This is a genomic window from Pseudochelatococcus lubricantis, assembly GCF_042432495.1.
Classification (GTDB): Bacteria; Pseudomonadota; Alphaproteobacteria; order Rhizobiales; family Beijerinckiaceae; genus Pseudochelatococcus; species Pseudochelatococcus lubricantis.
Map to the genome: position 1 here is coordinate 1 of NZ_JBHLXC010000003.1, position 57,217 is coordinate 57,217.

Consider the following 57,217-nt stretch of genomic DNA (forward strand, 5'->3'; position numbering starts at 1 on the left):
CCGAAACCGACCACTATCAAACCCAAGGACTCTCGTTATGAACGAGGGACGACCGGGGGGCAGGTCAGTAGCGTAATCCATTGTGTCTCTTATGGAAAGCCCTGTTTTCGTACCGTCGGTGCTTGCTGCAAATATGGAGAAGGTCTTTCGCTTGGCTTGGCAGTCGTCAGCTCAGCCGAGCAAGCTTCCACATTTGCTGTGCGATGAGCCAGCGGCCGGCTCATCGGATCGGATGCGGTGAATGTACGCTATATTCTCCGCATATTATGCGGCAAATAGCATTGCGCCTGCAGAGAATAATAGCCATATTCTCTGCAAGGAGTGCGGAGAATGACGTCCTATATCCATGAATTGCCGGATTGGCCCAAGTTCTGCTGGGACGTGAGCCGTCTGGCTGAGTCCCTGGCGGCGGTTCGCCATCGGCAAGGCCGGTTGATCGGCCGTATGGAAACGTTGGGCTTTCCGCTGCGCAGCGAAGCAACGCTGGAGAACCTCACACAGGAGATCCTGAAATCCAGCGAAATCGAGGGGGAAGTCCTCGATCGCGAACAGGTCCGTTCCTCGATCGCCCGCCGCCTTGGCATGGATATCGGTGGCCTTACCGCTGCGGATCGGCATGTCGAGGGCGTGGTCGAGATGATGCTCGACGCCACGCAGAAATTCGCCGAGCCGCTGACCGAGGAGAGGCTATACGATTGGCACGCAGCCATGTTCCCCACCGGCCGTAGCGGCATGACGCGCATCAAGGTCGGCATTTGGCGTGACGACGCTTCAGGGCCAATGCAGGTCGTTTCCGGACCGATAGGCCGCGAGCGAGTTCACTACGAGGCACCACGCGCATCGCTTCTGCCAAAAGAGACGAAAGCCTTTCTCGACTGGTTCAACGGTGGGGCTGCCATCGATCCAGTGCTCAAGGCCGCCGTGGCGCATCTCTGGTTCGTCACCATCCATCCGTTTGACGATGGCAACGGACGCATCGCGCGCACCATTACCGACATGGCGCTCGCGCGGTCGGAGCAAACGGCACAGCGGTTCTACAGCATGTCGGCGCAAATCCGGCAGGAGCGGAACGCCTACTACGACATTCTTGAACGCACACAGAAAGCCGACCTCGACATCACGCTGTGGCTGGAGTGGTTCCTCGGCTGCCTGGATCGGGCTTTCGACGGCGCGGAAACGACGCTCGCCAAAGTGTTCGGGAAGGCTCGCTTCTGGGAGCGCCACGCCGGGGCGGCGTTCAACGACCGGCAACGCGACATGCTCAATCGGTTGCTGAACGGCTTCGAGGGCAAGCTCACGACATCGAAATGGGCTGCGATCGAGAAATGCTCGCAAGACACGGCGCTGCGAGACATCGACGATCTCGTCGGCCGTGATATCCTGCGGAAGGAGCCCGCGGGCGGGCGCAGCACAAGCTATGCGCTTATCGGGCCATAAACGCTTCAGAGACCGCTGTGCGCCCCCATTTCGACCATTCAGGTCGACGTCACATTTCGCCAAAACCTGCCATTCACCTGATCGGCTTTATCGTCGCGAGAAGGCCTGTTGTCTGGCTACGCGGCCTGAAACGAACACGGTCAAGCGCCTCACCGGGTCCGGCCAGCTCTTGTTGCGATACAGTGGACGAATTGGTTGACAGCAAGATAAATTTTCAATGGGGAGCAACCGGGATGACGGCCAGAAGGCCGCTGGCTGTTCCCGACAAACCAAGGTGGAGTTGTTTTTGGCTGGACCCCGAACATTGAGCCAGACTGTGGCTGGCGCGGCCTGGCTCGACCAATTCGGCTTTGACGACCGCACGACCGCAGCCAGCCTGTTGGACGCGATGCTGCTTCTGAACGAGGAGCAAGTGGGCGCATCCATCAGGGCGGCCTTGGATCGGATCGCAGAGGGGCAGCGTCACAGGAAACGACGCGTTGCGCTCTACGCCGAACGCGAATTCGATGCGTCTCTTATTTTTGAGGTCCAGATGTTTCGTGATGCGGCCGGTCGTTTGCGGCAGCGGGCGGTCGGCTACAATGGCCCACCGGCTGTCAGACCAACTCGTGGCCGAGCTCGCGTTGGAAGCGAGGGGTTTATCGCGCATCTAATATCCCAGGCGTCGGAACGGTGGACCAAAGTCTTTATGAACCATCCCGGCCCCGAAAGACTACGGGGCAAGACCGCGCCGGCAGGCGAGATCATTGTAGTGACCGACTTCCTGGGATCGGGTACACGCGTGTCAACCATGCTGGACAAGTTCTGGGCTGTTCCCACGGTGCGGTCGTGGAAATCACGCGACATGATCCGATTCCGAGTGGTAGCAGCCGCTGCCACCCCATCGGCTCTAAGCAAGATACGTCGCCATCGGTTACGACCGGAGGTGGAAGCCGAGTGGATCGCTCCCACTGTTAAATCCACCTCCGACTATCGAACCATGTGGTCTTGGACACGGTTAATCCAGACAAATGGGCCTGAGGAGGGGCGTGGTGCCGGCCGATTCGGTTTTGGTGGCGACGGTGCCCTGATCGCATTCAACTACCGGATTCCCAACAATACTCCGGCGATCATCCATCATGGTGAGAGTGGATGGCGCCCGCTCTATGTTGGAGCCGCGCCCCCGGAATTGCGCGATGTCTTCGGCGTGCGGTCGCTCGACCAAGCGGTCGCTTCCGCCGCCCAGTCGAATGGTGTGGTTTTCGGTCGAGAACTGACCGAAGAAGAACGACTGACGGTACTCGTGCTGAGCATGCTCAAGGGGCGATGGTACAGGGGAGCCGAAATCGCGCTCGCATCCAGGACGTCTTTGCCCGCATCCACCGTCATGGACACGCTTGCGCGAGCGTTGAAATCAGAACTGATTACTCGCACGGGACGAATAACCGACAAAGGGTACAAATTCATGGAATCGGGACGTGCAGGAGAGCGAATGACTCCGCTCGTTGAAACTTCGCTAGTTCCGTATTATCCTGAAACTCTGAGGATCCCGAAGGCTCGGCTCATCTAGACATGCCGTCTCCGGACGGCCAGGACTGCGGGTACGAACCTGCCGTCTAGGGGGACGGGGCTTCCCGTCGCCGTTGAAAGAGCTCCAGAATGCAGGTCCACGTCGCGTCATCCATCGTTGCCCTTTGGGCAACCTCCTCGGAGGCTCGTTTCGATGGACGACGCGACGCCGCCAGGGCCGATCTAAAGTAGATGAAGCACCCTTGGGATCCTCAGACATTCGCCTCGGGCGCCAAAGCGGAAGGGCGATCCGACGAAACCGTGAGCGCGTCGATCGCGGCAGCGTCAGCGATAAAGAGGCGTCACCCCGACCTGCCGGTCGTGCTCACGCTTAACCATCTGGCGCATCTCTCCGACGTTTCCTCGGATTTCCTGCACGAAGTCGCTCATCGGAAGATTGATCCATATCGCGTGTTTCGCGTCAAGAAGCGCGGCGTGCCGAACAAGGTTTCGGCACCGCCACGTCGATACCGCACTATTTGCGTTCCAGAGCCACGCTTGATGCGGGCGCAGCGATGGATCGCTCAGAATGTTCTCCAGGTGATACCCTCCCATCCCGCGAGCTTCGCTTTCATCAAAAATCGTGACCTGGTCGACGCAGCCGAACGTCACGTCGGTGCTAAGTGGCTCGTTAAGATGGACGTTCGGCACTTTTTCGAATCAATCCATGAAGACGCTGCGTATTGGGTGTTTCGTGGCTTCGGCTACGGAGCTTTGCTCTCATTTCAGATGGCCCGCATCTGCACGCGATTACCCACCCATTCACGAATTGATCCAAGATATCGATTGGGGCGAGGCGCGAGTGCGCAACCATATCGCACACATCCTATGGGGCATCTTCCGCAAGGGGCGCCGACCAGTCCGATGCTCGCCAACTTCGCATCAGCGATCCTCGACAGTCGGCTAGCTCAACTCGCCACATCTGAGAACTGGACCTACACACGTTACGCCGACGATCTGGCGTTCTCGCGCATCGGGCCTTCCAGCCGCGGCGAGGCAATGCATTTAGTCAAGCAGGTGGAGACAGCACTGGAGACGTCGGGGCTGGTCCCACATCGTCAGAAGACGACGATCGTGCCTCCTGGCGGCAGAAAAATCCTGCTGGGCGTGGCCGTCGACACCGGGCGCCCACGCCTCACGAAAGCCTTCAGGAACAACATCGAAACCCACCTCTACGCGCTGAATCACGAGAGCATCGGTCCTGAACGCCACCGCGCGAAACGCGGATTCGCTTCGAAGATCGGTATGCGTAGGCATATCCTCGGTTTGATTGCTTTCGCGCATCAAGTGGACGAGGCGTATGCGTCCAAGCTGTATGCGGAAGCCAACCGAGTGGATTGGACTCGATAACCCGCGACCTCTCATTCATGCTTTAGACGCTCCCATTCGCCGATCAACGACTGGTAATTTTTACGGAAAACCGTCTCTTCGTTGCCTTGCAGCGGCGTCGTTTGTGGAGAGAAAAATGTCCGACGAAGGACGTCGATAACACGCATGTCATCTGGATCAAGTTCTGTCAGGGCTTGCTGCATCACCCATAAGCCCAACCTTCCGCCCTCTTCGGGGAGCGCCGGTTCTTCGCTGAAGTAAGGGTACACGACGCGGGTATATTCTCCCCTAACGCGCGCGTTGAGCGCATCCCTTATTCGAATTGTGCCACCTAGGTCCTCAATTCGCAGGTTACCGTGTACGCTTTGAGGGACGATCTCGACTGGTTCGTTTGACCAACGCAATTTCGCACTGAGTAATTCGAGGATGCCGTCTTTCAGCAGCGGGTATAGCCGTTTGAAATTCCTGTTTGACTTTATACGGTCATCCGTCAATTGCGTTAGATCGCCATCGCCGGATATGTGCCTTTTGACATCCGACCAGAAAGGCAAGTAGAAATCGCCGCCTCTGCTTCTAGTGCCGCCTGCTTCTTTTCTGCGGTCGAGCCGAATATCCTCCTTCAAAATTGCCCGCCGTAACGACTGTGGCGCATAGAACAATTGCAGCGCCTTTCTGAGAGGAATATCCAGAACGGACATACATGCCCCGCTTGCCAGAGTTTGAAGCACAAGCATCACTTCAAATTTTCTGTCTGCACAAGTGGCAAGCCTATTTCTTCGCTCGAAACAGGACCGGCCGCACAGAAATTTCTGAAACCTTTTTCAAGGTTTGTGCTTTTCCAGCCCGCTTTGAACTTTTCACCACCGCGCCCTAAATTGGTCGTTCCGCAACGGCGCAATTGATCCCAAAGGCAGCCATTCGTCTACAGGCTGTACGCGTGGCTTCTTAGTGCTCGACGTGAATGGATGTCGCAAGAGCATGTCGTTGGAGGGGTGGGGCGTAATCGTCGGTCCGAAACGGGGTACAAAAGGGCGAATGCTTATGCTTGAGCGGGTGCGCAGCAATCGATGATTGTCCAGCCGCGACCCGCCAGCGTGTCGAGCTCTCCCTCGCCGAATGCATCCTTGCGCATCGCGAGACACAGGAGGTGAGTTGGGCGGGTCATCGCGACATAATGGAGCTTGAGCCGCCCGAGGATGCGGGGGCCTTCTGAGACTTGCCTGCCCCTGCGGTTTATCGAAGAACCTCCGGATTTCGTCCCCAGCAACCACGGCTTGAGTTCGCTCAGGTGGTGGTCGTGGAAGAAGCTGTCGAGTACCAGTGTCGCCGTGTGCGTTTCTCCCTTAACCGAATGGATCGAGCCCAAACGAATGCGCACCTGCGGTGCATCGGGGGGATAGGCGAACAGATTATCGGTGCGCGCGACGTTGGCAGCTTCGCCTCCGGCGATGGCCTGCAGCTGAGGTGCTGCCAAGAACGTGACGACATCATTGTCCAACGCGGCGACACCGCTTAGTTGCCGCACCACTGCGTCGATGTGGGCCAGTGCCTCCGCTGCCCAGATCGCAGAAGTGATATCGCCTTGGTGTGTCAGGACGATCTCCTGCAGCGCAAGATAACTGGCCCGCGCATCGCTGTCGCCGAGCACCTCCACGACCCGACGATGCGGGGACTTTCGCGCGATTTGGTTGTGCGGGCCACCGGCAAGCTCGCTCGCGGCGAGCAGCGCCGCGGCCGTCGCATTGACCAGCTTGTCGGTATTGCCGTTGCCCGCCGTCTCAAACCGTGCTCGCGCGAGATATTGCGCGAAGCTGCTCGGGGCAGATTCTTTCCTTGCGCACGTCGGGTCGTAGCTGGGCACGTAATGGCCCATCGCTCGCGGGACGCGATCATTCTCGCCGGGCTCATGCACCCCGGCAACCGCGGTAAACACGCCGCTCTTGAGCACGGCTCCGTCGAAGCTATCAAGAAGATGTTGGCCGTAGCGCGGCAGTACCGCCTGTACCGTCCCATCGTCAAACAGGAAAATCGCTGGCGCCTTGGGATCGGTGCCAAGGTGATTGGGTGGCCCGGCGCCGACCAACGGCTGTGGCGCGACTCCTAGGCCCTTCACATGATCCGCGATATCCTGACCGAAGCGATAGCTGCGTGGCATCGGGTGCACCACTTCGCCGGGAAAAAGATCAGTCTTGGCGCCGCTGTGGTTGGAACTCGCATAGATAGCCTGATTAGAGTCGCCGAACCGCTGCCGACGCGACGGCGCGTCGCCATCGCAGAAGATGCGGTGCAGCAGCGCCGATTGCGCTTCGCTGTTGTCCTGCGCCTCGTCGATGAGAACGAGGGGAAAGCGCCGACGAAGCGTGAGGATCGTCTCCGGATGCTGGTCGAGCAATTGGTTCGCCCAGATGAACATCTCGTCAAAACAGAAATAACCCTGTTCACTAGAAGCGCGACGAGCGGTTACGATTGCCTGGTAGGTCGGCGTGTGCGGTCTAAAGTTACCGGTCTTGCCGCCGGCGTAATCTGGCTGACCGTAAATGAGGCAGGATTCCGTCAGATTTGCCTGTTGCAACGCCCAGCGTGTATTGCCCGGCAGCAGAGCCCAGCGCTTTGCAAGCGCGATCTGCGTATCGACGCAGCGCACCTCGACGCCCTTCGACCGGAGCCAGGGCAGCGCCAGATACTCATTCACGAACGAGTGGATCGTGCCGACAAAGTGGGGGTAGCGCGTGAGCGCGATGCCCGCCGCTGTATTGCTGAGCCTCGCGCTGATCTCGTTGCGCGCGGCATTGGTGTGCGACAGCACGCAGATGCCTTGCTGCCGGTGCGGCCAGCGCATTGCGAGCACCGCCAGCTTCGCGACAAGCAAGGTTGTCTTGCCACTGCCGGGGCATGCCTCGAAATCGACCGTGTCGAGCCGGAGCATTGCCTGAAACCGGCTGTTATCGCCATCAACCGGCGCGAACCCATCCGGCCCCAGCCCCATCAGTGTTGTCGCCCAAGCGACATCCTCTTCGCGGATTAGATCGTCGAACATCGCTCAGGCCGCCGGGTTGGGAGCCGCTGCAGGCGGGTTCGGTTGGGCTGCCCCATCTTCTGCGGGTGGCAGCGGGAATGGCCCGGTGACATGCGCGATCGCGTCGACGACATAGGGGGGAAGCCTCGCACGCAGCCCCTCAGCATCGAGTATACCGGCGGCGATTTCCTTCTCGAGCAGCCCCGCGAGATATTGCGCACCGATTGCTTTTGAGGCGCCGTCGGCCTCGAACAGCGCATAGACATGCGAGGCGAGCGTGGGCTGATCGTGAGCGGCATTGACGAGCGCCTGATAGGCGGCGTCGGCGGCGTCGAGAGTTGCGGCGTGGGGCATAGTACCGGCGTTGAGCCTGTCATCGGCGAGCGCCAGTGAGGCCGCACGGTAGACATGCTTCCCAAGCCCATGAAAGGCGAGGTCGTATTCGAGCGTCCACTCGTCGGCCACGAAAGTCTCGACCTTCTGGCCCGACGCCTTGGCCTTGCGCTCGGCCCGCCGCTGCTCCAGCTCATCGGCTGGGAAATCTGCTTTAATCCGCCATTGTCTCTTGGATGGCGGGCGGACCGGGATCGGCTGGCCGTCCTCAAGCTTTCCGACAATCCACGGCGCGTTGTCAGGCATCACGTCCATGTCGGTGATACAAGCGACAGGGACGTTGATGGCGCCGTCTTGCGCCTCATCCTCGCGCATGAATACTCGCGCGTAGCGTCCGAGCCCGACACCCCCGACATTGACCACAGACACACCGTGATGGTGGAAGTCGCGGCCGAGGAGTCTGGCAATCACCGGCAGCAGGATATTCTCGGCATCGCCTTCAACGATCAGCACCGCCCGGGCGAAGAACAGGTTTGCTTTGGTCACATCGAGGAAGCGTTCAAGAAAACGATAGTCCGATGCGCTAAGCTTGGTCTTGCCTTCACGCAGCGGGAATGCCCGCCCGCCCTCGATCAGCACAAGATTGCCGAGTCGTAGGTCCGAGGCGAGGTTGGGGCTGTGCGTCGTGACGATGATCTGAATGCGCTGTCCGTCGGCGCGCTTCTTTTCAGCCTGTTCCTGCAAGAACGACATCAAACGCAGTTGGCGCTGCGGGTGGAGATGCGCCTCGGGGCTCTTCGATAAGCAGGAGCGGGAAACCGTCGCTTTCAGCGGCGAGCAGCAGCAGTTCGCACGCCATAAACAGCAGGTTGTTGGAGCCAAGCCCGCGGGTATGCGCGCTCTCAGTATCGGAAGATGCGGTCAGTGCGAGTTCGAGCTTCTCAAGCAGCTGGCGCAATCTGAGGTTGTCCTCCTGCGCGCCGGCCACGCCAATTCGCGCATGCAGCAGGTCGTTGGCGAATGAGAGCGGCCTTAGATAGTCCTCATTGAGCCGCTTACGTGCCTGCTTAATGCCTTCGCTCTCGCCAAACAAATGGCTGGCATAGTCACCCAAACCTAGCACGCTCAACGTCTTCGGATCGTCTGGCGGATCGGCAAGCTTGTTGAACGGGTTGCCGGTGTCGCGGATTTCCTTGGTGTGCTGGAGGATCTGAGACAGCCGTGATCCTCGCCCGGCACTCATCGCCCGCTCCGCGTCGCGTAGTGGCCGCAGATAAGTCGCGGTCAGGAGCGATCGAGCGCCCAAATCGAGGAGTGGGCCGTCGCCTTTGGTGCCCGTGCGCCACTCAGGAGGCAGTACGCGGCGCGAGCTGCCTTCCTTGGCATTCCGCTTCGCGACCCAAGTCAAGATCAGCGCGGTGTCGGTTGCACCGGCGGCCGTCTCATAGGTCAGGAATTCGGCGAAGGCACCACGATCGGCGGTGGTCAGGCCACGGAAGATCAGCCGGATGATAATCTGGTCGGCGCGCTCACCACCGGGCGTCGCTTGATGAAAATCCATCGGATCGACGCGCAGCATATCCTGGTCACGCGTACCGAGCACCAGTCGGAGCGCATCAATCACCGCGGTCTTGCCGGCATCATTCTCGCCGACCAGTGCAGTAAGTCCCGACGTCAGTGGGAGCACGAAGGCCTGATCACTTGCGCCAAATAGGCGAAAATTCTCGATGCGAATTTCTGCAATATACACGATATCCCCCCACTACCCCCAACCTATCAGAGAGAGCCAAATCGACAAACGGGCATATGCAGTTTGCGCCAAAGCTCTGGCGACTCGAGCGGTATCTACATGACGGAGCGACGGTCAGCTATTTGGTTGAAGTCACCTGAAAGCTGTCATGCCGCTTCCGGCCCCATGTCAGTCGGTCGTCCCAAGCGCAAAAATGAACGCTCTCCGCCATTCTAGGTGACCGACTCGTAAGTTCGCAACCAGATGCGAATTGATGCGAGTTGGACGGAAGCGAGGAAATTGTCGTCGCGTTTGTCGTAGCGCGTGGCGATGGCTCGGAAGTGTTTGAGTTTGCTGAAGAAGCGCTCGACGGCGTTGCGCTGGCGGTAGATCCATCGGCTGAACGGGAAGATTTTGACGCGGTTCGGCATGGCGCGGATGTTGGCCCATGCGCCCCGTTCGGCCATTGAGGCGCGCAGGGCGTCGCTGTCATAGGCGCGGTCGGCGAGCAGGATGCATCCCGCCTCGGCGAGCTTGAACATGTCGGCCGCCGAGCGTCCGTCGTGAGCCTGGCCCTCGGTCAGCTTGAGGCGGATCGGCCGGCCTTCGGCATCGACGAGGGCGTGGATCTTGGTGGTCAGGCCGCCGCGCGAGCGACCCATGCAACGGGATCGTTCGGCTTTTTTTGACCGTTGGCGGCGTGCTGGTGAACGCGGATCGAGGACGAGTCGATCATCTGCACATCGCCGTCGTAAGCGGCTGATATCGCTTCGAGAATGCGTGCCCAGTGGCCGGCCCGACGCCACCGGTTGAAGCGGTTCACGCAGGTCGTATGCGGGCCGTAGCGTGCCGGGATGTCGGCCCACGGTGCGCCAGTGCGCAGCCGCCAGAAGATGCCGTTCAGAACCCGGCGGTCATCGACGCGAGGCACCCCGCGCACCTTCGTCGGAAGCAGCGGTTCGATCACAGACCACTCAAAATCCGTCAAGTCAAAGCGAGCCATCGCAAACCTCCCCGCAGGAGGACAGTGAATCAGAAGCCCGAGCCAAACGGAAGCCTATTTATGGGTATGTGACCTAGGGTCTCTCGGGCATGAACGGGCACGGTATCAAACTGCCCTGCCCGTGCATCGTCAAGCAGGCGGAACATTCCGTCTCTGCCCCGGATGCTAGCACTGGAGACCGCCTATCTCCACAATTTCCCATCCCTCCCGCTCAGCCAGGATGCGGCAGAGACGGAGCTGATCACCGATAGATTCGGGGTTCTGGAGATCGGAGGAGCAACGGACGTAGAGGGCGGCAGATAGAAGATGGAAGTTACGGCATTTGAGAGCCGGAGCTACTGGCAGCAAAATGCCCGACTACGGACCCCCCTCGTGCGCCTCTCTCCACCGGGATTAAGCCCACGTCAGCACCTCATGCAACCCTTTGGGAGACTCTTCTACGCCCCGCTACGTTTCGTAGGTGGTTGCGGGGTTCGACACACTCGATTTGCACCTGTGAAACTAAGTGCTTGATTTTACTGACGCGACATATTTCTCCAAAACAAACCCCCAGCAAAATATTGATTTTGCTGGGGGTTTCTGAATGTCTTGGTTGCGGGGGCGAGCTTTCATCTTTACTTGCGCTCCAAGCAAGTAAAGATGGTTGCGGGTTTAAATCGCGCAATTTCAGATTATTTAACAATGGCTTCCAGGGATATTGTCATCCCGCAAGGCGAACTTTTTGCAACATGGGCATAGCTACCTCGCCTTCAAACCAGAAGGTGAGCAACCAGTGAAGTCCAATCACTGATCGGCAGTCTGTTCTCGTTCCCAAGGCGCTGGCCGATTTATCAGTTCGACCATTTCCGGAACCGATGTAACCGGCTCGGATAAGCCCAAGCAAAAATCCGAAAACCCCTCCGGCGTCATGACAATCAAACGCCCATTTATCACGTCGTCTGCGAATCGTAGAATGGAGGTATGCGCAAACTCCGTCAGCGACTGACCGCATTGGTCGGCTGCACGCCTAACCACTGCAGCATCGGCTTCCAAAAGCCGTATCGTTATAATGTCTTTTGTCTCGTCCAAACGATGTACCCGATTGCGACCATTACGTTCCCCTTTTCTACAGCATAATAACTTCGTCTGACTACCGCTTTAGGTACACGAGAGTGCAGACGTTCGAACATATTAGTTCGCCCTTCAGCTCCGCGTACTGAGTTTCGAACCTGTGCCGCCGTCCTCACTTGCCACTGTGGTTGAACAACTGCCACGCCGGCGAGAACCTGCAAGTGCTGCGAGCCGTTCCGGGAATGACGTTGATCGTTCCGACCATTCGCTTGAACTGCAGGACATCATACTCCGTGTCGCTCGCCTGCAATCTGGCAATCAAAGTTTGCAGCTCGTTCCACTTCCGCCCTGCTTCCTGTTTTGCAGGCGTCAACATCCTTGCGCTGACCTGCAATCTCGCTCGCAGGCTTTCGGCTTGACCCTCGAGCTGCAGGAAGCGCGTCTTCAAGGCTGGCGTATATAGCCCGTCCTCGATGGCGGACATCAGTCCCTGAAGTCGTCGGTCAATCTTCTCAAGCTGGAACCGATCCTTTTGCATCTGGCGGCTCTGTTCATCGGCGTTCACCTGCTCGTCGTTGGTCAACGCGTCCGCGTGATGGGTGATCAACATGGCAGCCTCGGCAAGAATATCTCTGACCGCTGCCTCCATTACTCTTCGCTGGACCGTCTTGCCATTGCCACAGTTTTTTCGCCGGTAATGCTCCGCACAGCCGTAACGATCCCTCCCGACGTTATAGAACTCGCCACTACATTGCGCACAGGTCAGGAGACGATAGAGGTTCGAGGGAGCCCTCTTGAGGCCAAGAGCCCGGGCCTCCCCGGATTTCCGAACACCGTCACGAACACCCCCATGACGCCGTTCCGCCTCCCGTTGCCGGTCCTTTACTGCCTGCCACAAGCCTTCGTCGATAATCCGCAGATGGGGAACATCCTTTATGACCCATTCCATCTCTGGGTTAAGGCGTACCTGACGCTTTCCGGTAATTGGATCCTTGATGAAACGCTGGCGGTTCCAGACCAGCTTGCCACGATAAAGGGCGTTGTTGAGAATACCGGTCCCTCTCGCCCGATGCCCACGAATGGTAGTGGCGCCCCAGGAATGTCCGCCCGGCCCCTGAACAGTTTCCCGGTTCAGCGCTGCGGCAATGGCATTCGGCGTCTCTCCCCTAGCAAAGGCTGTAAAGATTCGGCGAATGATAACCGCCTGCCGCTCGTTAATGCAGCGGCCTCCGGCACCGCCTTCACCATCATTGGATACGTCATAGCCATAGGCGAGGCCTCCACCCGAACGGCCTTTCTCGATCCGTCCGCGTTGGCCGCGTTTCGTCTTCTCTGCAAGATCCTTCAGGAACAGCGCATTCATCGTGCCCTTGAGGCCGATATGCATCTCGTCGGTCAATCCTTCGGTCACCGTATGCAGGGCAATTCCCCGAAATTGTAGCGCCTTGTAAATATGAGCCATGTCCTCCTGGTCGCGGGAAATTCGGTCGAGCGCCTCGGCGCACAAGGTGTCGAACCGTCCCGCCCGTGCATCATCCAACAACCGGACGATTCCCTCCCTGCCGCGGATGCTGGCGCCAGAGATGGCTTCATCGCGATAGTACCCGACGACCTTCCACCCCTGACGCTCTGCGAATTGGCGGCAAAGGTTGAATTGATCGTCAATCGACTGCGAGCTCTGGAGATCGGAGGAGTATCGGGCATAGAGGGCAACGTTCGGCATCGGCATTCCTGGCATTTCAAAAGGGGAGCGCCCTTTGCCAGCAACCAAGGCCAGAGAGAAGTTGCATGTCACATTATCCAGAGGATAAGCGGGAGGAATAGGCATTCCCACACCACGCGAAAGGCGCCGATGCATCACCTTCCCCTGCCGGGCATTGCCAATCAACCATCAGTGGTGTGTGACAGAAATATCGAGGCTCTTGATGGGATTCGAACCGCTGTATTGTTGACTAGATTAGCTAAACGTCTGATGGATTTGCATTTCCGTTAGCTCCGCGCAGTAGAAATACCTTTGTTCGTTTTTATTTGAAGAACACGCAATTTGAAACAGAGGGTGCCCTCTGGTCAATTGGCTGCTCAAGCAGATCGCAGAGAAGCGAGCAGTACATTGGGCGGCCTACGGAGCCGCCAGAATCCCTCAAGTTCCGGCCGCGCCTTGTAAACCCAGTTGCCTTTTTTGTGTTTTTATGCATTTTATGCAACATGAGAGGTAGACCAAAGAGATTGCCAATGGCCTCCCTATGCGAGGCAATTGAACAGCGCCGAAACGAACTCAACATTTCTGCTGCCGAGGTTGCAAGGATGATGGGAGTTCATCCTTCATCACTCAGCCGCGCGATGAACGCCGGTGCGTTCTCGCCCGTAATGATGAGAGCAGCGCACTCCTTTATCGGCGAGCCCACGTCTATCCGCGAACCGGACGACCATGAAGAAGCCTTGCGTTTATTGCATAATTTTTTGAAATTTGCGCCACAGATTAAAGCAGCACTTGAAATTGCCTTGGATGGGGTGCAGGTGAAGGATGACAGGAGAGAACCATGACCGCTGCAAAGCATGTGATCGAAATGATACACAGCCACGCTGCTGGAGACAGCGAGCGGTTTCTGGCGATAGCTGAGAACATCGCAGACGACGCAGGCAAATCCGGAAAGGTGAAGGTCGCTGGAGAGATCCGGGGTATAGTTGAGAACATTCGACGCGACAAACTTGAGAAGCGGCGTTTAGAGCCGGTTCCCATGATATCCCCGAGAGGCGAACTCGCTGGCTTGGTTCGCGCTATCTATCCAGAGACTAAGCTTTCAGACCTTGTTCTCAATGCCGATCTCAGTCGACGCATCCACGGCCTTGTCCGAGAACACAAGGCTCGCCATTTACTTGAGGCGAAGGGCCTCTCTCCCCGTCGTAAGTTCCTTTTTTCAGGGCCGCCCGGCACTGGCAAAGGCATGACTGCCGCCGCGATCGCGGGGGATCTTGGCCTGCCGTTGTTCACGATCCTTCTCGACGGTGTCATCACGAAATTCATGGGCGAAACGGCGGCAAAAATGCGCTTGGTGTTCGACGCCATGCGTACCACCCGGGGCGTATACTTTTTCGACGAAGTCGACGCCCTCGCCTCTCGCCGGGATGCGGACAATGATATCGGTGAAGCGAGGCGTATGCTCAATTCATTTCTCCAGTTTTTGGAAGATGACAAATCCGGAAGCGTCATCATCGCCGCTACCAATCACCGGACTCTGTTGGACCCGGCTATTTTCAGGCGTTTCCACGCCGCTTTCTCTTATTCGAAGCCCACTCCCGGCGAAGGCCGCCAAGTTATCGCCAATCATCTAGGTCGATTCGACTTGTCTGCTGTAGAGTGGAAAAAGCTCGAAAGTGAAATGGCCGGACTGAGCCAAGCGGACCTAGTATCTGTGGCAGACGACGCTGCTCGCGACGCGGTTTTAGATCATGGCGGAGACATGAACTCAGAGATCTTGAAACGAGCGTTGCGCGACCGGAAAGCTCTGCACAACGACGCACTTTGAGTTGACATGAAGAGCGCTGTCGCATCTCTTTGTTGTGTAGAGAATCGATGGTTGTCATGGCCTTATACCCCCACTTACATCTCCGAAATCTTGGCGTCGCTTCTGAAGAATTCCGAGCCTACGGAGGCGGGAGTTCGAAAGAGCCCGAGCGAGTCCTTAACAGGCAGGCTCACGGACAGAAACTCCGCGAAGATCTACAGCAAGCGATTTCGCGCCTGCCAGATCTGACGAGAGAGCAAGCTCGTCTGAAGATAGACGCGAAGCAGCGTGGCATGGTTATTGCCATGGAGAGCCGGGCGGATGTGCCGCTCTTTGTAAGCTCTGGTGCTCGTTCTACGACCCAAGGATTGAAGCTTCTTAATTTCCAATCGTCAGCCGGTTCGTTTCCTGAAAACGAGCCTGTTCGATCAGACACTGCGAGCTTTTTCATCTCTCGAAGTAGCGCAAAGTCCCTACTTGGAGCAATTGAGAAGTATCAGAATTGGTCGAGCGATGACGATAATTTTGAAAACTTGTTCAACGATGACGAAGAAGGTGTAGGGAAGAGACCACGTAATTTCAAGCTGTTTGAGAGTGCCGCATCGATTCGGCCCGCCACACTCCGTGACTTTTGGACCGACAGCGCAGCGCGATTCCCTCGCAAGAGAGGCGAAACGGAGTGGGAGGTTTGGACTCGACTCGAATACGAGGATGCCTTCCACAAGGCCGCTGAGCATTTCGAGATCGAGATTGAGGGTGATGCCACCCGCTTCGTTGAAACGGCCGTCCGCAATGTTCGTGCGACGCCAGAGGATATGCAGGAACTCGTAAGGGTAAGCGGTGCTGTTGTCGAATTACGGGGGGCATCATCATTTCTGTCCGATTATGTAGAAGTCAATCATAATCAGGATCGATCAATAGCAGGTGCACTGGCTGCCAAGGTCGTTCCGGCGGCAACTGGAGCGCCACGGGTCGTTATCCTGGACACCGGCGTGAACCCTGGCAACGTTCTATTATCAAGCTCATTGCCCCGCGCTCGGTGCTACAGCGTCAGCGACGACTGGTCCGTCACCGACCATGCTGGCCATGGCACGAAAATGGCGGGCGTTGCGCTTTTTGGCGACCTCGGCAAGATCGATCCCAACGGCAGATCTCCAATAAACTTAGAGACATCGCTGGAGTCTGTTGTAGTAGCGGCACCCCTCGGTGGCATTGATCTTCCTGCACATGAGGCGATCCAGAAAGCTGTTGCTCTGGTTGAGGTTAGTAAAGCTCATCGCGTTTTCTGTCTCGCTCAAACTGCGCCTGATGAGCCATCGGACGGCCGTCCATCTTCAACATCCGCTGCGCTAGACCTGCTCGCTTACAAGGATGGTAGGCGAGGACGCCTCTTCTGCGTGGCTGTCGGCAACGTCGACCATTCCGAAGATGAACCATATCAAATCGCCGATTATCTCGAAAGAAATAGACAGTACGGCGTGCAATCGCCTGCCCAAGCACTCAATGCGCTTTCAGTGGGTGCCATGACCATGAAGGGAGCTGGACGCGCTCCTCTGGTCGCACCCGTTGGAGACCTTTCGCCAACGTCGAGAACCTCGCAAGAATGGGAATCTCGGGTAGTCAAGAAACCGGACATTGTTATGGAAGGTGGAAATTTCGAGATGGACGCCGGTGGGGTCTTTTCACGCGTCTCGCCCCGGAACCTTGTTTTGACCACGTCCCGGTCAGCACCTTCCAATCCGCTGGCTATGACAGGTCAGACAAGTGCCGCAACGGCTGCCGCGGCTGGCTTGGCGGCGAAGGTTATGGCGAGATATCCGAAATTTAGACCCGAAACCGTGCGCGGTCTGATCGTGCACAGCTCAGAATGGACACCTGCCATGCTGCAGCAGCGCACCCTTTTGGAGCAATCTGGCTCTACAAGTGATTCGTGGAGCGCACTACTCGAGCGCTATGGATGGGGTGTGCCAAACGAACAGCGACTGTTTGCGAGCACTGAGAACGCAACCACAATGATCATCGAGGATGAGCTTCAGCCTTACGAACTCGGAGACGGTAACAACGTTAAGCTGAAGGAGATGAAATACTTTATCCCGCCTTGGCCAACTGCGGATCTCCGCAGACTTAACCAGACCGAAGTCGAGATGAAGTGCACTTTATCCTACTTCGTCGAACCCGATCCTCATGCAATCGCTCGCAATCGATACGACCGTTATCAGTCGCACCGTCTCAAATTCGATGTTCGTCGGTTTGGCGAGACTGACGCGCGGGCCCAGCTGCGTTTCAATCAGCTCGGTGAGGACGACGAGACCGCAAGCGGCGCCGACGACGGCTGGATCACAGGAAGGCGTCTGACCACAGCGGGGAACTTGATTCAGGACATATGGAGAGGCCCCGCTTACCGTCTGGCTGACAGGCAGGGAATTTCCGTCGCACCGATAAAAGGGTGGTGGAGCGATATACGACACAGTGGTCGATATCAGAGAAGCGTCCGGTTTTCACTGATCGTCTCAATCAAGGTCCCCGAGGGAAACACCAACATCTATCGAGCCATTAAGGCAGCGGCGCCGGTTACCTCACTCGTTGCGAGTCCTGTCGCTACCATCACGACGTAGGGGCGTTCGCACTTTCGGCCCTCGCCATAACATCTCCGTAGAGCACATAGCAAAACGGCGTCGGAGAAAGTGTTCTCGCTGACACCCTTGCTTGCCGAAGCGATTCAGCGAGGGTCTCACCGCTCTTCAGAAAGCACCCGAGCGTTTTTTGGATCATTAGGCTCGAGTCTTTGTCGTCGATTGGCCACAGCGGCGCGAGCACGCCTCCAAACTTATTCCCGATGAGCGCCATAGCCCAGCCGTCCGCCAGGCCCAACTCATTCGTGCTAGTTCCGACTTCACACGCATTCAAGATAAAGAGCGGGTGGTCTCGCTTTCCGAGCTTGATTGCTCCCTGCCGTACCTCGTCAACCGTAATCGATTTGAGAGCCTCCATCTCAATGCTGGCCGGGCTGTCGGGAGCGGCGGAAGAACCATGTCCAGCGAAGTGTACGATCTGTACGTGCCTATCTGCGGGCGGGTTCTCAAGAAAATCTAGAAAACCATCATAGGAGGCCTCGTGTGCGACCGCGCCAACCTCAGTCTGAAGCCAAAGCCCCTCTGCTTGCGCCGCTGGTAAAGGGCGACTGACGTAGGTCGGTACGAAACTCGCAATCATTCCAGCTTTGAATGAATTGGTAATCAGACCCGACGTGCCTGGCCACCGAGCGATAGGATGCCGCATGAACAGGTGGTCGAAATCTTGGTCACTCGAAGGATTTGAGGGCCACATCATCTCCCAAGGTACATTGACCTCGTCAGAGAAAACTTGGATAGGAAAATTTGCACCGTGACTCGATACCAGTGACAGGTAATGTTCTTTGAACTGGTGCGGCGTGGCTTCCCAAATCTGTTGTCCAATACCTCTGATTGCTCTGGCGTGGCCCCCGGTCGATGGATTTCGCGAGCGACTTAGCAAATCCAGCGCATAATCGTGCGCCGACGTTCCCAGATCGATGAACCCTGTCTCTTTCCGTCGTTGCATGCCACCGACAGCCGCGGAATAACTTAACCAGCGATACCGCCCCTCAGGCCCGAAATCATCTTTATCGATTGATATTATTAAGTCTGAGGCGTCCAATCCGGCCTTAAACGCGGCCGGTGACGAAGACGTTCCATCGCCCGGCTGGGTGGATACTGCTCCCAGCGCAGCCGTCGAACTTTCACTGGAATTGCCGCCAGGCTCCTTTTCGGGAGCGCTTTCCACAAGCGGAACAACATGCTTCGCAAAACCACATTTCCGACCCTCATAGAAGAAATGGGCGTTGATCTGAATGCCTTTTGCGTTTGCAGCGCTCGCAACGACGCGCCCATAAAAATAAGCGGGCCTACATTTCTGATCCCGCCTGATAACGATCTTTTCGCGCCCGTCGTTTTCTTCAAATTCCAGGTGCTCCGCATCAAGCGAAACCTCGACTTCGATCACTCTCCAATCGGCGGGGACGTCCTCGATGCTCGATGCCTCACCATCCGTGAGCCTATCGACCTCCTCGTTTAGTCGAACGACGACAACGACAGCTTGCCCGACCTTCAAATCACCTGCGACTTCGATGCTTGGAAAACGCTCAACGGTAACGGTATCTGCTGCCGAAGCATTTATTCCAAACGACTCAAAAGCTGCGTCCGTGGGGTCCGATTGATGGGCAGATCGAAAAGGGGCAGCGACGACGATTGTCGATTCCAGCGAGACGACGAATGGATGCTCTCGGAAAAGTTGATCGAGCATCGCCTTTCCTTTTTCCGAGCCGACTTGCGCTTCGAGCGTTCCGTGGCCCTGCTCAAATCGGAAGGTCAGAGAGATCAGCGTATTAGGGAAGCGGCTTTGAAAAACCTCGACAAGATATAGCCAGCTGCTGTCTGGTACAGACACCGTTGGTTGCCCATATCTCGTTTCTCGCTTTGAATCAGCCATCGTTTTATCTTCTGCCTCCCCTCGCACGATACTGACCAGCTGCAGTCATCAGCCATTTAGGTCGCCCTGGAGGCATTCAACTCCGAAAGTGGCCGTGAAGCGGCCAAAAGAATCCGTTACAATTTTGGCTAGAGTTAGTGCTGAAAACAACATTTCTTTTAGCCAATCATGCGGGCAGTATATGGACGACCGCGTGCTTAGCGCGCGGTCTAAAGGTCGATAATGAGCGTGCCATCGTCTTTCTCGTCCACCGGGAAGTGAGCTGTATAATTCCATTTGCCCGTCAGTAGCGAGCTTTTCCACATGGAGGAAGTTGGCCGTTCGTAGTTGAAATACAGATGTTTTGGCCGCTCAGGATCGTTGACCAGGATGCGCGCTACCGTTTCCAAGTTGGGGTGGCCATGTTCGCGCGATCCATCTGTCGAGAACGCAAACCTCTGGCAGTCAATCATGCTGAAAAATTTTGGTGAGGTGTTTGCTTTAGAGCCATGATGGGCGACCTTCAAAAGGTCGAGCTTCAAACGCCCGCCTTCCTTTGCAGCCAGCGGGGCGATCTGTCTTTCCAGCACGTCCGAGTGTGAATCGCCCGCAAACAGGATCCGCTTGCCGTCAAACTCGGCGATGAACGCAATCGAAGTCCGATTAGCAGGTGCTGTGTCCGGAGAGAATTGAGCTTTGGCTAACGCCTTCACATCCGGCAAGCCCGCAAAGGGTTCGAAAAGTGGTCCCACCGGATCTTCATCCTCGTCCGGATCAAACACCCTTATCTTTGCCTTCGCTAATTCGTCCTCCCACGCTTCGATGAAACCCGCTAGTGACTGATCATCAGGCGAAATCAAAAGAACCTTCAGTCCGCCGCCGAGTTCAATCCAGTCATTCGCCTCTAGGCTATCGGTGGAGATGATCTTGCTGGCGAATTCAGCATTCCGGGGCCATTGGAAATTTGCGATGCCGCGCGAAAGCTTCTCCCCTTGTCTTGCACCGAAATCCTCCAGCTTTCCAAGCCGAGTGTTGGCACGTTCCAGTTGCTGAAAGGCATTGAACCAGACCCGTTTGGGCTTGAACGCCGGAGTGGCGTCTTTCAGCATTGGTATGGCACCAGCAATGTGATCGGCATCGACGTGGGAGATTGCAAAAAGCTCCACCTCGCCAATGGAGGCGAGCGTAGGCCGTACCTTCTTCCAGGTGCCCGCACGTCCGAGGTCCATGACCAGATGTTTTAGGCTGCCCCCCTCTCCCCATGTTAAGAGAAGACAGTCACCGTCCAAGGCGGGATACATTGTAAGCCGAAATACCATGTCGTACTTCCTAACGAATTCGAAGGACGGTGAACGGTTGAGTGGGATCTACGGAGGAAACTGCCTTCGAGATCATTCGAATCGATTCCTCGTCTTCTAGTTGATAGAACGCATTCGATATAAGCCTAAAGGTTGCAGAAAAGAACGGAAGTCCCCTCCCCACTGAAATTTTCAGCCAGCGCGCAGCCTCTACAAACTCACCGCGCTGCAGCGAACGGTAACCAAGCACCGCTGCCCCGTCAGGTATGCCCGGGAACCAGTTCGCGAGGTTCACTAGCCAGTCGTCCCAACGTCGCGGGGACGTGTGCTCCGTTGTAGAAACAAGGATGATTGCCCCCAGAGTTGCCACAAGTGGTCCTTTTACCTTTCCTTGTAAAGCCAACGCCGGGATTTCCTCCCATTCATCGTAAAGTTGGGAAACCGCATACTCATTCAGGATTTGGGCTGCGACTATTGCAGCATCGTCGATCCGTCCCAAGGAAACGTACCGAAGTAGTCCCGCCCATTTAGGGTCGCGAACCTCAAGCCTCGTACGCGCTGTCCCCTTTTCTCGCACCGCCTCTTGACGCAACAGGATAGACGCTGAACGATCATCGCGGCTCAACCCTTCCCATGCCCACGGTACCGAAATCAGCTCAGCTGACGCATCATCGAGCGACAGCAGCCATCGCCGATATCTGTTGGTCTCGTCATTTCCTTCGCGGAGAGATTGGTAAACGGCCGACAGATCTGAATGATCCGGTAGCACAATTTGGGAGGTACCTTCAGATACGCTGCGAACGACGTCGTTTCTTGCGCCTTGGACCGGGAGCAGACCGCCCGGGTCGCCGATAGCCCTAAACGTAGGCTTGACGATAGGGATGAAGTAGGATGATGATCTTTTATTAGGACGCGTCGGCCCTCGACCGCGACCATTTGATCGAAAATCCCCTGTGTAGCGGCTACTTCTGAACGTAGATTCGGGCACAAAATCCGGGTCGGCCGAACTGCCTGTCTCTCCTAGGACGATCTCAAGCTTCGTCGAGCCAACAACCTGTTGATCGCGCTGCTCCACACCTCCGGGGTATCGTATTGAGATCCCATACCATCCGTCGGCCGGGATATCGAAGCGATGGGGTGAAGGACGGCCTCTCAAGGTGATATCCACAACGGCTGTCTTGGCAAAGCGTAGGTTGGCCTGGCCAGTTGCTGAGTCGAGCGCCGTGATTGTAACGATTGCTCCCGACGGGGCGACGCCGTCCAACTGAGTGTTCTCGACGGTAAGTATCAGCTCTGCCATCATTGAACTCCTAGCCTGACGAATACCATCGGCCTCGTCAGATAACGCCTCATCACTGAGAGGCGGGGAGGTTCAGCCGCTAGCTTGCCCGAAAACTCCCACTCGCCAAACTCCAACTCCATCGTACAGCAACGATAGGTATGATTGTTGGGCACATTGAAGGTTTGACCTGGCTTTGTTCCGGCAACGTCAGTCGCCGTCAATCGGGCCCCCGACCAGTTTGCGCGGTCGTCGATTGTTACAATCGAGCGGGTCTTGGTGGGAGCTTCGATCTCATTGAAGTCAAACCCCATCGCGTCCAAGGAGGTAGGTACCGCCTTATTGCGCTTTTCAGCAGGGAGGCGATAGGTCACCAATTCGTCAATTGCATTCAGGATAAGCAGGCTGGTACTGACCCAAGGCCCAGTTTTGTCATCGAACGCGGCAAACCGGACCGCGTCCAGGAAGCAGGTCGTGAAAACGCTAACCTGGCCCGGAACACCGAATGCTTGTTCGCCGTCAATTGTCGGAAAGATCATGCATTGGCGACGGCGAATCCCGCTGTGGTTGCCGTTCGGCACTATCGATAGAACCCGTGAGCCGACGCGTGTCTCATTTGAGTAAATGTCGTCGGCCTTCGACCGGCAGCAGTCGATGAGAAACAGTTGCTTTGCGGCAACGGCATTCTTCAGCGTGCCCGTCAATTCATCAAGCTCGATGGCCGCGTCGTATGAAGCGGCGGGGTCACCGAAATCATTAAGAAGGAGCGCCGCTTTCTGTCCTAGGGAAATGCCGTGTCCGCAGAAATAGAATACTATCATATTCTCTGGGTGGCACTCGATGATCGACCGCCACGAGAGCATCGCAGCTTTAACGTTCGCGAGCGTCGCCTCCGGCACGTCGACGAGGCTACCGCCCTGCCCGGGCACCGGGGCTTTCACCGCCTCTGAAAGGAGAATCGTTATAGTACCCAGAGGGCATGCTGAGTTGCGGAATTCGCTCTGAAACCAATCGGCAACTGCGCGTGCCGAGATTGTTGGCGAGGTCAGCTGAGCGAGGCCGCCCGCAATATCGCTCTCATTCGGCCCTGCTCCGAACTCATAACGCCCGACCCCTATAATGAAGACATGGGTGCGTGCCCTGTCTCGAAAGCCATCATTGAAGATCAAGCTTGTTTCGGTCATCGTATCCGCGTTCTTCAAACGTCGATTCTGAGGTGATTGCCTAGCAAATCACTCCATTTAGGGCCGTGCAACCAGAAGGACGCAAATTTCGTTCTTGGTCGTCATTTTGTTGAGACGCGGACGGGAATCTGACGCGAAAAGCTCGGCCGTCTTGTCACGACGATGAGTATCTCGAGATCTAGCTGGACATGAATGGAGCCACCAGCATTTTCGCTGGAAAAAACCTCGGCAGTAGGTACAACTAAGCATAGAAACTTGATTGAGGGAGAGGGTCTTATGGCTGAAAAGAAGGTGCTGTTTATTGCGTTTGCAATCGAAGATGAGCGTCAGCGCGACTTTCTCAAGGGGCAGAGTCTGCACCCCCGAGCACCTTTTGAATTCATAGATATGTCAGTCAAAGAACCATACGACAAGGATTGGAAGGATCGCGTGCGCGCTCGGATCAAAAGGTCCCACGGCGTGATTGTTCTCGTGAGCAAAAATTCGGCCCAGTCGAGCGGTCAGAAATGGGAGATCCAGTGCGCCAAGGAAGAGCAGAAGCCAATTCGGGGTATCTGGGCATATTCGACTGATCGCTCGACCATTGCTGGGATAAATACAGTCGCATGGAGCGACGACAATATCAGCGCCTTCATCGATAGTCTGTGAGATCATGGAACGAAGGAAAGCATTGATCGTCGGCATCGACCATTACGATGCCTTTACCCCTTTGCGAGGTTGTGTAAACGATGCGCGATCAGTGGCTACGGTCTTAGAACGGCACGATAACAAAGAAATCAACTTCCAAATGCCGAAGCTGCTTTTGGGTGAAGACCAATATGCCCAGGTGTCCCGTCGAGAGCTTCGGTCGTCAATCGAAGCATTGTTCGATGACGATCCCGATATTGCCCTCCTCTATTTCGCTGGCCACGGGTTCATTGACGGTGCTGGTGGCTATCTCTGTTCCAGCGAATGCCAAGACGGAAGTGATGGCGTCCCTCTCGTGGACGTCGTGAATTTTGCCCGGAAATCAAAGGCAAAGAACAAGATCATCATCTTGGACAGTTGCCACGGCGGAATCCTTGGAAATTATCAGACGGATACAGGCACTGCCGAAATTGATGAGGGAATGACACTTCTGACGGCCTCGTCGGAACAGCAGTATTCGTATGAGGGTGGAAATGGTGCGCCCGGTGTTTTCACGAATCTGCTGGTCGACGCATTGGAGGGCTCCGCAGCCAATCTCGTCGGAGACATCACCCCTGGCAGCGTCTATGCGCATATTGATCAATCCCTAGGGGCATGGGGCGGACAGAGGCCAGTCTTTAAAACAAATGTGAAATCGTTCGTTTCGTTACGGAAGGCCAGACCACCTCTCTCGACCGATGACCTTCGCCTGATTTCATCGATCTTTCCCGACGCCAAGAAGCAATTTCCGCTCGATCCAACCTTTGAACCTGAGCGATCCGACGAACAGAAGAATAACCAGTCCATTCCTCCGCCGGATCCCAAGAATACAAAGATCTTCAAAATCTTGCAGGCCTACGCTCGGGTGAATCTGGTGCGTCCGGTGGACGCTGAGCACATGTGGCATGCCGCGTGGTATAGTAAAGCTTGTGAGCTAACGATTCTCGGGCATCACTATCATCGTCTGGTTTCCAAGGGCCTCATTTAAAGCGAGCGGAGCACAATTTTGCCGATCTCAACACGCGCGGAACTCTTGGAAGCATTGGCATCGATTGAGCACGACAGGTGGTCTCATTGGCAAAAGTACCTACACTCAAAAGCGGAGAGGCAACCTGATGGCTCCCTTTTGATCGCTGCGGAAGATGTCGAACGTTGGGAGCAGCAGATGAACTCTCCCTACGAAATCCTGACGGAGGAAGAGAAGCGCAGTGATCGGAAACAGGTCATGAAGTACCTTCCGATCGTTGAACGCTGGTTCTCGGAGAATGGAGACAAGGCGTGAGCGCTGACACCGAAACCTTCAGGGATCCGCTTCTTTCTGTTTTTCAGTCCACCGTGACCGAGGTCGCGAGCCGGATTGATGGGTCGACCACGTTCAGAAGCAGACGGCCGCAGCTTTCGGCCGGGTCTCATCTACCACAGATTGCAGCCCAGATTGCGCGCAGGGAGATTGGGCTACTCGAATCTCCCCCGTCGCCGGGTGTTCGGAGACTATCAAAGACGCAGACAGCATCTCTTTGCGCTGAATTGGCATGGAGGTACGTGAAAGCGGCGGCTGTGGGCGATGGGTCGGCTCTCGCCTTGGTCGAAGCCGAGTACATAGGGAGCACCTGCGACGCCGCTTGGCTATCAACGCTCAAGGAATATCACCGCTATTTCGGTGTATCCGGCGACAAAGCAGCCATTCCATACATCCGAGCGGCGGATGTCGGTCCCCAAGTGATCACAATCCCATCCAACGCTACACTTGGATTAGTGGCCGACTGGGGCACCGGTGCTGGACCCGCGCAAGAAGTCCTGATCGATATCGCCAAACACGATCCGACGATCTTGCTGCATCTTGGCGATATCTATTACTCCGGTACGTCCGAGGAATGCCACGCCAACTTTCTCGAACCCATTGAAAGACTCTACCGTAAGGGCCAGCAGAAACCTGTCTACGTGATCCCCGGCAATCATGACATGTACTGTGGCGGGTTGGGCTTCTACGAGCTGATAAGACAACTAAATCCTGAGCCAATCGCCCAGCGAGGAAGTTTTTTTTGCCTAAGGTCCGAGGACGAGGCGTGGCAGATCCTCGGAATAGATACGGGTCTCCACGATAACAGTCCTTATGCGGTCTCGGACGCCTTGACGTGGATCGAGGAAGACGAACTTGCGTGGCACTGCAATCGAATTCGAGAGTTCAACGGGAAAACAATACTACTATCTCACCATCAGCCATTTTCCGCCTTTGCCCACATTGGACCTACATCATCGCAAGGAAAGAGGACCGCTGCTAATCCACATCTCATAAAGGCCTTTCAGACAATGGCGGCGCATGGAAAGATTTCGGCCTGGTTCTGGGGCCATGAGCATACCTTGAGCATTTATCAGCCGTTCATGGGAATTCAGCGTGGCCGGTGTATTGGGCATGGCGCGATCCCTGTTTCGAAGAATGACGATGTCTACAAGATCGTAGATGGCCTTGACCACGCACCGGCTTTGATCGAGGGCACAAAAATGGGATCGGGAATCGGGGTGTGGAATCACGGATACACCCTTCTCTCGCTTGAAGGGGCGACCTGTCGAGCCGAGTATTTCGAAATAGGATTGCAAGGTCGAAAGAAAATTTTCACAGATGTACTTGCCTAGTACTGACCCATACTGTAAGTTTTTTTACAGTAAAAAATGTCGGGACGCTTCGTTCGCAAATCTCGCTTCGAGCCTTTGCGAAGCTTTCGGACCATTCAATCGAATAACTTGGGCGGATCGCCTCGACGCTTGTAGACAGATCGGACCGAACTACCCCACTGATCAAATAAGCTACGACACTCGCTGCTATCAATGAAGGATCTGCCATCCGTGAGTTGAAACTCCGGAAGATACAGGCCTGTTACACCTTTCTCTAGCACTCCCTCAGCTACAACACCTTCTTCCTTGAGAATGAGAACCGGCAGTCCCAACTGAAACGCCATCGCAGGCTCGATCTGGCAATATGGACTTGTAAACCAGACATCCCCCTGCCGCTTCTCTACCAGACCGGATATGTCAGCCAAAGGAAATTTCACGACGTCAGTCGCCCATGTACGGCGAAACGCAACTGACACAAGGCCGCAGCAATGTGTCAGCAGCCGCCTGATACCCACTAGCGGCGCATCAAAGTCGTAGCTGCTCTCGCGCCCCATCGTGATTGGATCAAATCCTCGGGCGGTAAGTGCGTTGGTGAATTCCGAAAGAAATTGCTGCTGAGCTTGAAGGTGGGGACTGGGACGACTTACGAAAACTGGAATTTTCACGCTCGATCTCTCCTCCACGCGACCGCAGATGCCCCATGCATTTTTTGCTCGTTGTCGACTTTGCTAACGAGTGGAAGTTACTGAATCTCAGTCAAATATCAACTCTTCTCATCGTCAAGAAGGCCAATCGGTTGGTTCCAAATCGGAGTGAGGCGTCACGCTACAAGTTCACCACTGCCGCACATAGAAGCACCAACGTTTATCTACTCAACCGACACACTCCGGTGGAATACTACACCACACCCCATGCCCGAAACCTCCCCCTCCCCGTCATCTCCCGAAGGCCGAGCTCCAAAACGATCCGCCGCGCCGCCTGCGGCGTGACGTCGAGCGTCTTCGCGACCATCCCGGCCGACACCAACGGCTTTGCCATCACCAACTCGACCAACTCCGGCAATTTTGACGACGTTCGCCGTCCTTCCAGCTTCCTCTCCATCAACGTGCGCGCCAGCACCAGCCGGTTATGTTCTTTTATGCCGATCTCGGCGACCGCTAAAAGACCGTGGGCGATGGCGAGCAGCCGCGTTTCGCGATCGCGATGCCGGCGCCGATCGACGGGAATGGTTTTGAGGCCGAGATTGATGGCGGCCAGATGGGCACCGCTGGTGACGCCGGCCTGCCGCAAGATGGACGCGCAAAGCAGCCGGCCAAGCCAAGGTGCGTGCTGTAGCACGGCCAGCTCGTTCCAGGCATCAAGCGCGACGATGGCCTGCAGCACTGCTGGCAGATACTCGGCTAGGCGTAGCACGCCGCGCCATTCGTCGAGCCGCGCATCTTCGTCCCAATCGAGATCGTAGATCATCGGATCCTTTTCGGGACGGCTGGCCGCCGCACGGCCGCCGGCGCGGCCGGGTCGTGTGGCGTGCTCGATCGCGGCCGACGACCGCGCCAGCGTCGCATCGATGGCCGCGAGGTCGACGCCGGGCAGATTTTCAACGTCATCCACTTCCTCCCCCCTCTCCTTCCGCATCGATCGGGGCCGCGCGCCGAATGACGCCGGCTGTCTCCGCCTCACCCGCGCTGGCCGGCGTGATTTCCGATGTCTGTCGGAGCGCCCGGACACCGTCGGCCGACAGTGCCCAATCCGGCGACTGCCCGGAAATGCGCCGGCGGGTTCGCAACACGTCGCGGGCGATGGTGAGTTCGTGGGTTGGGGTGCGGATGTCTTTGGTGGCGTCGTGGAGGACGAGGTCCTCGAGATGGACGAGTTCACCGTCGATCCACAGCGAGGCGCAGGCATCGGTGAACTGGGTGCGTTCGAGGAAGCCGACGCCGACCGGCGAGCGGGTGATGCGCTCATCGAGACGTGTGAGCGTGACGCCGGCGTCGAAAGCCGGTCGCATCAGAGCGCTCATGTTGATTTTCGCAAGATCGTAAGCCATACAGCTCTATTTCGTTGCTATTATACGCGACAATGCTCGTTGTATGACATTCCTCTTCGCGAAGGCGTGCGTGGCGTCATCGGAAAGATATGGATTCCGCGCTGGTGCTTTCGGCCTGTGAGGGATGCGGCATTGTACTGCAGCCACATCATACATCCCTCGGGCGCACCGCAAGATGCGCGCTAACGTGCGTCCCGCTTTGCACCTGCTGAATCTGGAATTTGTGTTTTGTGGCGGGGACTTAGCGTTTGATCGCAGTGCAGTGGCGTATTGGATCGTGGTTTTCGGCTATTGTGGGATAGTGTAGCGTAGGCTTTGGTTGCGGGGGCAGGATCTAATCTTCACTTGCGCCCCGAGCAAGTAAAGATGGTTGCGGGGACCGGCGTCGATCATAACTTGCGATCGACGCCGGTAAAGATGGTTGCGGGAGGGCGCACCCATCATAACTTGCTGTTTCGGGCCGCCGCATAGCAACCTTGCCAAGGTTGGAGTCAAGGGTTCGAATCCCTTCGCTCTCTTCAGATTTCTAAAGGAAATCAAAGGATTGAGTAAGGGCCATCTTCGGGTGGCCCTTCCCTTTTTGGGCTTGGCCAACACCTGGTCAACACGAATGACGCCTGAGCAGGCAGGACGGGATGATCGCCTGAACACCAGCCGGACGATGCCTCGGCGAGCCGAACTGATTCGAGTCCGTCTCCAATGCGCATTGCCCAACTGGCTCGGGCAGACAAGTGGACCCGCGTATCGTTTCAGGCCGGGCGAGTTCCTTCACCGCGACCAGCAACAGCCCGATGGACAGGAGGGCCGGAATGACGGGTACACTGCCGCCATGCCAGCGTTTTGTTTCGGCGCTGGGCTGGAGATGCCCATAAGGATCAGGGCGAGAACGGCGTTTTTGCCGGCGCGATTCCAAGTCTCGAAGACGTCCGACTCTTGGCTCAGGTAAGATGAGGTACATCACAGGCGCCCAATCCCCGAACGATATCGAGCGCGCTCAAGTTCGATCCTTAAGGCTGCCTTAAGCCTCGTATAGAAATGCGACCTGGAACCTCGGGTGATAACCATGCGCGTGCTGATAGTCGAAGATGATGCCGTCCTCAGAGACGGATTGACGGTGGGCCTTTCGATTGGCGGCTTCACCGCCGATGCGGTCAAAACCTGCGAAGAAGCCGGCGCAGCTCTCACGAACCATGAGTTCGATGCGCTGGTGCTTGACCTGATGCTTCCCGACGGTTCCGGCCTCGACGTGCTGAAATCCCTGCGGGAACGGCAGGACGCCACGCCCGTCCTCCTCCTGACTGCGCGTGATCAGGTCGCCGACCGGATTCACGGACTGGATGCGGGGGCCGACGACTATCTCGGCAAGCCGTTCGACCTCGACGAGGTCGCGGCGCGGCTGCGCGCGCTCGTCCGCCGTGCCGCTGGCCGGCCGCAGGCGCTTATCGAATGGCGCGGCCTGCGGCTCGATCCTGCAAACCAGAATGTCGAACACCAAGGCGAACCCATCCGCCTGTCGCGGCGCGAATACTCGATTTTGCATGCCCTCATGATCCATCCCGGCCGGATCCTGTCGCGGAGCCAGATCGAGGAGAAGCTTTACGGCTGGCAGGAGGAGGTCGAGAGCAATGCTGTCGAGGTCCACATCCATCATCTTCGCGGCAAGCTGGGACCGGGCATGATCCAGACCGTCCGTGGGATCGGCTATCGCCTCGGAGACGAACCGTGATGCCGTCGATCTCCAAACGGCTGTTCCTGATCCTCGCCCTGACCACCGGTCTCGTCTGGCTGTCGGCGGTCGTCTGGATTTTCCTTTCCACGCGCGCGGAGGTGGAACGGGTTCTCGACGCGCGGCTGATGGAAGCCGGCCGGATGGTTTCCTCATTGATCGTCAGCCAGGAGATCGCCATCGATCCGACGCAAACGATCACGTCCGATCTGCCGGTGCGCGGCCACAGCGCCTATGACCGCCAGCTTTCGTGCCAGATCTGGTCGCTGCAGGGGACATTGATCGGGCGATCGGATGCGGCGCCCGATCAAGCAATGTCGGAGCACACCGACGGGATCTCCGAAACCGTGATAAATGGTGAGCGGTGGCGGGTTTATGCAATCACCAATACCGAGCGCGGTGTTCGCGTTCTGGTCGGCGACAATCTGAGTATCCGTAACGGGTTGGTGAACGACGTCATCCGCGGTCTTCTCCTGCCGGTCCTGCTGATGTTGCCGGTTCTTGCTGTCCTGATCTGGCTCAGCGTCAGGCGCGGCCTTGAGCCGCTAAGGAAGATCGCAGGCGACCTGGAAGCACGACCCGCCTCCGACCTCAGCCCGATCGAGGACGTGCAGACCGCGAAGGAGATTGCGCCGGTCTTGCAGTCGCTCAACGGATTGTTTGCACGCGTGGCCGGGCTTCGGGAACGCGAGCGCAACTTCACCGCCTTTGCCGCCCACGAACTGCGCACGCCGTTGGCCGGCCTCAAGACGCAGGCGCAGGTCGCGCTTGCAAGCGGCGATGGCACGATCCGCGAGCAGGCATTGCGTCAGATCATGGTTGGCGTAGACCGCACCGGCCGGCTCGTTCGGCAATTGCTGGATATGTCGGCGGTTGAGGCGCTCGACCAGGGCGAGCGTAGTGGGAAGGTATGGCCCGGGAGTATACTGAGAGCGCTCGCGGACGAATTAGCAGATCCGACCAGGGGCGTTGCGGTCGAGGTTTCCCCTGATCTTGACCGCATCGAGCTGGACATCGAGCCGGATCTGTTCGCTCTTGCTGCCCGGAATCTGATGGAGAACGCTGTGAACCATTCGCCGCCCGGAGGCGTCGTCAGGTGTCGTGTGGCCGGCCCCGCCGAAGAGGGCCAGATGATCATCGAGGATGATGGTCCCGGTATCCCCGAGGAGGAGTTGGCCCGCGTCACCGAACGCTTCTTTCGCGGCCGCAACAAAGTACCGGTCGGCAGCGGTCTCGGTCTCGCGATCGTCGAACTGGCGCTCGGGCGGAGTGGTTGGCACCTACGACTTCAGAATCGCGATTGCGGAGGGCTGCAAGCGGTGATGGCGAACGCCGCGTGACCCGTTGCACATACATGGTGCGGGGCGCAGCCAACTCATCTTCAAGAAGATGGAGTGCCAGCAGGATGCGCCAACGCAGGGAGTGATCTTCTCGCCGCGCGACGAAGCTATCCCACCAAAAGATGCCCCATAGCCGGATCTGCTATCACAACCAGCGGGCTCCCGTCGCGAACGTTGTCGGCGAGGTGGATGACATCCTGATTGATCATCCGGATGCATCCTGATGAAACGGCCTGGCCGATGGTCCAGAATTCCGGGTTTCCGTGGATGCGATAGATCGTGTCCCGGTTTCCTTCATGAATGTAGAGGGCGCGTGCTCCAAGTGGATTTTTCAGCCCCGGGTCCATGCCGCCATTGGCGATTGAGTAGGGCTCTAACTCGGGTTGGCGCGCAACCATTTCATCGGGAGGTGTCCAGCGCGGCCATTCCCGCTTGTATGCGATATGACGCCCTCGACCAGCCCACGAAAAACCGTCCCTGCCGACACCCACACCGTATCGGGTTGCGCGGCCGTGAGGCTGAACGTGGTAGAGGTAACGGTTTGGCGTATCGACGATGACGATTCCGGCTCGTTCATCGGTTGGATAGTCGACTTCCGTCCGCCACCATTTCGGATCGACCTTGGAAACGTCGACTTCCGGGATCGGGAAGCGCTCGTTCGGCAGTGCGTAGTACATCGGGGGCGTCGGCGGCGGAGGAGGCATCGAGACCGGCTGCGCGACTTGCGGTGTTTGCCTCGTGGAAACGCATCCGGCGAGAGTCATTGCGCTGGCGCCAATGAGGAAAGCGCGTCGCGCGATTGCGGGTGTCGGTAGCTTGCTCACGTTTCGTACGCTCTCTGCTTTGCGATCAATCAGGCCGCACAGCACGATGCCCATCTTAAGAGCAGCTTAAGGTAAGCGCGGCCGAAGATAGCGAAGCGGCGGGGACTTCAGGCGCCGGCCTGCGGCTCAAGTGATCCGGCCGAACAGGTTTTCGATTGGGTGGGGGCACTTTGTTGGAAACGCGGGCTTGCGTCGCAGGCGAGGAGCACTTTTCCGCCCTTAAGCGGGCCTTAAGGAACGCCCGCTTTGCCGCCGGTCCTGTGAAGGAGACGAGGATGCGGACGCGACTTTTAAGAAACAACGCCGTAGCGTCCGCGGAAGGTGTTGGATGCGGCATCGATGCTGATGCTCGACGCAAGAATGACCAATGGACCCGCCGCGAGCTTCTGCTCGGGGGCCTGGTGGTGCCGGTAGGATTGTTGGCGACTCCCAGCGGGATGGCCGCCGCCAATCCGGCTGCAATGGTCACGGACGTCGCTTCCTACCGGGAGAGACTGGAGCAGATCGCACGAACACATAGCTTCGCGCTCATCGACATCCGTGCGGATTGGTGCGCGGTGTGCCACCGCATTGAGCGGGAAATCCTCGCCCACCCTGCTGTGCTGCAACACCTTGAGGCTGTCCCTCTCGTCAAGGTGGACGTCACGGCGATGGACGAGGGAAACCGCCAGCTCCTCTCCCACCTTCGAGCGAGCGGCCCGCCGACATTCTTCGTCGTGGATGCAGCCACCGGACAGGAATACAACGGCACCCGTTCGGTCGGACCGTTCAGCAGGCGCGATCTCATGCGGCGGTTGCGGCCGTTCACCCGATAGTCCGGAGTCAGGATAAACTGCCGTCGCATCTTCGGCTCAATGCGGTCCTTAAGACTGTCTTAAGCTCGGGAGAGTGCGCTCGCTTCAATATCCATGATCTGGAGCTTTGAGACCATGCACGATCGGCGCCTCTGCACACGTAGACCTCATCCTTTCGCTATGGGTAGGCCGCCGTTCCGCGGTGCATTGAGTCGGCGGACCTTGCTCTCGGGCCTGGCGGCGCTCGCTGCCGCCGGCTTTGCCATGCCCGTGCGTGCCGACGACATGTCAGCCGAGATGATCCTGAACGACCCGGAGGCGCCGGTCGGCGGCAACCCGAACGGCGACCTGACGATCGTCTCGTTCTTTGACTATAACTGTCCTTTCTGCAAGCGCACCGTCGAGCCGCTGAATACGGTGCTGGAATCGGACGGCAATGTGCGTCACGTCTACAAGGACTGGCCGATCCTCGCGCAGTCTTCGGTCTATGGCGCAAAGCTGGCGTTGGCGGCCGGGTATCAGAACCGCTACGAGGAAGCCTATCTGGCGTTGATGGGTATCGAAGGGTCGCGGGTGCCAGAAGAGCAGATGCGACAGGCATTGGAAGGTGCCGGCTTCGACACGGCGGGTCTCGAGACCGAAGCCAACCGCCGCGACGCCGAGATCACCGCCTTGCTTCAGCGCAATAACGCGCAGGCCGAGGGGCTCGGTCTGCGTGGCACGCCCGTGTTTCTGATCGGTCGGTTTCTCGTCGCCTCCGCCCTCGACGAGGACGGCTTCCGCCAGGTTGTCGCAGACGCTCGCGAAGCGTCTTGATGCATCCCGATCGCGATCATCCGAGTAATTTCATGTCCTCAATGCCCATACTCCGCCTCCTTGCTGGCCTGTTCTTCGTCTTCCTGTCGCTGCCCGCCGCGGCGCAACAGGAGGATCTCCTGCAAGCCGAGGAAGCCTTCCGTTTCTCGGTTGAGCGGAATGCGGATCAGCAGATCCAACTCCGGTGGGAAATCGAGGAAGGCTATTACCTCTATCGCGATCATCTGGAAGCGAAGGATGCCGCGACCGGCGAGCCGATCCCGCTGTCGACTGGACCGGGCGTCGTGGAGACAGAGGATGCCAACTTCGGTCCTTCGGAGGTCTATTATCTTGAAGCGGTGGCACGTCTCGGCACTGAAGCGCCCGGGCAGGTCGCAGTCACCTATCAGGGCTGCAAGAAGGATTCGATCTGCTATCCGCCGCTGACCCTGACGGTCAACACGGCAAACCTTCAGGTTTCCGAACCCGTTGTCGGCTTTGGCATAGGTCCAACTCCGGCCGCCCCTGCCGGAGGGACGGGAAACGGCGGCTTCAGCCTGGCTGAGGACACGCAGGACGGCGGCATGGTCGGCTCGCTTCTCGCCAGCGGCGGTGCGATCTGGGTGATCGTGAGTTTCCTCGCCTTCGGGCTGTTGCTCGCCTTCACGCCCTGCGTGCTGCCCATGTATCCGATCCTGAGCGCGACCCTGGCGCGCGAGGGCGAGGCATTGACGGCCCGGCGCGGCTTCATCCTGTCTTTGGCCTATGTGCTGGCAATGGCCGCAGCGTTTGGCCTGCTTGGCGTGGTTGCCGCGTGTTCCGGCCAAAACCTCCAGATGGTGCTGCAATCGCCCTACGCCATTGGCGCCGTCGCAGCGCTGTTCGTCGTGCTGGCGACGGCGATGTTCGGCCTGTTCGAACTGCAACTGCCGACCACCTGGGTCAGCCGGATGGCAGGGGTACAGGCCGGCACGCGCGGCTCGGTGGGCGGAGCCGCCGGAATGGGCTTCCTTTCCGCGCTGATCGTCGGTCCCTGCGTCACCGCGCCGCTCGCCGCGGCACTTCTCTATATCGCACATACGGGCGATGCCTGGATCGGCGCGAGTGCGCTGTTTGCCCTCGGGCTCGGCCAAGGCATTCCGCTGATCGCCTTTGGCACGATGGGGAGCCGCGCTCTGCCGCGTGCGGGGGCGTGGATGGTGCAGGTCAAATACGCGTTCGGCTTCGTCTTTCTCGGCGCGGCGATCTGGATGGTCTCCCGAATCCTGCCGCCGCAAGTGACGCTGGCGCTTTGGGCGGGCCTCCTCTTGATTGTTGCGGTCTTCATCGGCGTCGCTGATCGGCTCCTGGCCGATGCGGGTGCCTGGCCACGTTTCCGCAAAGCCGCCGGACTTGGGGTTTCCCTCGGCGGCGTCATCCTGGCGATCGGGGCGGCGTCGGGCGGGACCGACCCGCTACGTCCGCTCGCCCACTTCGTCATGACCGGTTCGGGCCAGCAGATCGCCCAGTCCGAGATGACATTCATCGAGGCAAACTCGACGCCGCAGGTCGAGCAAGCGATTGCCTCTGCCAACGGACGTCCGACATTGGTCTATTTCACGGCCGACTGGTGCGTCATCTGCAAGACGATCGAACGCGACGTCTTTTCGAGCACGGAAATCGTTGCCGCACTGAACGACTTCCAGCGTGTCAAGGTGGATCTGACCGGACTGGATGAGGCCAGTCAGGGTCTGATGCGCGATCTTGCTGTGGTCGGCCCACCGACCATGATCTTCTTCAACCGAAATGCCTCGGAGGCAAACGGCTCCCGCCTCATCGGCGATGTGACAACCGATACGTTGCTGACATCGGTCTCTCAGGCGAGGCAGTGAGATGAACGCAGTCGCCATCGGGCCTTTCGTCTTCGCACCCGACCGCTTCGCCGCGATCCTCGCCATCGCCGCCTTTCTCCTGCTGAGCGAGATCCTCGCCCGCAAGGTCGATCAGCGCTTTTCGTCCTGGGCCTGGGGCGCGACCGTCGCTTTCGTGGTCGGCGCGCGCGTCGGGCACGTCATCCAGCACGCGAGCAGTTTCCTCGCCGAGCCGCTGCGCGTATTCTACATGTGGCAGGGCGGCTTCATGATCGAAGCCGGCATTGCGCTGGCGTTCGCCTACACGTTCTTTCGCTTCCGGCGCGAATTGCGGCTCACATTGTGGACGGCCCTGCCGAGCGCCGCTGCGGCCTATGTCGCGTTCTTCGTACTGCAGCTCAGCGCCGGCGTGCCGGCGACACCGCTGCCGACCGGAGACATCTACCGCACGCTGGCCGGAGAACGGTTCAATCCAAGTGAACTCGAAGGTCAACCTGTGGTCATCAACCTGTGGGCGACGTGGTGCCCGCCCTGCCGCCGTGAAATGCCGATGATGGCGGACGTTGCCGCAAATACGGACGCTGCCGAACTTGTCTTCGTCAACCAAGGTGAAGGCCAGGAGATCATTCAGCGCTACCTCACAGCCGAGAATCTTGAGCTTGAGCATGTGGTGCTCGACGGACTCGGTGAGTTCGGTCGTCATTACGAGGTACCGGGCCTGCCGGCTACGTTGTTCCTCAAGAGCGACGGGACGCTGCAATCGGTACACATGGGCGAGATCTCAAGAGAAGCCCTCGTGAGCGGCATTCAAGGTCTCGAATAGCCGCCGCAGGTCCGGCACGGCTGGCTTTTGCTGACGACCGTGACGAAGCTGCGACCATCCTCATGATGTTTTGTCATGCAATCCTCATTGAGCCTGCCATTCTCGGACGCTATTGGGCAAGGCAACAGGTCTTAGGGCCTTTGATCGAGACGAGCCTTAATTGTCTCCATCTGCTCGATCTCGCTGCGCTGGGCTGCGATGATTTCTTCGCAAAGCGTCAGCAATTCAGCATCGCGCAGGTCTGCTTCCCGGCACATGAGGATCGCGCCCGAGTGGTGCGGGATCATCGAATCGATGAACTGCCCGTCACCGATCAGGGTTTGGCTTCGTGTGGCTGCGAATGAGGCGATCGTCAAGACGAGGAAGACGGCGTAGAGGGTGATATTGAGCCCTTTTCGCGGAAACATGCCGGGCATCGTTGCCAGCATGAAGATGCCCATCGGCGCCCACATGGTCACGGCCATGTAGAACATGTTGAGATTGTTTCGGAAATCTTGAAATCCGTCGATCATCGAGAACATGACGACGTACATGACGATCAGGCCGAGCGCCATGTTGATCCAGAACATCAGGTAGGGACGTCCTTCGCCGTGATCGGCGTGTTCGTGCTTGCCATTATGGGACGATTGGGTCATCTCGTGGCTCCTTGGTTTTCGCTTAATGTCCGAGACCGATGCCCATGGGCTTGAGTAGCATCCAGATCGCCATTCCGACCATCATCAGGTTCTCCGTCAGCGAGACGAAGCCGAGCGGAACGTTGCTGTCACCGCCAACGCAGGCGCATTTGAGTTCGCGCTTGTCGATATAGACCGCCTTGAAGACCGATACGGCTCCGACAGTGCCGATGAAGAGGGCAACGGGGATCGACAGCCACATCAGCGCGCCGGCCATCATCAGGATGCCCGCCAGCGCTTCGGCGAACGGATAGACGTAGGAGTAGCGCACCCAGCGCTGGGCGAACAGATCGTAGTTGAGGAACATGGTAGCGAAGCTTTCCACGTCCTTGAGCTTCTGCAGGGCGAGCAGACACATGGCGATGGCAATGAACCATTCTGCCGCCGCAACGGTCGCAAGGGTACCGAACGCGGCCCAACTCGTCGCTAGCGCCATCAACGCAGCCATCGCGAACAACGCGATCACCGGCGTATAGGTGGTGGCGTCCTTGTCCTTTACCTCCTTGCCGAAGAAGGCGAGAAGATCGTCGTAGCCGCCGATGCGATTGCCGCCGATAAAGGTCTGCGGTGTGGTGTCGACGCCGTGCGTTTTCTTGAAAGCATCGATCTCGGCGCGCGACGTCAGCTCATGATCGTTGACCTCGTAGCCCTGCCGTTTCAGGAGGTCGAGCGATTTGAGACCGTAGGGACAGGTATGTTCGTGGGTCACCATCCTGTGCAGGTCGGCGCGTTTTGCGGTGGAAGTGGCCATGTCGTCAGTCCTTCGATTTCAGAGTTTTGCTTTTGCGAACACCTCGACCAACTCGCTGAATTTGCGGCGTTGCGCGTCCGCATCACCTGCCGCTATCGCTTCCTCGACACAGCAAGCGGCGTGGGTCTTGAGGATTTCGGTCTCGACCTTGGCCAGCGCCGCCTTGATGGCGTGGATCTGATGCAGGATATCGATGCAGTAACGGTCATCGGCCACCATCTGGCTGACCCCTCGCACCTGTCCTTCGATTCGCTTGAGCCTCGCGCGGAGGGCTTTGTTGTCCTTCTGGCACATGGCCGTAAAATACCCCGTATGGGTATATTTAAGGTTCGAGAGCCATCTTGGTTCCCTCCGATCAAAAAATCTCGCCGGCGCTTTCTGTCTGCTTTGCACCATTGTCGCGATCATCAGTGGGGTTGACCTTCCAATGGTTGGAACCCTCATCTTGGAGGGCCAAACGAAGGAGATGGACATGAAGATCAGAGCCGAGAATCTGATCGCCGCAGTTGGAGAGCTTCGGGTCGGGTTGCTTGCGGTCAGGGATCTGGCCGATACGCTGTTATCCCTGGTCGAGGCCCGCGGACGCATCACCATTTTCGAAACAGGGTTCCAGACGTGGTTCAGCGTCCACGCGAGCCGTTTGCCTTGACCGAAGGCGCACCGATGGGGCGCTTGTCGCCTTCGCGGTGGCAACCGTCCTCGTGCTGATGACCGGCAAAGGAAAAGGGCGGAATTGATCCGCCCTTCACCGTCTCATTGGCTGCGCTTGGCCAGCCATTCCTGCATCTGCGCGATTTCCGCCTCCTGGGCGGAGATGACCTCCTCAGCAAGTGCTCGCACCTCGGGGTCTGATCCGTGTTCGAGAACGACACGAGCCATGTCGATGGCGCCCTGGTGATGGGGGATCATGCCGCGCATGAAATCCTCATCCGCATCGCCCGTAAACTCGATCGCCATATCGGCATGCATCTTGTCGTTGACTTGCTGGTAGGCGCGAATGACAGGGTTATCCGAAGGCGCGGTGGCGCCGTGTCCGGCATGTTCGCCGTGATTCATGGTCGCTCCTTGGCCTTGCTCGTCCATCTGAGACTGTGCGTAGGCGAGTCCGCCAGCAATGACGAACGCGCCGGCAATGAAGATCGGGGTGAGCTTGTTCATGACACAGCTCCTGGTCAGTTTACAGTTGCAGGATAGCCGGCTTCTTCGAGAACCTGCTGAATAGCCCCCGCACTAGCAGTCGTCTCAACCTTGACCGCCCGCGCCTCCGGATTCGTCTCCACCCTGGCGGTGGGGTCGACTGACTGGATCGCCTTGGTGACGGATTTTGCGCAGCCACCGCAGGTCATGTTCTCGATTCTGAGTTCCATGAGAATTCTCCTTGTTTGGTCTCACGTTGCCAAATGTGGGGCTTCCAACCATGGGAAGGTCAATGGCGATTTTTCTCTGTTTGTCCTCTTGACCTTCCCATGGTTGGAAACCCCATCTTCTGTCCGAACTGGAATTTCGGGACAAAAAAGGAGGCGGCTATGAATGCCCCCGTTCGAGCAACAGACCTGTCTGGAACGATATCACTCCCCATTGAGGGGATGACCTGTGCATCCTGCGTAGGTCGTGTCGAAAGAGCCCTCAAGGCCGTGCCTGGCGTCGCCGATGCGGTCGTCAATCTGGCGACCGAAAAGGCGAGCATCACCACGAACGCTGCGGTCGATCCTGCCACTCTCGTCAAGGCCGTGGAGGATGTAGGCTATGAGGTTGCGGCAAGCTTCTCCGCGCCGACGGCAGCCTCGCTTGAAGTGGCGATCGAGGGCATGACCTGCGCATCCTGCGTGGGACGCGTCGAAAAGGCGCTCAAGGCCGTACCCGGCGTCACTAATGCCGTCGTCAACCTCGCGACCGAGAAGGCCACGATCCAGGGCAGCGCCGATGCGGCGGCTTTGGTGGCTGCCATCGAGGGCGCGGGATACGACGCCAGGGTGATCGCCACGGCGGCAGGAACCAGCCAGGGCGAGACGGATGATCGTACCGAAAAGAAGGAAGCGGAACGTCGTGAACTGACCCGCGATTTCACCATCGCGGCGGTGCTGACGGTGCCTGTCTTCATCCTGGAGATGGGCTCACACGTCATTCCGGGCATGCATGACCTGATCGCTTCAACCATCGGCATGCAGACGAACTGGTATATCCAGTTCGTGTTGACGACCATCGTCCTGTTCGTTCCGGGTATCCGCTTTTACGACAAGGGGCTGCCCGCCCTGTGGCGGCTCGCCCCCGACATGAACTCGCTGGTCGCGGTCGGCACGCTCGCCGCCTATGGCTATTCGCTGGTCGCGACCTTCGCGCCCGGTTTCCTGCCTGCCGGAACGGTGAACGTCTATTTCGAGGCTGCCGCCGTCATCGTGACGCTGATCCTGCTCGGCCGTTTGCTGGAGGCTCGTGCCAAGGGACGCACCTCCGAGGCGATCAAGCGTCTCGTCGGCCTTCAGGCCAAGATGGCGCGCGTGCGCAGGGACGGCAAGACGATCGAACTGCCGATCGACGCCGTGCTGTCGGGAGACATCGTCGAGGTTCGTCCCGGCGATCGCATCCCGGTGGATGGCGAGGTCATCGAAGGCCAGAGCTATGTCGACGAATCGATGATCACGGGCGAACCGATCCCGGTGTCCAAAACGAATGGCAGCGAGGTCGTGGCCGGAACGGTGAACCAGAAGGGCGCCTTTGCCATCCGTGCGACGGCGGTCGGCGGCAACACGGTGCTGTCGCAGATCATCCGCATGGTCGAGGAAGCGCAAGGCTCAAAGCTACCGATCCAGGCGCTGGTCGACAAGGTCACGATGTATTTTGTGCCGGCGGTGTTTGCGGTAGCGATCCTCACCTTCGCCGCATGGATGTGGTTCGGCCCGTCGCCCGCGCTGACCTTCGCTCTGGTCAATGCCGTCGCCGTCCTGATCATCGCCTGCCCCTGCGCCATGGGTCTGGCGACGCCGACCTCGATCATGGTGGGCACGGGCCGCGGTGCGGAACTGGGCGTGCTCTTCCGCAAGGGCGAAGCGTTGCAGCTGCTCAAGGACGCCAGGGTCGTCGCCGTCGACAAGACGGGCACACTGACCGAAGGCAAGCCTGCGCTCACCGATCTGGAACTGGCCATCGGATTCAACCGGGCAAATGTCCTCGGTTTGGTTGCGGCCGTCGAAGCGAAGTCGGAGCATCCGATCGCCCGTGCGATCGTGGATGCGGCCGCCGGGGAGGACATCCCGCTGCCGGCCGTGTCGGACTTCGAGTCGGTGACGGGTTTCGGCGTCAAGGCCATGGTCGGCGGCAGCCAAGTCGAGATTGGCGCTGACCGCTACATGGCAGACCTCGGCCACGACGTAGCTGCCTTCGCCAAGATTGCCGAACGTCTCGGCAATGAGGGCAAGTCACCGCTCTATGCCGCCATCGACGGCAAGCTCGCGGCGATTATCGCCGTGGCCGATCCGATCAAGGAGACGACGCCCGCAGCGATCAAGGCGCTGCACGATCTCGGCCTCAAGGTCGCGATGATCACCGGCGACAATGCCCGCACGGCAAAAGCCATCGCGGCTCGGCTGGGGATCGACGAGGTGGTGGCGGAAGTGCTGCCGGACGGCAAGGTCGACGCTGTACGCCGCCTCAAAGCCCAGCATGGCAAGGTCGCTTTCGTCGGCGATGGCATCAACGACGCTCCGGCGCTGGCCGAAGCGGATGTGGGCCTTGCCATCGGCACGGGTACGGACATTGCCATCGAGGCAGCCGACGTGGTGCTGATGTCGGGCAGCCTGCAAGGCGTGCCGAACGCGATCGCACTGTCCAAGGCGACGATCGGCAACATCCGGCAGAACCTGTTCTGGGCCTTTGCCTACAACACGGCTCTGATCCCCGTTGCCGCCGGTCTGCTCTATCCGGCCTACGGCATCCTGCTGTCGCCGGTCTTTGCCGCCGGCGCGATGGCCCTGTCGAGCGTCTTCGTCCTCGGCAACGCGCTGAGGCTCAAGACCTTCCGCGCGCCCGCGCAGGCGGAAAGCGGCGCAGTCCGGCCCCGTCAGCCTGAACTTGCGCCTGCGGAATGAGAAACAGGCGAGCCTGCTTCGGCAGGCTCGCCACATGTAAAGGAATGAAGCGATGACCAATACGGGAACTCCGTCAGTGGTGCTGTATACCACGCCAACCTGCCCCGATTGCCATGCCGTCAAGCGATGGCTTGCTGACCAGGGTGTCCCATTCGAAGAGCGTGACCTGTCAGATCCGCAGATCGCCGAAGAGGCGAAAGCGCGGACCGGCGTGCGCGTTGCCCCGATCACGATTGTCAACGAACAGGTCTTCTATGGCACCTTTGCTGACCAGAAACCTCGTCTGGCGGAAGCCCTGTCATCGGGCGCCGCCTGAGGGAGATTGTCATGGGAAGACAAATCGAAATTCGGCAGGCGGGGCGCATCATCGACGTGCCGGATGGCCGAACCATTCTGGAGAGAGCGCTAGAAGAAGGGATCGCATATCCTCATGGATGCCGTTCGGGCCGCTGCGGCTCGTGCAAGTCCCGACTGGTCAGCGGCGAGGTCGATCTTCTGCCGCACACGCGCTTTGCCCTGACGGACGATGAGCGGTCTCAGGGACTGATCCTTGCATGCCGCGCGCAGCCGCTCACGGATTGCACGGTCGCATGGCTCGATGAGGAGGAAGAACAGCTTGATCTTCCCGTCCGCACCTATCGCACGCGGGTTGTCGCGATCGATGACGCAACCCACGACATCCGGCAAATCAGGCTGGAGGTCGAAACGGGAGAGGCCGTCGCGTTCAAGGCGGGCCAGTATGCGCAGGTGACGTTCGATGGCGTTCCGGCGCGCGACTATTCGATGGCGAACCAGCCGGGTCGAGACCATCTCGAATTCCACATCAGGCATGTGCCCGGTGGAGCGACGAGCGAACACGTCGCCAGGTCACTCAAGGTCGGCGACGAGGTTTCGGTTCGCGGGCCGCTCGGCAGTTCGTTTCTGCGCGAACAGCATACGGGTCCAATTCTGGCGGTCGCCGGCGGATCGGGACTGGCGCCGATCAAGTCGATTGTCGAAACGGCGCTGGCAAGCGGCCTGCGGCAGCCGATCCATCTCTATTTCGGGGCACGGACGGAACGTGATCTCTATCTCGTCGATCATTTCAGTCTTCTGGCGAGCACCTACGACAACCTCACCTTCATGCCCGTGCTTTCGGAGGTGAGCCGATCCGATCACTTCCGAACCGGCCTGGTAACGGATGCGATCGTGAGTGACGTGCAGGACCTCAATGGCTGGAAGGCATATATGGCCGGACCGCCTGCCATGATCGATGCTTCCGGCATCATGCTTCGCGAACTGGGCTTGCGCGGCGAGGACATACATGCGGACGTGTTTTTTACGCCCGAAGAAGCGCCTACATAAGTCGAAGAAAGGAACCAGCGATGAACATCGGTAAAGCAGCGGCGGCATCAGGCGTCTCGGCGAAGATGATCCGCTACTACGAATCGATCGGATTGATCGCGGAAGCGTCGCGGACGGATAGCGGATACCGGGATTACTCCGATAAGGACGTGCATACGTTGCGTTTTATCAGGCGTGCGCGCGATCTCGGTTTCTCGGTCGAGAAAATGACGGAACTGCTTGCGCTCTGGCGAGACCGAGACCGGGCGAGCGCGGACGTCAAGCGCGTGGCGCTCGAGCATGTCGAAGAACTTGAACGGAAGGCGCGTGAACTCAGGGAGATGAGCATGACGCTCAAGCACCTTGCCGAGAACTGCCGGGGCAATGCCCGGCCGGACTGCCCGATCATCGATGAGTTGGCGACGACTGATGACCCTGAGACCAGCCCCACACACACCCGCGATCGTTCCGGCGCGACAGGGAACAGGTTCGAGCACACGAGGCCCGTCGTGTCGGCGAAGGCGGAAAGAAGCGGTCACGGTGCCAGGGAGCAATAGCCATGACGCTTGCCGGCGAAATCCTGCACCTGTTCAAACGGGCATGTTCGGACGGCGACATGGAAGTTGCCGAGAAGCTATTGCAGGCTCTTGAACTGATTGATGCGCGAGGGCTCGGCGTCGCAGCTTCGCACAAGCCGTTGTCTCAAGCTTATCTGGCTATCGGAGAACTTCCTGTGCCTCCGAAAAAATGTCAGCGGCATCACTAGGACATCATCCGTTCAATGAGGCCCAAGGATGGATGAGCCGGAAACGGGACGGGTCAATGCCGACTTCGCAGGTCAACAACTGCCCGCGTAGGCGGGACTCCGAAACTCAGCGGCGGCGGGAGACCTCCTCCTGATATCCGCGCTCTCGTTCCGGCCAAGTACTCTTAATAAAAGCGAGGACAGCCCGGATCTCGCCGTCGCTCAGGGCATCGGCAAAACCAGGCATGTCGCTCTCATAGCTCCCTCCGACGATGGCCGCTGTACCCTCCTTGACGATGCGGAACAGCATCTCATCGGCATGGTGCCAGGTGTGGCCGCTCTCGTCGTGCGGCGGTGCGGGCAGCCGACCGGAGGGAGGCGGCGAGCGCCAGTCCGGCTGCCCTTCGAGATTCGCACCGTGGCAAGACGCGCATTGATCCGCATAGACTTGTCGGCCCTGCTCGACGACCTCCGCTGATGCCGCAGCGATGGATTCGGAACGGGCGTAATGCCACCCAGCCAATGTCGCCACGATCGCACCTGCGAGGAGCGACCCTGCCCAGAATGTATTTAGGAGCTTCTTTCGCATGGCACGCATGTTCAGTAACGAGGAATTGCAACGCACGAGATGGCAAGGAGGATTTGCCAGTGGTGCGACACCATTTGCAATAGACATTCCGGTGAGTAGTACCTATCGTTCCAGTATGTTTGCGCGCGTTGTCTCCATGCTTGCCATAATCGGCGTCGCCGTCATGACGATGGCATTCTCCGCGCACGCGGCACGAATGAGCATACCGCCGGAACAGGCTGTGCATGTGGGCGAGATTACAAACTCTGCAGCCGGCATTGAGCCTGCATGCACCAGCAAACACTGCGGATCGGCAGACATGGATGCGGGAACCTGTGAACTGGTTTGTGCAGGTTTTTCAATCTTTCTCGTATCACCGAGCGGTGGTTCTGGAAACCAATACACGTCAACCGCCTATGTTCTGCCGCCTGATGCCAGCATTCCCGGTCGGGCGCTCGGACTGAACGAACGCCCTCCGAAGATCCGTCTCCTCTGATCGCGCCCGGGCATTCGGCCCGCGGCCTTCCGACAGCTTTGAGGAACGGGACTGCGGTCCCGAGGAGACGACCATGAATACCCTTTCACGACGCGGCTTTCTCGCCGCTGGCGCGGCCATGCTGGCCTACGCTCAGGTGCCCCGGATGGCGGCAGCGCAGGACGCCACGCCGCTATCGCTTCGCGCCGCCAGCCGCACGCTCGACATCGACGGACGCGCCGCCACTGTCTGGGGCCTTGCCGGGCCATCCGGACAGGGCCTGACACTCGATCCCGGCATGCCGTTCCGGGTGGATCTAACGAACGAACTCGACACCGCCACACTGATCCACTGGCACGGCCAGATCCCGCCCAATGCGCAGGATGGCGTGCCCGACATGCCCTTGCCGATGCTCGCCCCCGGCGAGACTCGCGCCTATGACTTCGCACCGCTGCCCGGCACCTATTGGATGCACGCGCATGTTCCGCTGCACGAGATGCGCCTTCTGGCCGCGCCCCTGATCGTGCGCAGCGCCGAGGATGTCGCCGCTGACCGGCAGGAGGTGGTACTGTTTCTGCATGATTTCTCATTCAAGGCACCCGAAGAGGTGATGGCGGAGATCAAGTCCGGCCATGGTGCCACGGGCAATCACGGAAGCGGCACAGGCACAGGCACGGGCGGAATGTCAGGTATGAACCACGGCGCGATGGGAAACATGCCGATGACTGGCATGGATCACGGCGCCAAGGGCGGCATGATGGGAATGGGGACCATGGACGGCATGACGATGGACCTCAACGACTACGACTGGGACGCCTATCTTGCCAATGATCGTACGCTCTCGGACCCGGAAGTGGTGCAGGTCGAGCGCGGCGGGCGTATCCGCCTGCGGGTCATCAACGCCGCTGCGGCGACGGTGTTCTGGCTCGACACCGGCGAAGCGCAGGCCCGGCTCGTCGCGGTTGATGGCCATGCCGTTCAGCCGCTCTCCGGCACGAGGTTCGGTCTGGCCATGGGCCAACGGCTCGACCTTGAGATCGACCTGCCTTCGGAGGGCGGTGCCTGGCCGATCCTCGCGCTGCGAGAAGGCGCGCGGGAGCGCACCGGTCTGATCCTTGCCACTCCGGGCGCCGAGATACGGCACATTGATGCTTTGGCAGAGACCGAAGCACCGGCCTTTGACACCGACCTTGCGCAGGAGACGCGCCTGATCGCTTCCGAATCCTTGCCGGAGCGGCCGGTGGACCGCAGCCACATGGTGATGCTGGGCGGCTCGATGCAGCCCTATGTGTGGACGATCAACGGTGCCGTCTGGGGCCAGCATCGCCCGGTTACCGCGAGGCGCGGCGAACGGATCGTGCTGTCCTTCCACAATATGTCGATGATGGGTCACCCGATGCATCTCCACGGCCATGTGTTCCAGGTCGTCGGGCTGAATGGACGTGCGGTCACGGGCGCGCAGCGGGACACGGTGTATGTGCCGCCGATGTCGATGGTCGACGTGGCACTCGATGCCGGAGAAGCCGCGCGCTGGATGCTGCATTGCCATCACATGCCGCATCTTGAAACAGGCATGATGACCGAATTCGCGGTCAGCGCATAGGCAGCGTGCTGGCAGGAGGACGCCGGCACCGGCGTCCTCCTGTGCAACAAGGAGGTGAACCCTATATCAATGTCTCACGGCGGTCATGCCGGCCACATGCCGGCGAGTGGTGATCGCAAAGCGCTCGTCATTTCGGGCTGGCTTACCGGCCTTTACTTCATCGTGGAACTCGGGATCGGCATCTGGACGGGCTCAGTCGCCGTCATGTCGGATGCCTTCCACACCTTCTCGGCCGTGGGCGGCGTGCTCATTGCGCTGGTCGCCATGCGTCTGGGTGAGCGAAAATCCAGCCCCTCGCGCACCTTCGGCTACATTCGGGCGGAGATCCTGGGGGCCCTCTTCAACGGCCTCTTCCTCGTCGCCATGGCTCTCTACGTGCTGTGGATGGGCGCGATGCGCCTCATGGAGCCCATCGAACTGGCCACGACGCCGATGTTGATCGCCGCAGCGGGCGGCATCGCCACCGAGCTTGTCGCGCTCTGGCTCATGTACGAGCGCCAGAAGGACAACCTGAATATGCGGGGTGCGTATTGGCACATCCTGCAGACCTTCGTCGGCAGCTTCCTCATCATCGTCTCGGCGCTGGTGATCCGATTCACGGGCTTTGTGGCCATCGATCCGCTGCTTGGCATGGCCTTCGGACTGCTGCTGCTCTGGGCTTCCTGGGGTATTATGCGCGAGGCATTGCACATCCTGCTGCAAGGCACGCCCGAAGACCTCGACTTGGAGGCCGCCATCGAGGCCATACGGCAGCTAGAGGGGGTTACCGACGTGCACCACGTCCATGCCTGGAGTCTGACATCCGGGCGCAATGTATTCTCAAGCCACGTCTGCGTTGGGGACTTTCAGGAAGGCGAACGGGTGCTGCGACAAGCAAGCAATCTCCTGCGCGAGCGTTTCAACATCTACTTCTCGACGTTGCAGATCGAGGAATACTGCCTCGACGGCGAGGACTCTGCGGCCGAGATTGACATCATGCAGTCTCAGACGGGGCAAGAACGGACCAGCATCGGAAAGATCCACGACAATCACTGATTGGCAGGAACCCCGGATTCCGATCACCTCTTGACCTTCCAACGGTTGGAAGGCGCAGAATAGGCGAAGAGCAAGCTTAGGATAAGACGCCGAGGAGGCGTGAAAATGGCCAGCAAGACCGAACACGATCACCAGAATCAGAGTCACGCTCATTCCGCCCAAGGTCATGCGCATGATCACGGGGCCGTCGCGCAGGACGACACGCACAAGGTCAAGGACCCGGTCTGCGGCATGATTGTCGATCCCCACACGGCCCAGCACAAGGCCGAGCATGCGGGCCGGCCCTATTATTTCTGCTCGGCCGGGTGCCGCGCGAAGTTCCTGGCCGAGCCCGAAAGCTATCTCGATCCGGCGGCGGCGGAGGTAGTACCGATTCTCGAGGGGACGGTCTATACCTGCCCGATGCATCCTGAGATCCGGCAGGACGGCCCCGGATCATGCCCGATCTGCGGCATGGCGCTGGAGCCGGTACTGGTCAGCCTTGAGGCCGAGCCCAATGTCGAACTGATCGACATGACACGCCGCTTCTGGATCGGCCTCGTTCTGGCGATCCCGGTGTTCATTCTCGAGATGGGCGGGCATCTGTTCGGGCTGACTCATGCCATCGGGCAGCAGGTCTCGAACTGGCTGCAACTGATCCTCGCAACGCCGGTCGTTCTCTGGGCGGGCTGGCCGTTCTTCCAGCGTGGCTGGCAGTCGCTCGTCAACCGCAGCCTCAACATGTTTACACTGATCGCCATGGGCACGGGAACGGCGTGGATATACAGCGTCGTCGCCACGCTGGCGCCGGGCATCTTCCCAGATGCATTCCGCCAGCATGACGGCTCGGTCGCGGTCTATTTCGAGGCGGCCGCGGTCATCACTGTGCTCGTGCTGCTCGGGCAGGTGTTGGAATTGCGGGCGCGCGAGAGCACCAGCGGCGCGATCCGGGCGCTGCTCGACCTCGCCCCCAAGACCGCCCGGATCATTCGTGACGACGGCACCGAGGAGGAGGTTCAACTCGACACCGTTCGGGTCGGCGACCGCCTGCGGGTGCGTCCCGGCGAGAAGGTGCCGGTCGATGGCGAAGTTCTGGAAGGACGCAGCGCCGTCGATGAATCGATGGTGACTGGCGAGTCGATGCCGGTCACCAAGGAGGTCGGCGCCACCGCCATCGGCGGCACCATGAACCAGTCCGGCGCGCTGGTGATCGAGGCGAAGAAGGTCGGCCGCGACACCATGCTGTCGCAGATCGTCCAGCTCGTCGCCGAGGCGCAGCGTAGTCGCGCGCCGATCCAGCGCCTCGCCGATCAGGTGTCGGGCTGGTTCGTGCCGGCGGTGATCGTGGTCGCAATCCTTGCCTTCATAACCTGGTCGATCTGGGGTCCGGAGCCGCGCTTCTCCTTCGGTCTGATCGCGGCGGTTTCCGTGCTGATCATCGCCTGTCCCTGTGCGCTCGGGCTGGCAACGCCGATGTCGATCATGGTCGGCGTCGGGCGTGGCGCACAGGCGGGCGTGCTGATCAAGAACGCCGAGGCGCTGGAGCATATGGAGAAGGTCGATACCATCATAGTCGACAAGACCGGTACGCTGACCGAGGGACGACCCGCCGTCACCGCAATCGTGCCGGCGCCGGGGTTCACCGAGGACGAGGCTTTGCGGCTTGCCGCCAGCGTGGAGCGGGCCAGCGAGCATCCGCTGGCGCTGGCCATCGTTCGCGCTGCCGAGGAGCGGGGGATCGTGACCGCACCGGTCGCGGATTTCGACTCGCCGACCGGCAAAGGCGCCTACGGCACGGTCGAAGGCAAGCGCATTCCCCTTGGAAATGCCAAGTTCCTAGCCGAGCAAGGCGTTGATGTCGCCCCACTGGCGGATGAGGCCGACCGGCTGCGCGAGGACGGGGCAACCGCGATCTTCATGGGAGTGGACAACCGCATCGCTGCCATCTTCGCCATCGCCGATCCGGTCAAGCCCTCGACGCCCGAGGCGCTTGCCGCGCTGAAGGCGCAGGGAATCCGCGTTGTCATGCTTACGGGTGATAACTGGACCACGGCCAAGGCGGTCGCCCGCCGGCTCGGCATCGACGAGGTCGAGGCCGAGGTCCTGCCCGACCAGAAAAGCGCGGTCGTGCAGCGTCACAAGGCGGCAGGCGAGGTGGTGGCGATGGCAGGCGACGGCGTGAACGACGCACCGGCGCTGGCGGCGGCCGATGTGGGCATCGCCATGGGCACCGGTACCGATGTGGCAATGGAAAGCGCAGGCGTCACATTGCTCAAGGGCGATCTCACGGGCATCGTCCGCGCGCGCCGGCTCTCGGAGGCTGTCATGCGCAACATCCGCCAGAACCTATTCTTCGCCTTCATTTACAACGCGCTCGGCGTGCCGGTGGCGGCCGGGGTGCTCTACCCGTTCTTCGACATCCTGCTGTCGCCGATCATCGCGGCCGCCGCCATGGCGCTGTCGTCGGTGAGCGTCATCGCGAACGCCTCCCGGCTGCGGGTCACGAGATTGTAGGAGGCTGACGTGGGCGAAGGTCCTCCATCTGGAAAAATTGGTGACGATGGTGGCGCCAACAGCCCGGATACCGTCCCATCCTTGCGCTAAGTCAAAGTCTGCGGCGAAGGGGGCCGCTATGAGTATCTTTGCGACGGAAGGGCAGAACAGGCCATGATGCAATGTCATGATGTCGGGCGGGATGATGTGGGGCATCGTTCTTCTGGTGCTCGTGCTCCTTACCGCCGCCGCTTTGATCAAATACGTATTTTTCCGGTGATCCAGCTTTGACGAAGTTGCGGCCCAGATGGAGGAACTGAGATGCAAACCATCCATATGATCAGCAGGCGCTCCTTCCTCGCCAGCGCCACCGCGTTCCCCCTCCTGCTCTCAACGGCGGGAACGGTTCGCTCGGCAGGACTGCCTCTGGTGACCGTCACCAAGGATACGAATTGCGGGTGCTGCGGCGCATGGGTCGAGCATATCGAGGCGGCCGGCTTCCCGGTGAGCGTCGTGGAATCGAGCGAGGTCGAAAGCCTCAAGCAGCGGCTCGGCGTCCCGGCGGCGTTGTACTCCTGCCATACGGCCGAAGTGGACGGCTATGTCATCGAAGGACATGTGCCGGCCGCCGCGCTTCGCCGCCTCCTGGCCGCGCGCCCGCTCGCGACAGGGCTTGCGGTTCCCGGAATGCCCGCCGGCTCCCCCGGCATGGACTTTCCCGGCGTGGTCCCCGAGCCATACGAGGTGTTCCTGTTCGGCCCTTCCGTCCAGAAAACCTTCGGGCGTTTCCGCGGCGCGCGGGAGATCTGAGTGGAACGGTGCTCATGATCCATCCGGTCGCCATCAGTCCGATCCAGAACCGGGCCTGCGGGGCAGACCCTGCCTTTGTCAGGAGCTCTGGTTGCCTGGGCTCGGATACTGACGGCCGCAAGGATGTCATCTGGTGCGTGGCAACTCTCCATCCCGACCTCGACAAAGAAGCCAAGCCATGAGCAGGAGCTCGACTGCGGCTTTCGGATCGAAAGGCGACTGGCTCCGCCAGTTCCTGACAGGCCTGCTGCTGCTTGCGTTCAGCGCTTTTGTTTTCCTGGCAGCGGCGCATGCCAGCCCGGGCACACACGGCTCGTATCAGGATCAGACCGTTGCGGGTGCACAGCATGAGGCCCATTCGAATTACTCCGACGACCGAAGCAAGGCTGCGGACGAACGATGCTGTCACACTGAAACGGCGCCGGACCGCGATTGCGGCCAGCTCTGCACCATTGTTGCCCTGCTACCCGAGGCGCCGCCTGTGATGCCATCCTCGGACGGCGAGCCATTGCTCGGTTTCCAGGCCAGCGATCTGGGCCGAAATCCTTCAGTCCTCCTGACACCACCGCGTCTGACCGCCCCTGCGTAGTGAACGCATCGGCCGGGAGGTGTTCTTCTCGGCACTCAAGCAGCAAACAGTCAGACGAAGCCACGGTAGGCGCGCGTCCAGAAATTAGACGCGGCTCTCCGGTGCCAAAGGATGAACCATGACGTACCGAACAATAGTTGCCCTTTCTGCCAGTCTCTTGATGGGAGTCTCCGGCGCTGCTCTGGCGCAGCAGGCAGAGCATGACGCCCATCACCCTCAGACGCCGCAGGCCCAGGAGGAACGGGCCCCTGCCTCCATGTCCCCTTCAGGACAGATGCCTTCGATGCAGGACATGCCGAAGGAATGCCGGGCCATGATGGAGACCATGCCCCAAGCGTGCATGGACGCCATGCAGCAGATGATGCAGGGCGGCATGATGCACGGTGGGATGGCCGCTCCCCAAGGCGGAGAGTCGGCTCCAGCCGACGCCGATGTCGCCGACTTCACCAAGGCCTATGTCGATGCGATGGAGGAGATGCACGGTCCGATGATGGAGGGCGTCATGGCCGAGGACCCGGACGTCGCTTTCATCCGGGGCATGATCCCGCACCATCAGGGTGCGGTCGACATGGCGAAGATCGTGCAGCGATACGGAGATGACCCGCAGACAAGAGAGTGGGCGTCTCAGATCATTGAAGCACAGGAACGTGAGATCGCCGAAATGCAGGCGTGGCTGGACAGGAATGCCGGCCAGCAGCCTGCCGGCTTGGTCGAGACAGGCGGAACCGTGTACTCCGCCAACGAGGGCGACAATTCGATCAGCGCCATCGAACTCGGCACGGGTTCGGTCGAGACGGTGCAGATCGGAGTCTCACCGCACAATGTCGATCGGACACCGGACGGGAGGCTGTTGCTCGCCGTCGGGAGCGCTGCCTCCGATCACGCTCACGGATCGGATGACCAGGGACATGCCGATGCCGGCAACGGGCTTCTGGTGGTGCTCGATCCGCAGCAGCTGTCACAACCCGTCGGCACTGTAGAAGTCGGTGCGCATCCGGCGCATGTCGTCGCCGATCGTAGCGGCCGCGCCTATGTTTCGCTGTCCGGCGGGAACGAGATTGCGGTCGTTGATCTCGCAGCGGCTTCGGTGATCGAGCACATCACGACCGGAGCCTATCCGCACGGGCTGCGCCTCAACCCGGATGAGAGCGAGCTCTATGTGGCCAATGTCGAGGACGGCTCGGTCTCCGTCATCGACACGCAGGAGCTGACCGAGGTTGCGCGCATTCCGGTGGGCGCAGCGCCTGTTCAGGTCGGGTTCACGCCCTCGGGCGATCAGGTCTACGTCTCTCTTCGAGACGAGAACCGGGTGGCCGTCATCGACACCGCATCCCGCGAGGTGACGAACAGGATCGACGTCGGGCCGAACCCGATCCAGATGTTCGCCACCCCGGATGGAGCCTACGTCTATGTGGCCAATCAGGGCACCGAGGCGGAACCGAACGACACGGTCTCCGTGATCGAGATTGAGTCCGGAAACGTGATCGAGACGATCACCACCGGGAGCGGCGCCCACGGCGTCTCGGCATCGGCTGACGGGGCATTCGTGTTCGTAACGAACATTGCCGATGACAGCGTTTCGATCATCGACGTGGCGAGCCAGGAAGTGCTCAAGACCGTGCCGGTCGGCGATCGCCCGAACGGCATAGTCTACGCCGGATCGAACCAGTAAGCAGCGCGGCGCCGGAGCGAAACAGCTCTGGCGCCAGACTTGAGAATTGAGAATAGCTATTGGCGTCGATGAGCAGAGCCGGCGTGCATGACGAACTTCGAGGCAGCACGGCATTGGTTGCAGACATCGGAACTGATCTTGTCGCATATGCCGCCCTTTTCGTAAGCGCGTTCACGTCGGCGACCCTCCTACCAGGGTCGTCCGAGGCAGCGCTCCTGACTCTTCTAACAATGGGACAGGCCAACCTCGTCACCCTAGTGGGCGTCGCAACGGCAGGAAATGTGCTCGGCTCCTTGGTGAACTGGGCGCTGGGCAGGTTCCTCTCAGGGTTTCGAGACCATCGCTGGTTTCCGATTGACGACAGGTCATTTAGCCGTGCATCAGATTGGTACGGACGTTATGGCGTGTGGTCTCTACTCTTGTCCTGGCTGCCGATTATCGGCGATCCGCTGACAGTTGTGGCAGGAGCACTGCGAGTTGACCTTTCTCGTTTTCTCATATTCGTGTCGATCGGCAAAGCGGCACGCTATCTCTTTGTCGCCGGCGCATTTCTCTGGTGGAGCGGTTCTTGAGTGTACTTGCACGTCGAGTCGAGCTGTTGAGAATGGCGGAGACGAAGGGGCGCAGCCGAGCCGCCACCGCGCCCAGAAGCCTCACGCGGCCGCCGACTGGTCCTTGCGTTCGGCCGGATAGCCTGCCTCGGTTAAGGCGGCGGGGAGTACCTGCTCGTCCACCTTCGTGGTGACCGTCACTTCGCGGGTGGGTGGATTGGTGGTGACATCAGCCGCCGGATCGACGCTCAGAAGCGCGTTGTTGACCCGGCGCGCGCAGCCGCCGCAAGTCATGTCGGGAGCAGTGAATCGGAACATGCGAACTCTCCTCTGTTGGGCGTTCACGGACAAATCTGGTCCTTGCCACGTTGGCAAGGTCAAGGGTCAACGAGGAAAAATGATATCGCGGCCAAGGCGGCCTTGACCTTCCCATTGTTGGAAGCCCCATCTGGGGTGCAATGGATCAGGAAGGAAGCATGTCAAGACGAACCTTGTTCCGGCGAATTTGCTGCTAGGACCGTCTGACCGCCGCCCGTTCCTGCCGCGCCAGGCCGCTCGGCCCGTCCGTGAACGACGAATCTGGTCATGTCATGGCCAGCTAGACCACTGATCGCCATTGCCTGATCGGCGCTTCTCGCATGCAAAATGTGGGCGATGTGCAGCTCATCGGCTTATAGATCAAGTTTCAGCGGATTTGGGAAGCAATTTGTTCTTGACCTTCCAGCCGTTGGAAGGATTAGGGGTCTGCGACATCTGAACGCCCCATGAAAAATAACAGGAACTCCGGATGTCTACGCTCTCCCCCCAAACGCCGAAGCCTCCGGTGGCTTCGTCACCTGCAAGCACGACATTGCCGCTGGCCGTCATTGCGACGGCTCAGCTCATGGTGGTGCTTGACGATACCATCGCGAACATCGCCCTGCCGACACTCCAGAACGAACTCGGAATGTCGGCTGCGAGCCTGCCTTGGGTGATCAACGCCTACGTTCTCGCCTTTGGTGGACTGCTGCTGTTCGGCGGCAGGTTGGGCGATATCTATGGCCGGCGGCGCATGCTGCAGGCGGGCATGGCGATCTTCACCATTGCTTCCCTGTTCGTCGGGCTTGCCCAGGACAGCATGAGCATAATCGCGTCACGCGGTCTACAGGGCGTGGGTGCGGCGCTGACGGCCCCCAATGCTCTTGCCTTGATCGCGACGACCTTCCCCGAAGGCAAGGCGCGCAACGGAGCGATGGCCGTTTACGGAGCAATGTCCGGCCTTGGTATCATCGCCGGGCTGATCCTCGGCGGGCTGCTGACGGGGCTGCTGGGCTGGCGCTGGGCCTTCTTCATCAACATTCCCATCGGCCTGGCTGTGCTGGCGGGGTCAAGAACGCTTGTCGAGGCGGAACTGCACAAAGGCCGCCCGGACTTCACCGGCGCGCTCACCAGCATTGTGGGCATGGCCGCGCTCGTCTATGGGATCACCCGTGGCGGCGAACATGGCTGGACGGACAGCATCACGCTCGCCTCGTTCGCTACCGCCGCGATCCTGCTGCCGCTGTTCCTGATCTTGCAGTCGCGCAGCAAAGACCCGCTTCTGCCGCCACGTCTGTTCAAGGAGCGCAACCGGGCGGGTTCCTACCTCGCCATGCTGCTGCTGGGCTTCGGTCCGATGGGGATGATCTATCTGCTGACGCTCTATTTGCAGCACATCCTCGGCTACAGCCCGATCATGACCGCGCTGGCGTTCCTGCCATTCGGTGCGGGTATTATCGTTGGGGCCATTGTCAGTTCCAAGCTTGTCACGCGGTTTGCGCCGCGCGAGGTGGCAGCGCCCGCCGCACTAATAGGCGGCGCTGCCTTGTTCTGGCTCGCCAATATCGGACAGGAACTCAACTATATGTGGCACTTCATGCCCGCGGCCTTCCTCACCGCTTTCGGTTTCGTGGGGGCCGTGATTGCACTGGCGCTGACCGCCGTCAAAGGCGTGCAGACACAGGAGACGGGCATCGCATCGGCGCTCTTCAACGCCTCGCAACAGATCGGCGTCGCCTTGGGGCTGGCCGTCCTTTCGACCATCGCAGTCTCTGCCACGGCTGGCAGGTTGCCGGGTGCACTCGCCGCCCTCTATCGCGGGCGGGAGACGGGTGACGCCGGGCTAGTGAGATCGGCCAGCGATGCGCTGATCCACGGTTATGGTCTTGCGCTTGCGGGAGCTGGAGCTGCCCTCGTGATTGCCGCAGTCATTGCCGCGGTTCTGGTCAACGCTAAGAGGGGACAGGTTTCTACCGGCACGATCGCTGTCCATTGACAGGATAGTCATTAAGCCTACGGCGCGGTTCCGTGGCGCGCTACCCGCCGTAGGCCTTGCGCAGACGCCTGCTTGGACGAATTGCAAGCGGAGCGGTTGACATACAACATATGAACACATATTCATGTGTTGTATGTCAACCGCATGAGCCCTGAAATGTCCCATTCACACAGCCATGGTCATTCTCATGATGACCATTCCCATGATCACTCCCATGCGCCGACCGTCACGAGCGATAATGAGCGCAAGGTCCTTCTCTCGTTCTTCCTGATCCTCACGTTCATGATCGTGGAGGTGATCGGCGGTCTGATCTCAGGATCGCTGGCGCTGCTCGCCGACGCTGGACATATGCTGAGCGACGCGGCTGCGCTGGCGCTAGCTTATGCCGCCTTTCGGTTCGGACGGCGGGCGGCAGACTCCAAGCGGACCTTTGGCTATCTGCGTTTCGAGGTCCTTGCCGGTTTTATCAACGCAATCACGCTATTCGCGATCGTCGTCTGGATTGTCTATGAAGCCTGGCAGCGCTTTCAGGAACCGCATGTTATCCTCGCGGGTCCGATGCTTGGCGTCGCCATTGCGGGGCTCCTCATCAATATTCTCGTGTTCTGGATTCTGACGCGCGGAGATACCGAGCACGTGAACATCAAGGGTGCCATCCTTCATGTGTTGGGCGACCTCCTCGGCTCTGTGGCAGCGGTTTCAGCCGCCATCGTGATCATGTACACGGGTTGGACGCTGATCGATCCTATCCTCTCGGTGTTTGTCTCCCTGCTGATCCTGCGCGCCGCGTGGAATCTCCTCGGCAAGTCGATACATATCCTGCTTGAAGGTGCGCCAGATAACGCGACGCCCGAGAAGATCGAACGCCATCTTGTCGAGAACATCGCTGGCGTGGC

At 59.3% G+C, this 57,217-nt stretch carries 51 protein-coding genes, 1 tRNA gene and 1 pseudogene (1 of these 53 cut by a window edge); 32 read left to right on the forward strand and 21 right to left on the reverse strand.

Annotated features, from left to right (window positions below):
• Positions 1 to 330 precede the first annotated feature (330 nt).
• The 3 genes from ACFFJ7_RS09805 (at position 331) to ACFFJ7_RS09815 (ending at position 4,335) form a co-directional block, all read left to right on the forward strand.
• Entirely contained in the window at positions 331 to 1,437 is a 1,107-nt protein-coding gene (locus ACFFJ7_RS09805; RefSeq protein WP_377592131.1) for a Fic family protein, read from the forward strand.
• 304 nt (positions 1,438 to 1,741) lie between these two features.
• Entirely contained in the window at positions 1,742 to 2,986 is a 1,245-nt protein-coding gene (locus tag ACFFJ7_RS09810; protein ID WP_377592132.1) for a phosphoribosyltransferase-like protein, read from the forward strand.
• A 191-nt stretch (positions 2,987 to 3,177) separates the two neighbouring features.
• Positions 3,178 to 4,335 (forward strand): reverse transcriptase family protein, encoded by a 1,158-nt coding sequence (locus tag ACFFJ7_RS09815; RefSeq protein WP_377592133.1) that lies wholly within the window; start codon positions 3,178 to 3,180, stop codon positions 4,333 to 4,335.
• An 11-nt stretch (positions 4,336 to 4,346) separates the two neighbouring features.
• Here the strand turns inward: ACFFJ7_RS09815 and ACFFJ7_RS09820 are convergent, their stop codons facing one another.
• From ACFFJ7_RS09820 to ACFFJ7_RS09850, 7 genes are all read right to left on the reverse strand, one after another.
• Entirely contained in the window at positions 4,347 to 5,012 is a 666-nt protein-coding gene (locus ACFFJ7_RS09820; protein WP_377592134.1) for a hypothetical protein, read from the reverse strand.
• A gap of 341 nt (positions 5,013 to 5,353) precedes the next feature.
• Positions 5,354 to 7,351, reverse strand: coding sequence for a UvrD-helicase domain-containing protein (locus tag ACFFJ7_RS09825; RefSeq protein WP_377592135.1), 1,998 nt, complete (start codon positions 7,349 to 7,351; stop codon positions 5,354 to 5,356).
• Between the two features lie 3 nt (positions 7,352 to 7,354).
• The gene (locus tag ACFFJ7_RS09830) at positions 7,355 to 8,416 is read right to left on the reverse strand and encodes an ATP-dependent nuclease (protein WP_377592136.1); all 1,062 of its coding nucleotides are present in this window, start codon (positions 8,414 to 8,416) and stop codon (positions 7,355 to 7,357) included.
• Complete coding sequence (locus ACFFJ7_RS09835) at positions 8,391 to 9,413, reverse strand: AAA family ATPase (RefSeq protein ID WP_377592137.1); 1,023 nt, start codon at positions 9,411 to 9,413, stop codon at positions 8,391 to 8,393. Before ACFFJ7_RS09835 ends, ACFFJ7_RS09830 begins: the two co-directional genes overlap by 26 nt.
• Before the next feature lie 212 nt (positions 9,414 to 9,625).
• Positions 9,626 to 10,395, reverse strand: a protein-coding gene (locus tag ACFFJ7_RS09840) for an IS5 family transposase (RefSeq protein ID WP_377592138.1) whose coding sequence is annotated in 2 segments (ribosomal slippage) — positions 9,626 to 10,065 and positions 10,065 to 10,395 — 771 coding nt in all. Because the reading frame shifts where the segments join, the coding sequence is not laid out codon by codon here.
• A gap of 783 nt (positions 10,396 to 11,178) precedes the next feature.
• Positions 11,179 to 11,463, reverse strand: coding sequence for a type II toxin -antitoxin system TacA 1-like antitoxin (locus tag ACFFJ7_RS09845; RefSeq protein ID WP_377592139.1), 285 nt, complete (start codon positions 11,461 to 11,463; stop codon positions 11,179 to 11,181).
• A 154-nt stretch (positions 11,464 to 11,617) separates the two neighbouring features.
• A complete protein-coding gene (locus ACFFJ7_RS09850; protein ID WP_377592140.1) occupies positions 11,618 to 13,168 on the reverse strand; it encodes a recombinase family protein in 1,551 nt (516 codons plus the stop codon).
• A gap of 509 nt (positions 13,169 to 13,677) precedes the next feature.
• On the opposite strand from ACFFJ7_RS09850, the gene ACFFJ7_RS09855 reads away from it, so the two are divergent.
• The 3 genes from ACFFJ7_RS09855 (at position 13,678) to ACFFJ7_RS09865 (ending at position 17,566) form a co-directional block, all read left to right on the forward strand.
• Positions 13,678 to 13,989 (forward strand): helix-turn-helix domain-containing protein, encoded by a 312-nt coding sequence (locus tag ACFFJ7_RS09855; protein WP_377592141.1) that lies wholly within the window; start codon positions 13,678 to 13,680, stop codon positions 13,987 to 13,989.
• The gene (locus ACFFJ7_RS09860) at positions 13,986 to 14,972 is read left to right on the forward strand and encodes an AAA family ATPase (protein ID WP_377592142.1); all 987 of its coding nucleotides are present in this window, start codon (positions 13,986 to 13,988) and stop codon (positions 14,970 to 14,972) included. The genes ACFFJ7_RS09855 and ACFFJ7_RS09860 overlap by 4 nt, the downstream gene beginning before the upstream one ends.
• Positions 14,973 to 15,244: 272 nt before the next feature.
• Positions 15,245 to 17,566 (forward strand): S8 family peptidase, encoded by a 2,322-nt coding sequence (locus ACFFJ7_RS09865; protein WP_377592144.1) that lies wholly within the window; start codon positions 15,245 to 15,247, stop codon positions 17,564 to 17,566.
• On the opposite strand, the gene ACFFJ7_RS09870 is transcribed toward ACFFJ7_RS09865, so the two are convergent.
• The 4 genes from ACFFJ7_RS09870 to ACFFJ7_RS09885 form a co-directional block, all read right to left on the reverse strand.
• Positions 17,556 to 19,457, reverse strand: a complete 1,902-nt coding sequence (locus tag ACFFJ7_RS09870) for a CHAT domain-containing protein (RefSeq protein WP_377592145.1) — start codon at positions 19,455 to 19,457, stop codon at positions 17,556 to 17,558. The two genes, ACFFJ7_RS09865 and ACFFJ7_RS09870, sit on opposite strands and share 11 nt — an antisense overlap.
• Before the next feature lie 209 nt (positions 19,458 to 19,666).
• On the reverse strand, positions 19,667 to 20,755 hold the full coding sequence (locus ACFFJ7_RS09875) for a ComEC/Rec2 family competence protein (protein WP_377592146.1): 1,089 nt from the start codon (positions 20,753 to 20,755) through the stop codon (positions 19,667 to 19,669).
• A 10-nt stretch (positions 20,756 to 20,765) separates the two neighbouring features.
• Complete coding sequence (locus tag ACFFJ7_RS09880) at positions 20,766 to 22,037, reverse strand: hypothetical protein (RefSeq protein ID WP_377592147.1); 1,272 nt, start codon at positions 22,035 to 22,037, stop codon at positions 20,766 to 20,768.
• A complete protein-coding gene (locus ACFFJ7_RS09885; protein WP_377592149.1) occupies positions 22,034 to 23,197 on the reverse strand; it encodes a caspase family protein in 1,164 nt (387 codons plus the stop codon). The genes ACFFJ7_RS09880 and ACFFJ7_RS09885 overlap by 4 nt, the downstream gene beginning before the upstream one ends.
• Positions 23,198 to 23,473: 276 nt before the next feature.
• On the opposite strand from ACFFJ7_RS09885, the gene ACFFJ7_RS09890 reads away from it, so the two are divergent.
• The 3 genes from ACFFJ7_RS09890 to ACFFJ7_RS09900 all read left to right on the forward strand — a co-directional run bounded on the left by ACFFJ7_RS09890 (position 23,474) and on the right by ACFFJ7_RS09900 (position 26,497).
• Positions 23,474 to 23,845 carry a TIR domain-containing protein gene (locus ACFFJ7_RS09890; RefSeq protein ID WP_377592150.1) on the forward strand — a complete coding sequence of 124 codons (372 nt, stop codon included), beginning with the start codon at positions 23,474 to 23,476 and terminating at the stop codon, positions 23,843 to 23,845.
• A gap of 22 nt (positions 23,846 to 23,867) precedes the next feature.
• On the forward strand, positions 23,868 to 24,851 hold the full coding sequence (locus ACFFJ7_RS09895; protein ID WP_446686876.1) for a caspase family protein: 984 nt from the start codon (positions 23,868 to 23,870) through the stop codon (positions 24,849 to 24,851).
• Between the two features lie 290 nt (positions 24,852 to 25,141).
• Positions 25,142 to 26,497 (forward strand): metallophosphoesterase family protein, encoded by a 1,356-nt coding sequence (locus ACFFJ7_RS09900; RefSeq protein WP_377592154.1) that lies wholly within the window; start codon positions 25,142 to 25,144, stop codon positions 26,495 to 26,497.
• A gap of 95 nt (positions 26,498 to 26,592) precedes the next feature.
• On the opposite strand, the gene ACFFJ7_RS09905 is transcribed toward ACFFJ7_RS09900, so the two are convergent.
• Both ACFFJ7_RS09905 and ACFFJ7_RS09910 read right to left on the reverse strand, forming a co-directional pair.
• A complete protein-coding gene (locus ACFFJ7_RS09905) occupies positions 26,593 to 27,141 on the reverse strand; it encodes a hypothetical protein (protein WP_377592156.1) in 549 nt (182 codons plus the stop codon).
• Positions 27,142 to 27,373: 232 nt separating this feature from the next.
• A pseudogene (locus ACFFJ7_RS09910) lies at positions 27,374 to 28,523 on the reverse strand (RHE_PE00001 family protein).
• Between the two features lie 427 nt (positions 28,524 to 28,950).
• Here ACFFJ7_RS09910 and ACFFJ7_RS09915 point away from each other — a divergent pair.
• The 3 genes from ACFFJ7_RS09915 (at position 28,951) to ACFFJ7_RS09925 (ending at position 31,589) form a co-directional block, all read left to right on the forward strand.
• Positions 28,951 to 29,041: transfer RNA gene (locus tag ACFFJ7_RS09915), tRNA-OTHER, on the forward strand.
• 545 nt (positions 29,042 to 29,586) lie between these two features.
• Positions 29,587 to 30,249 (forward strand): response regulator, encoded by a 663-nt coding sequence (locus ACFFJ7_RS09920; RefSeq protein WP_012092695.1) that lies wholly within the window; start codon positions 29,587 to 29,589, stop codon positions 30,247 to 30,249.
• Positions 30,249 to 31,589, forward strand: a complete 1,341-nt coding sequence (locus ACFFJ7_RS09925; RefSeq protein WP_012092694.1) for an ATP-binding protein — start codon at positions 30,249 to 30,251, stop codon at positions 31,587 to 31,589. Before ACFFJ7_RS09920 ends, ACFFJ7_RS09925 begins: the two co-directional genes overlap by 1 nt.
• 107 nt (positions 31,590 to 31,696) lie before the next feature.
• On the opposite strand, the gene ACFFJ7_RS09930 is transcribed toward ACFFJ7_RS09925, so the two are convergent.
• Positions 31,697 to 32,353, reverse strand: coding sequence for a L,D-transpeptidase (locus ACFFJ7_RS09930; RefSeq protein ID WP_109707754.1), 657 nt, complete (start codon positions 32,351 to 32,353; stop codon positions 31,697 to 31,699).
• A gap of 479 nt (positions 32,354 to 32,832) precedes the next feature.
• On the opposite strand from ACFFJ7_RS09930, the gene ACFFJ7_RS09935 reads away from it, so the two are divergent.
• From ACFFJ7_RS09935 to ACFFJ7_RS09950, 4 genes are all read left to right on the forward strand, one after another.
• Positions 32,833 to 33,228, forward strand: coding sequence for a thioredoxin family protein (locus ACFFJ7_RS09935; RefSeq protein WP_377592160.1), 396 nt, complete (start codon positions 32,833 to 32,835; stop codon positions 33,226 to 33,228).
• A 186-nt stretch (positions 33,229 to 33,414) separates the two neighbouring features.
• Entirely contained in the window at positions 33,415 to 34,023 is a 609-nt protein-coding gene (locus ACFFJ7_RS09940) for a DsbA family protein (protein WP_037092232.1), read from the forward strand.
• Positions 34,023 to 35,873: a protein-disulfide reductase DsbD gene (dsbD, locus tag ACFFJ7_RS09945; protein WP_377592162.1), complete on the forward strand. Its 1,851-nt coding sequence runs from the start codon at positions 34,023 to 34,025 to the stop codon at positions 35,871 to 35,873. Before ACFFJ7_RS09940 ends, dsbD begins: the two co-directional genes overlap by 1 nt.
• A 1-nt stretch (position 35,874) precedes the next feature.
• Positions 35,875 to 36,675, forward strand: a complete 801-nt coding sequence (locus ACFFJ7_RS09950; RefSeq protein WP_012092689.1) for a TlpA disulfide reductase family protein — start codon at positions 35,875 to 35,877, stop codon at positions 36,673 to 36,675.
• Between the two features lie 131 nt (positions 36,676 to 36,806).
• Here the strand turns inward: ACFFJ7_RS09950 and ACFFJ7_RS09955 are convergent, their stop codons facing one another.
• The 3 genes from ACFFJ7_RS09955 to ACFFJ7_RS09965 are packed head-to-tail and all read right to left on the reverse strand — an operon-like array spanning position 36,807 to position 38,394.
• Positions 36,807 to 37,310 (reverse strand): DUF305 domain-containing protein, encoded by a 504-nt coding sequence (locus ACFFJ7_RS09955; RefSeq protein WP_012092688.1) that lies wholly within the window; start codon positions 37,308 to 37,310, stop codon positions 36,807 to 36,809.
• A 22-nt stretch (positions 37,311 to 37,332) separates the two neighbouring features.
• Entirely contained in the window at positions 37,333 to 38,100 is a 768-nt protein-coding gene (locus tag ACFFJ7_RS09960) for a glutaredoxin family protein (protein ID WP_012092687.1), read from the reverse strand.
• Positions 38,101 to 38,118: 18 nt separating this feature from the next.
• Positions 38,119 to 38,394, reverse strand: coding sequence for a metal-sensitive transcriptional regulator (locus ACFFJ7_RS09965; RefSeq protein ID WP_028034411.1), 276 nt, complete (start codon positions 38,392 to 38,394; stop codon positions 38,119 to 38,121).
• A gap of 178 nt (positions 38,395 to 38,572) precedes the next feature.
• On the opposite strand from ACFFJ7_RS09965, the gene ACFFJ7_RS09970 reads away from it, so the two are divergent.
• On the forward strand, positions 38,573 to 38,749 hold the full coding sequence (locus tag ACFFJ7_RS09970) for a hypothetical protein (RefSeq protein ID WP_156122387.1): 177 nt from the start codon (positions 38,573 to 38,575) through the stop codon (positions 38,747 to 38,749).
• A gap of 104 nt (positions 38,750 to 38,853) precedes the next feature.
• On the opposite strand, the gene copM (ACFFJ7_RS09975) is transcribed toward ACFFJ7_RS09970, so the two are convergent.
• The gene (gene copM, locus ACFFJ7_RS09975) at positions 38,854 to 39,258 is read right to left on the reverse strand and encodes a CopM family metallochaperone (protein WP_012092685.1); all 405 of its coding nucleotides are present in this window, start codon (positions 39,256 to 39,258) and stop codon (positions 38,854 to 38,856) included.
• 14 nt (positions 39,259 to 39,272) lie between these two features.
• Entirely contained in the window at positions 39,273 to 39,467 is a 195-nt protein-coding gene (locus ACFFJ7_RS09980) for a heavy-metal-associated domain-containing protein (RefSeq protein WP_012092684.1), read from the reverse strand.
• 159 nt (positions 39,468 to 39,626) lie between these two features.
• Here ACFFJ7_RS09980 and ACFFJ7_RS09985 point away from each other — a divergent pair, with 159 nt between their 5' ends.
• The 5 genes from ACFFJ7_RS09985 to ACFFJ7_RS10005 are packed head-to-tail and all read left to right on the forward strand — an operon-like array spanning position 39,627 to position 44,274.
• On the forward strand, positions 39,627 to 42,185 hold the full coding sequence (locus ACFFJ7_RS09985; protein ID WP_028034409.1) for a heavy metal translocating P-type ATPase: 2,559 nt from the start codon (positions 39,627 to 39,629) through the stop codon (positions 42,183 to 42,185).
• Positions 42,186 to 42,237: 52 nt separating this feature from the next.
• Entirely contained in the window at positions 42,238 to 42,501 is a 264-nt protein-coding gene (locus tag ACFFJ7_RS09990; protein WP_012092682.1) for a glutaredoxin family protein, read from the forward strand.
• An 11-nt stretch (positions 42,502 to 42,512) separates the two neighbouring features.
• Complete coding sequence (locus ACFFJ7_RS09995; RefSeq protein ID WP_012092681.1) at positions 42,513 to 43,529, forward strand: 2Fe-2S iron-sulfur cluster-binding protein; 1,017 nt, start codon at positions 42,513 to 42,515, stop codon at positions 43,527 to 43,529.
• A gap of 20 nt (positions 43,530 to 43,549) precedes the next feature.
• Positions 43,550 to 44,065, forward strand: coding sequence for a Cu(I)-responsive transcriptional regulator (cueR, locus tag ACFFJ7_RS10000; protein WP_012092680.1), 516 nt, complete (start codon positions 43,550 to 43,552; stop codon positions 44,063 to 44,065).
• 2 nt (positions 44,066 to 44,067) lie between these two features.
• Positions 44,068 to 44,274 (forward strand): hypothetical protein, encoded by a 207-nt coding sequence (locus ACFFJ7_RS10005; protein ID WP_028034408.1) that lies wholly within the window; start codon positions 44,068 to 44,070, stop codon positions 44,272 to 44,274.
• Positions 44,275 to 44,380: 106 nt separating this feature from the next.
• Here ACFFJ7_RS10005 and ACFFJ7_RS10010 read toward each other — a convergent pair whose 3' ends face one another.
• Positions 44,381 to 44,785 carry a c-type cytochrome gene (locus ACFFJ7_RS10010; protein WP_244471115.1) on the reverse strand — a complete coding sequence of 135 codons (405 nt, stop codon included), beginning with the start codon at positions 44,783 to 44,785 and terminating at the stop codon, positions 44,381 to 44,383.
• A 55-nt stretch (positions 44,786 to 44,840) separates the two neighbouring features.
• On the opposite strand from ACFFJ7_RS10010, the gene ACFFJ7_RS10015 reads away from it, so the two are divergent.
• The 8 genes from ACFFJ7_RS10015 (at position 44,841) to ACFFJ7_RS10050 (ending at position 54,049) form a co-directional block, all read left to right on the forward strand.
• Positions 44,841 to 45,317, forward strand: a complete 477-nt coding sequence (locus tag ACFFJ7_RS10015) for a hypothetical protein (protein WP_197057541.1) — start codon at positions 44,841 to 44,843, stop codon at positions 45,315 to 45,317.
• Between the two features lie 73 nt (positions 45,318 to 45,390).
• On the forward strand, positions 45,391 to 46,899 hold the full coding sequence (locus ACFFJ7_RS10020) for a multicopper oxidase family protein (RefSeq protein WP_012092678.1): 1,509 nt from the start codon (positions 45,391 to 45,393) through the stop codon (positions 46,897 to 46,899).
• 69 nt (positions 46,900 to 46,968) lie between these two features.
• Positions 46,969 to 47,934: a cation diffusion facilitator family transporter gene (locus tag ACFFJ7_RS10025; RefSeq protein WP_037092233.1), complete on the forward strand. Its 966-nt coding sequence runs from the start codon at positions 46,969 to 46,971 to the stop codon at positions 47,932 to 47,934.
• 105 nt (positions 47,935 to 48,039) lie between these two features.
• Positions 48,040 to 50,427, forward strand: coding sequence for a heavy metal translocating P-type ATPase (locus ACFFJ7_RS10030; protein ID WP_012092676.1), 2,388 nt, complete (start codon positions 48,040 to 48,042; stop codon positions 50,425 to 50,427).
• Between the two features lie 300 nt (positions 50,428 to 50,727).
• On the forward strand, positions 50,728 to 51,216 hold the full coding sequence (locus ACFFJ7_RS10035; protein WP_012092675.1) for a DUF411 domain-containing protein: 489 nt from the start codon (positions 50,728 to 50,730) through the stop codon (positions 51,214 to 51,216).
• A 178-nt stretch (positions 51,217 to 51,394) separates the two neighbouring features.
• Positions 51,395 to 51,805 (forward strand): hypothetical protein, encoded by a 411-nt coding sequence (locus ACFFJ7_RS10040; protein WP_028034404.1) that lies wholly within the window; start codon positions 51,395 to 51,397, stop codon positions 51,803 to 51,805.
• 313 nt (positions 51,806 to 52,118) lie between these two features.
• Positions 52,119 to 53,477 carry a CopM family metallochaperone gene (gene copM / locus ACFFJ7_RS10045; protein WP_231771507.1) on the forward strand — a complete coding sequence of 453 codons (1,359 nt, stop codon included), beginning with the start codon at positions 52,119 to 52,121 and terminating at the stop codon, positions 53,475 to 53,477.
• Positions 53,478 to 53,560: 83 nt separating this feature from the next.
• Positions 53,561 to 54,049: a YqaA family protein gene (locus ACFFJ7_RS10050; protein WP_231771508.1), complete on the forward strand. Its 489-nt coding sequence runs from the start codon at positions 53,561 to 53,563 to the stop codon at positions 54,047 to 54,049.
• An 81-nt stretch (positions 54,050 to 54,130) separates the two neighbouring features.
• Here ACFFJ7_RS10050 and ACFFJ7_RS10055 read toward each other — a convergent pair whose 3' ends face one another.
• Complete coding sequence (locus tag ACFFJ7_RS10055) at positions 54,131 to 54,346, reverse strand: heavy-metal-associated domain-containing protein (protein WP_012092671.1); 216 nt, start codon at positions 54,344 to 54,346, stop codon at positions 54,131 to 54,133.
• A gap of 469 nt (positions 54,347 to 54,815) precedes the next feature.
• Between ACFFJ7_RS10055 and ACFFJ7_RS10060 the strand changes: the two genes are divergently transcribed.
• Positions 54,816 to 56,321 carry an MFS transporter gene (locus ACFFJ7_RS10060; protein ID WP_012092670.1) on the forward strand — a complete coding sequence of 502 codons (1,506 nt, stop codon included), beginning with the start codon at positions 54,816 to 54,818 and terminating at the stop codon, positions 56,319 to 56,321.
• Positions 56,322 to 56,477: 156 nt separating this feature from the next.
• A protein-coding gene (locus tag ACFFJ7_RS10065) for a cation diffusion facilitator family transporter (protein ID WP_034658511.1) crosses the window boundary here: on the forward strand, positions 56,478 to 57,217 show its 5' portion. The gene runs 307 nt beyond the window's last position; only the first 740 of its 1,047 coding nucleotides appear in the window; it begins with the start codon at positions 56,478 to 56,480; the stop codon falls past the right edge of the window.

Excerpts from the sequence above, each read along its gene's own strand:
- ACFFJ7_RS09805 (WP_377592131.1), top strand. The coding sequence starts at position 331 with ATGACGTCCTATATCCATGAATTGCCGGATTGGCCCAAGTTCTGCTGG.
- ACFFJ7_RS09815 (WP_377592133.1), top strand. The coding sequence starts at position 3,178 with ATGAAGCACCCTTGGGATCCTCAGACATTCGCCTCGGGCGCCAAAGCG.
- ACFFJ7_RS09820 (WP_377592134.1), bottom strand. The coding sequence starts at position 5,012 with ATGTCCGTTCTGGATATTCCTCTCAGAAAGGCGCTGCAATTGTTCTAT.
- ACFFJ7_RS09825 (WP_377592135.1), bottom strand. The coding sequence starts at position 7,351 with ATGTTCGACGATCTAATCCGCGAAGAGGATGTCGCTTGGGCGACAACA.
- ACFFJ7_RS09830 (WP_377592136.1), bottom strand. The coding sequence starts at position 8,416 with ATGTCGTTCTTGCAGGAACAGGCTGAAAAGAAGCGCGCCGACGGACAG.
- ACFFJ7_RS09850 (WP_377592140.1), bottom strand. The coding sequence starts at position 13,168 with ATGCCGAACGTTGCCCTCTATGCCCGATACTCCTCCGATCTCCAGAGC.
- ACFFJ7_RS09855 (WP_377592141.1), top strand. The coding sequence starts at position 13,678 with ATGGCCTCCCTATGCGAGGCAATTGAACAGCGCCGAAACGAACTCAAC.
- ACFFJ7_RS09860 (WP_377592142.1), top strand. The coding sequence starts at position 13,986 with ATGACCGCTGCAAAGCATGTGATCGAAATGATACACAGCCACGCTGCT.
- ACFFJ7_RS09865 (WP_377592144.1), top strand. The coding sequence starts at position 15,245 with ATGGTTATTGCCATGGAGAGCCGGGCGGATGTGCCGCTCTTTGTAAGC.
- ACFFJ7_RS09870 (WP_377592145.1), bottom strand. The coding sequence starts at position 19,457 with ATGGCTGATTCAAAGCGAGAAACGAGATATGGGCAACCAACGGTGTCT.
- ACFFJ7_RS09875 (WP_377592146.1), bottom strand. The coding sequence starts at position 20,755 with ATGGTATTTCGGCTTACAATGTATCCCGCCTTGGACGGTGACTGTCTT.
- ACFFJ7_RS09880 (WP_377592147.1), bottom strand. The coding sequence starts at position 22,037 with ATGATGGCAGAGCTGATACTTACCGTCGAGAACACTCAGTTGGACGGC.
- ACFFJ7_RS09885 (WP_377592149.1), bottom strand. The coding sequence starts at position 23,197 with ATGACCGAAACAAGCTTGATCTTCAATGATGGCTTTCGAGACAGGGCA.
- ACFFJ7_RS09890 (WP_377592150.1), top strand. The coding sequence starts at position 23,474 with ATGGCTGAAAAGAAGGTGCTGTTTATTGCGTTTGCAATCGAAGATGAG.
- ACFFJ7_RS09920 (WP_012092695.1), top strand. The coding sequence starts at position 29,587 with ATGCGCGTGCTGATAGTCGAAGATGATGCCGTCCTCAGAGACGGATTG.
- ACFFJ7_RS09925 (WP_012092694.1), top strand. The coding sequence starts at position 30,249 with ATGCCGTCGATCTCCAAACGGCTGTTCCTGATCCTCGCCCTGACCACC.
- ACFFJ7_RS09930 (WP_109707754.1), bottom strand. The coding sequence starts at position 32,353 with ATGACTCTCGCCGGATGCGTTTCCACGAGGCAAACACCGCAAGTCGCG.
- dsbD (WP_377592162.1), top strand. The coding sequence starts at position 34,023 with ATGCATCCCGATCGCGATCATCCGAGTAATTTCATGTCCTCAATGCCC.
- ACFFJ7_RS09950 (WP_012092689.1), top strand. The coding sequence starts at position 35,875 with ATGAACGCAGTCGCCATCGGGCCTTTCGTCTTCGCACCCGACCGCTTC.
- ACFFJ7_RS09955 (WP_012092688.1), bottom strand. The coding sequence starts at position 37,310 with ATGACCCAATCGTCCCATAATGGCAAGCACGAACACGCCGATCACGGC.
- ACFFJ7_RS09960 (WP_012092687.1), bottom strand. The coding sequence starts at position 38,100 with ATGGCCACTTCCACCGCAAAACGCGCCGACCTGCACAGGATGGTGACC.
- ACFFJ7_RS09965 (WP_028034411.1), bottom strand. The coding sequence starts at position 38,394 with ATGTGCCAGAAGGACAACAAAGCCCTCCGCGCGAGGCTCAAGCGAATC.
- ACFFJ7_RS09970 (WP_156122387.1), top strand. The coding sequence starts at position 38,573 with ATGAAGATCAGAGCCGAGAATCTGATCGCCGCAGTTGGAGAGCTTCGG.
- copM (WP_012092685.1), bottom strand. The coding sequence starts at position 39,258 with ATGAACAAGCTCACCCCGATCTTCATTGCCGGCGCGTTCGTCATTGCT.
- ACFFJ7_RS09980 (WP_012092684.1), bottom strand. The coding sequence starts at position 39,467 with ATGGAACTCAGAATCGAGAACATGACCTGCGGTGGCTGCGCAAAATCC.
- ACFFJ7_RS09985 (WP_028034409.1), top strand. The coding sequence starts at position 39,627 with ATGAATGCCCCCGTTCGAGCAACAGACCTGTCTGGAACGATATCACTC.
- ACFFJ7_RS09990 (WP_012092682.1), top strand. The coding sequence starts at position 42,238 with ATGACCAATACGGGAACTCCGTCAGTGGTGCTGTATACCACGCCAACC.
- ACFFJ7_RS09995 (WP_012092681.1), top strand. The coding sequence starts at position 42,513 with ATGGGAAGACAAATCGAAATTCGGCAGGCGGGGCGCATCATCGACGTG.
- cueR (WP_012092680.1), top strand. The coding sequence starts at position 43,550 with ATGAACATCGGTAAAGCAGCGGCGGCATCAGGCGTCTCGGCGAAGATG.
- ACFFJ7_RS10005 (WP_028034408.1), top strand. The coding sequence starts at position 44,068 with ATGACGCTTGCCGGCGAAATCCTGCACCTGTTCAAACGGGCATGTTCG.
- ACFFJ7_RS10015 (WP_197057541.1), top strand. The coding sequence starts at position 44,841 with ATGGCACGCATGTTCAGTAACGAGGAATTGCAACGCACGAGATGGCAA.
- ACFFJ7_RS10020 (WP_012092678.1), top strand. The coding sequence starts at position 45,391 with ATGAATACCCTTTCACGACGCGGCTTTCTCGCCGCTGGCGCGGCCATG.
- ACFFJ7_RS10025 (WP_037092233.1), top strand. The coding sequence starts at position 46,969 with ATGTCTCACGGCGGTCATGCCGGCCACATGCCGGCGAGTGGTGATCGC.
- ACFFJ7_RS10030 (WP_012092676.1), top strand. The coding sequence starts at position 48,040 with ATGGCCAGCAAGACCGAACACGATCACCAGAATCAGAGTCACGCTCAT.
- ACFFJ7_RS10035 (WP_012092675.1), top strand. The coding sequence starts at position 50,728 with ATGCAAACCATCCATATGATCAGCAGGCGCTCCTTCCTCGCCAGCGCC.
- ACFFJ7_RS10040 (WP_028034404.1), top strand. The coding sequence starts at position 51,395 with ATGAGCAGGAGCTCGACTGCGGCTTTCGGATCGAAAGGCGACTGGCTC.
- copM (WP_231771507.1), top strand. The coding sequence starts at position 52,119 with ATGATGGAGACCATGCCCCAAGCGTGCATGGACGCCATGCAGCAGATG.
- ACFFJ7_RS10055 (WP_012092671.1), bottom strand. The coding sequence starts at position 54,346 with ATGTTCCGATTCACTGCTCCCGACATGACTTGCGGCGGCTGCGCGCGC.
- ACFFJ7_RS10060 (WP_012092670.1), top strand. The coding sequence starts at position 54,816 with ATGTCTACGCTCTCCCCCCAAACGCCGAAGCCTCCGGTGGCTTCGTCA.